This window comes from Streptomyces sp. NPDC051662, from assembly GCF_040681655.1.
Taxonomy (GTDB): Bacteria; Actinomycetota; Actinomycetes; order Streptomycetales; family Streptomycetaceae; genus Streptomyces.
In genome coordinates this window covers 1-57,671 of the sequence record NZ_JBFAZD010000020.1, presented here as the reverse complement: position 1 = coordinate 57,671, position 57,671 = coordinate 1, and the positions used below count along the sequence as shown (strand labels likewise).

General features: G+C 68.6%; 43 protein-coding genes and 6 pseudogenes (1 of these 49 running past the window's edge). 20 read left to right on the top strand and 29 right to left on the bottom strand.

Features of this window, described 5'->3' with window-relative positions; all coding sequences use genetic code 11:
- On the top strand, positions 1-92 hold the end of the coding sequence (locus AB0M67_RS28890; protein ID WP_365750140.1) for an NADPH:quinone reductase. Its footprint begins 922 nt before the window's first position; 92 of the gene's 1,014 nt are visible here — the last part of the coding sequence; the start codon falls outside the window, past its left edge; it ends in the stop codon at positions 90-92.
- Positions 93-332: 240 nt separating this feature from the next.
- Positions 333-1,259 carry a helix-turn-helix transcriptional regulator gene (locus tag AB0M67_RS28885; RefSeq protein WP_365750138.1) on the top strand — a complete coding sequence of 309 codons (927 nt, stop codon included), beginning with the start codon at positions 333-335 and terminating at the stop codon, positions 1,257-1,259.
- On the opposite strand, the gene AB0M67_RS28880 is transcribed toward AB0M67_RS28885, so the two are convergent.
- The gene (locus AB0M67_RS28880) at positions 1,207-1,893 is read right to left on the bottom strand and encodes a hypothetical protein (protein ID WP_365750321.1); all 687 of its coding nucleotides are present in this window, start codon (positions 1,891-1,893) and stop codon (positions 1,207-1,209) included. The genes AB0M67_RS28885 and AB0M67_RS28880 overlap by 53 nt on opposite strands.
- A 35-nt stretch (positions 1,894-1,928) precedes the next feature.
- Positions 1,929-2,185, bottom strand: a pseudogene (locus AB0M67_RS28875) (IS6 family transposase); the annotation flags it as partial.
- A gap of 135 nt (positions 2,186-2,320) precedes the next feature.
- Here AB0M67_RS28875 and AB0M67_RS28870 point away from each other — a divergent pair.
- Positions 2,321-3,037: a hypothetical protein gene (locus tag AB0M67_RS28870; protein ID WP_365750136.1), complete on the top strand. Its 717-nt coding sequence runs from the start codon at positions 2,321-2,323 to the stop codon at positions 3,035-3,037.
- A gap of 28 nt (positions 3,038-3,065) precedes the next feature.
- Here the strand turns inward: AB0M67_RS28870 and AB0M67_RS28865 are convergent, their stop codons facing one another.
- The 6 genes and pseudogenes from AB0M67_RS28865 to AB0M67_RS28840 all read right to left on the bottom strand — a co-directional run bounded on the left by AB0M67_RS28865 (position 3,066) and on the right by AB0M67_RS28840 (position 9,047).
- Positions 3,066-4,100: a hypothetical protein gene (locus AB0M67_RS28865; protein ID WP_365750134.1), complete on the bottom strand. Its 1,035-nt coding sequence runs from the start codon at positions 4,098-4,100 to the stop codon at positions 3,066-3,068.
- On the bottom strand, positions 4,069-4,854 hold the full coding sequence (locus AB0M67_RS28860; RefSeq protein WP_365750307.1) for a hypothetical protein: 786 nt from the start codon (positions 4,852-4,854) through the stop codon (positions 4,069-4,071). Before AB0M67_RS28860 ends, AB0M67_RS28865 begins: the two co-directional genes overlap by 32 nt.
- A gap of 225 nt (positions 4,855-5,079) precedes the next feature.
- Positions 5,080-5,424 (bottom strand): hypothetical protein, encoded by a 345-nt coding sequence (locus AB0M67_RS28855; protein WP_365750132.1) that lies wholly within the window; start codon positions 5,422-5,424, stop codon positions 5,080-5,082.
- 1,454 nt (positions 5,425-6,878) lie between these two features.
- Positions 6,879-7,409 (bottom strand): annotated as a pseudogene (locus tag AB0M67_RS28850) (NAD(P)H-binding protein); the annotation flags it as partial.
- A 50-nt stretch (positions 7,410-7,459) separates the two neighbouring features.
- On the bottom strand, positions 7,460-8,080 hold the full coding sequence (locus tag AB0M67_RS28845) for a TetR/AcrR family transcriptional regulator (RefSeq protein ID WP_365750130.1): 621 nt from the start codon (positions 8,078-8,080) through the stop codon (positions 7,460-7,462).
- Between the two features lie 118 nt (positions 8,081-8,198).
- Positions 8,199-9,047: a LysR family transcriptional regulator gene (locus AB0M67_RS28840; protein WP_365750127.1), complete on the bottom strand. Its 849-nt coding sequence runs from the start codon at positions 9,045-9,047 to the stop codon at positions 8,199-8,201.
- Between the two features lie 94 nt (positions 9,048-9,141).
- Between AB0M67_RS28840 and AB0M67_RS28835 the strand changes: the two genes are divergently transcribed.
- The 3 genes and pseudogenes from AB0M67_RS28835 (at position 9,142) to AB0M67_RS28825 (ending at position 11,076) form a co-directional block, all read left to right on the top strand.
- On the top strand, positions 9,142-9,873 hold the full coding sequence (locus AB0M67_RS28835) for an SDR family NAD(P)-dependent oxidoreductase (protein ID WP_365750125.1): 732 nt from the start codon (positions 9,142-9,144) through the stop codon (positions 9,871-9,873).
- Between the two features lie 82 nt (positions 9,874-9,955).
- Positions 9,956-10,039: pseudogene (locus AB0M67_RS28830) on the top strand (SAM-dependent methyltransferase); the annotation flags it as partial.
- Positions 10,040-10,137: 98 nt separating this feature from the next.
- A complete protein-coding gene (locus tag AB0M67_RS28825; RefSeq protein ID WP_365750123.1) occupies positions 10,138-11,076 on the top strand; it encodes an ADP-ribosylglycohydrolase family protein in 939 nt (312 codons plus the stop codon).
- A gap of 357 nt (positions 11,077-11,433) precedes the next feature.
- Here the strand turns inward: AB0M67_RS28825 and AB0M67_RS28820 are convergent, their stop codons facing one another.
- The 6 genes and pseudogenes from AB0M67_RS28820 to AB0M67_RS28795 form a co-directional block, all read right to left on the bottom strand.
- Entirely contained in the window at positions 11,434-11,955 is a 522-nt protein-coding gene (locus AB0M67_RS28820; protein ID WP_365750121.1) for an SMI1/KNR4 family protein, read from the bottom strand.
- Positions 11,956-12,101: 146 nt separating this feature from the next.
- Entirely contained in the window at positions 12,102-13,442 is a 1,341-nt protein-coding gene (locus tag AB0M67_RS28815; RefSeq protein ID WP_365750119.1) for an RHS repeat-associated core domain-containing protein, read from the bottom strand.
- Complete coding sequence (locus AB0M67_RS28810; protein ID WP_365750117.1) at positions 13,352-14,017, bottom strand: hypothetical protein; 666 nt, start codon at positions 14,015-14,017, stop codon at positions 13,352-13,354. Before AB0M67_RS28810 ends, AB0M67_RS28815 begins: the two co-directional genes overlap by 91 nt.
- A 205-nt stretch (positions 14,018-14,222) precedes the next feature.
- Positions 14,223-14,327 (bottom strand): annotated as a pseudogene (locus AB0M67_RS28805) (diadenosine tetraphosphate hydrolase); the annotation flags it as partial.
- A gap of 210 nt (positions 14,328-14,537) precedes the next feature.
- Positions 14,538-14,996 carry a hypothetical protein gene (locus tag AB0M67_RS28800; protein WP_365750115.1) on the bottom strand — a complete coding sequence of 153 codons (459 nt, stop codon included), beginning with the start codon at positions 14,994-14,996 and terminating at the stop codon, positions 14,538-14,540.
- A gap of 45 nt (positions 14,997-15,041) precedes the next feature.
- On the bottom strand, positions 15,042-15,179 hold the full coding sequence (locus AB0M67_RS28795) for a hypothetical protein (RefSeq protein WP_365750113.1): 138 nt from the start codon (positions 15,177-15,179) through the stop codon (positions 15,042-15,044).
- A gap of 192 nt (positions 15,180-15,371) precedes the next feature.
- Here AB0M67_RS28795 and AB0M67_RS28790 point away from each other — a divergent pair.
- Positions 15,372-15,524 (top strand): annotated as a pseudogene (locus AB0M67_RS28790) (transposase); the annotation flags it as partial.
- Positions 15,525-16,125: 601 nt separating this feature from the next.
- Here the strand turns inward: AB0M67_RS28790 and AB0M67_RS28785 are convergent.
- Together AB0M67_RS28785 and AB0M67_RS28780 are read right to left on the bottom strand one after the other, a co-directional pair.
- The gene (locus AB0M67_RS28785) at positions 16,126-16,446 is read right to left on the bottom strand and encodes a hypothetical protein (RefSeq protein WP_365750111.1); all 321 of its coding nucleotides are present in this window, start codon (positions 16,444-16,446) and stop codon (positions 16,126-16,128) included.
- 303 nt (positions 16,447-16,749) lie between these two features.
- Positions 16,750-17,415, bottom strand: a complete 666-nt coding sequence (locus AB0M67_RS28780; RefSeq protein WP_365750109.1) for a class I SAM-dependent methyltransferase — start codon at positions 17,413-17,415, stop codon at positions 16,750-16,752.
- Between the two features lie 469 nt (positions 17,416-17,884).
- On the opposite strand from AB0M67_RS28780, the gene uppS reads away from it, so the two are divergent.
- On the top strand, positions 17,885-19,501 hold the full coding sequence (gene uppS / locus AB0M67_RS28775) for a polyprenyl diphosphate synthase (RefSeq protein WP_365750107.1): 1,617 nt from the start codon (positions 17,885-17,887) through the stop codon (positions 19,499-19,501).
- A gap of 21 nt (positions 19,502-19,522) precedes the next feature.
- Here uppS and AB0M67_RS28770 read toward each other — a convergent pair whose 3' ends face one another.
- Positions 19,523-20,104, bottom strand: a complete 582-nt coding sequence (locus AB0M67_RS28770) for a hypothetical protein (protein ID WP_365750105.1) — start codon at positions 20,102-20,104, stop codon at positions 19,523-19,525.
- A gap of 401 nt (positions 20,105-20,505) precedes the next feature.
- Here AB0M67_RS28770 and AB0M67_RS28765 point away from each other — a divergent pair, with 401 nt between their 5' ends.
- The 4 genes and pseudogenes from AB0M67_RS28765 (at position 20,506) to AB0M67_RS28750 (ending at position 27,019) form a co-directional block, all read left to right on the top strand.
- The gene (locus AB0M67_RS28765; protein WP_365750104.1) at positions 20,506-22,731 is read left to right on the top strand and encodes a hypothetical protein; all 2,226 of its coding nucleotides are present in this window, start codon (positions 20,506-20,508) and stop codon (positions 22,729-22,731) included.
- Positions 22,732-23,063: 332 nt separating this feature from the next.
- Positions 23,064-24,485, top strand: a complete 1,422-nt coding sequence (locus AB0M67_RS28760) for an FG-GAP and VCBS repeat-containing protein (RefSeq protein ID WP_365750102.1) — start codon at positions 23,064-23,066, stop codon at positions 24,483-24,485.
- Positions 24,486-24,957: 472 nt separating this feature from the next.
- Positions 24,958-25,995 (top strand): annotated as a pseudogene (locus AB0M67_RS28755) (endo-1,4-beta-xylanase); the annotation flags it as partial.
- 268 nt (positions 25,996-26,263) lie between these two features.
- Positions 26,264-27,019 (top strand): hypothetical protein, encoded by a 756-nt coding sequence (locus AB0M67_RS28750; RefSeq protein WP_365750100.1) that lies wholly within the window; start codon positions 26,264-26,266, stop codon positions 27,017-27,019.
- A 185-nt stretch (positions 27,020-27,204) separates the two neighbouring features.
- On the opposite strand, the gene AB0M67_RS28745 is transcribed toward AB0M67_RS28750, so the two are convergent.
- A complete protein-coding gene (locus AB0M67_RS28745; protein WP_365750098.1) occupies positions 27,205-27,561 on the bottom strand; it encodes a hypothetical protein in 357 nt (118 codons plus the stop codon).
- A 395-nt stretch (positions 27,562-27,956) separates the two neighbouring features.
- Here AB0M67_RS28745 and AB0M67_RS28740 point away from each other — a divergent pair, with 395 nt between their 5' ends.
- Positions 27,957-28,466: a DUF4232 domain-containing protein gene (locus AB0M67_RS28740; RefSeq protein ID WP_365750096.1), complete on the top strand. Its 510-nt coding sequence runs from the start codon at positions 27,957-27,959 to the stop codon at positions 28,464-28,466.
- Between the two features lie 26 nt (positions 28,467-28,492).
- Here the strand turns inward: AB0M67_RS28740 and AB0M67_RS28735 are convergent, their stop codons facing one another.
- The 10 genes from AB0M67_RS28735 to AB0M67_RS28690 all read right to left on the bottom strand — a co-directional run bounded on the left by AB0M67_RS28735 (position 28,493) and on the right by AB0M67_RS28690 (position 44,558).
- Positions 28,493-29,704, bottom strand: coding sequence for an ROK family transcriptional regulator (locus AB0M67_RS28735; protein ID WP_365750094.1), 1,212 nt, complete (start codon positions 29,702-29,704; stop codon positions 28,493-28,495).
- A gap of 110 nt (positions 29,705-29,814) precedes the next feature.
- Positions 29,815-32,934: a glycoside hydrolase family 38 C-terminal domain-containing protein gene (locus AB0M67_RS28730; RefSeq protein ID WP_365750092.1), complete on the bottom strand. Its 3,120-nt coding sequence runs from the start codon at positions 32,932-32,934 to the stop codon at positions 29,815-29,817.
- Positions 32,927-34,915: a DUF2264 domain-containing protein gene (locus tag AB0M67_RS28725; protein ID WP_365750090.1), complete on the bottom strand. Its 1,989-nt coding sequence runs from the start codon at positions 34,913-34,915 to the stop codon at positions 32,927-32,929. Before AB0M67_RS28725 ends, AB0M67_RS28730 begins: the two co-directional genes overlap by 8 nt.
- Positions 34,912-36,543 carry a substrate-binding domain-containing protein gene (locus AB0M67_RS28720; protein WP_365750089.1) on the bottom strand — a complete coding sequence of 544 codons (1,632 nt, stop codon included), beginning with the start codon at positions 36,541-36,543 and terminating at the stop codon, positions 34,912-34,914. The genes AB0M67_RS28725 and AB0M67_RS28720 overlap by 4 nt, the downstream gene beginning before the upstream one ends.
- A 2-nt stretch (positions 36,544-36,545) precedes the next feature.
- A complete protein-coding gene (locus AB0M67_RS28715) occupies positions 36,546-37,490 on the bottom strand; it encodes a carbohydrate ABC transporter permease (protein ID WP_365750087.1) in 945 nt (314 codons plus the stop codon).
- Positions 37,487-38,464, bottom strand: a complete 978-nt coding sequence (locus tag AB0M67_RS28710; RefSeq protein WP_365750086.1) for an ABC transporter permease subunit — start codon at positions 38,462-38,464, stop codon at positions 37,487-37,489. The genes AB0M67_RS28715 and AB0M67_RS28710 overlap by 4 nt, the downstream gene beginning before the upstream one ends.
- Before the next feature lie 125 nt (positions 38,465-38,589).
- Entirely contained in the window at positions 38,590-39,594 is a 1,005-nt protein-coding gene (locus AB0M67_RS28705) for a hydroxyacid dehydrogenase (protein ID WP_365750084.1), read from the bottom strand.
- A 97-nt stretch (positions 39,595-39,691) separates the two neighbouring features.
- A complete protein-coding gene (locus AB0M67_RS28700) occupies positions 39,692-42,727 on the bottom strand; it encodes a glycoside hydrolase family 38 C-terminal domain-containing protein (protein WP_365750082.1) in 3,036 nt (1,011 codons plus the stop codon).
- Between the two features lie 68 nt (positions 42,728-42,795).
- Entirely contained in the window at positions 42,796-43,899 is a 1,104-nt protein-coding gene (locus AB0M67_RS28695) for a Gfo/Idh/MocA family oxidoreductase (protein ID WP_365750080.1), read from the bottom strand.
- Positions 43,884-44,558 carry a ThuA domain-containing protein gene (locus AB0M67_RS28690; RefSeq protein WP_365750078.1) on the bottom strand — a complete coding sequence of 225 codons (675 nt, stop codon included), beginning with the start codon at positions 44,556-44,558 and terminating at the stop codon, positions 43,884-43,886. Before AB0M67_RS28690 ends, AB0M67_RS28695 begins: the two co-directional genes overlap by 16 nt.
- Positions 44,559-45,190: 632 nt before the next feature.
- Between AB0M67_RS28690 and AB0M67_RS28685 the strand changes: the two genes are divergently transcribed.
- The gene (locus tag AB0M67_RS28685) at positions 45,191-46,393 is read left to right on the top strand and encodes a glycosyl hydrolase family 28-related protein (protein WP_365750076.1); all 1,203 of its coding nucleotides are present in this window, start codon (positions 45,191-45,193) and stop codon (positions 46,391-46,393) included.
- 118 nt (positions 46,394-46,511) lie between these two features.
- On the opposite strand, the gene AB0M67_RS28680 is transcribed toward AB0M67_RS28685, so the two are convergent.
- Positions 46,512-46,733: a hypothetical protein gene (locus AB0M67_RS28680; protein WP_365750074.1), complete on the bottom strand. Its 222-nt coding sequence runs from the start codon at positions 46,731-46,733 to the stop codon at positions 46,512-46,514.
- Positions 46,734-47,089: 356 nt separating this feature from the next.
- Here AB0M67_RS28680 and AB0M67_RS28675 point away from each other — a divergent pair, with 356 nt between their 5' ends.
- The 6 genes from AB0M67_RS28675 to AB0M67_RS28650 all read left to right on the top strand — a co-directional run.
- Positions 47,090-48,994 (top strand): BTAD domain-containing putative transcriptional regulator, encoded by a 1,905-nt coding sequence (locus AB0M67_RS28675; protein ID WP_365750073.1) that lies wholly within the window; start codon positions 47,090-47,092, stop codon positions 48,992-48,994.
- Between the two features lie 151 nt (positions 48,995-49,145).
- Positions 49,146-49,628, top strand: a complete 483-nt coding sequence (locus tag AB0M67_RS28670) for a phospholipase (RefSeq protein WP_365750071.1) — start codon at positions 49,146-49,148, stop codon at positions 49,626-49,628.
- A 72-nt stretch (positions 49,629-49,700) separates the two neighbouring features.
- Positions 49,701-50,624 (top strand): winged helix-turn-helix domain-containing protein, encoded by a 924-nt coding sequence (locus AB0M67_RS28665; RefSeq protein WP_365750069.1) that lies wholly within the window; start codon positions 49,701-49,703, stop codon positions 50,622-50,624.
- Between the two features lie 296 nt (positions 50,625-50,920).
- Positions 50,921-52,669 (top strand): fatty acyl-AMP ligase, encoded by a 1,749-nt coding sequence (locus AB0M67_RS28660; RefSeq protein ID WP_365750067.1) that lies wholly within the window; start codon positions 50,921-50,923, stop codon positions 52,667-52,669.
- Positions 52,666-52,935, top strand: coding sequence for an acyl carrier protein (locus tag AB0M67_RS28655; RefSeq protein ID WP_365750066.1), 270 nt, complete (start codon positions 52,666-52,668; stop codon positions 52,933-52,935). Before AB0M67_RS28660 ends, AB0M67_RS28655 begins: the two co-directional genes overlap by 4 nt.
- A gap of 95 nt (positions 52,936-53,030) precedes the next feature.
- Positions 53,031-57,671, top strand: a 4,641-nt coding sequence (locus tag AB0M67_RS28650) for an amino acid adenylation domain-containing protein (protein ID WP_365750064.1), incomplete at its 3' end; no start/stop codon positions are given.

Genomic DNA, 57,671 nt, shown 5'->3' with positions numbered 1-57,671 from the left:
CGCTGCACCGCTACGCGCTGGAGCACATTGCCGACGCCCACGCCGCGCTCGAACAGGGTGTCGTCGGGAAGGTCCTGCTCGACATTCCGTGACCGTGACACCGGCCGCTGGACGAGGGCATTTTCCCGTGTCCTGTGGCAGTGCGTCTCACAGACAGCGGGCTGCTGAATCATCACCTACGGTTGCACGGTCCTCACGCCCGAAGCGGACCCGGTGGTAAGCCACGAGCACCAGCAGAGCGGCCTGTTCACCGCCGAGGAGGTCCCCGGGCTCACCATGCCCGACGGCTACAAGCAGTCCATCGCCACCTGGTACGGGCGGATGTAGCGGTCATGGTCCAGCCGGTATCCCGTCCTTCGGCCCAACACGCGGTGTGGCACTGGGCTACTCCGCAGGCCCGAACCGTCCTGGACAGCGGCGACCTCGGCGCGATCCTGCGCTTCCACCGCGCCGTCCACGGACTCAACCAGACCGAACTGGGCACCCTGCTCGGCTACGACAAGACCTACATCTCGGCCCTCGAACTCCGGAAGAAGACCCTGGCCGACATCGGCTCACTGCGCCGCGTCGCCGAACAACTACGCCTGCCGCCCCACGTCCTGGGCGTCACCGATCCGGCCGACACCGATCACCGGGCGATGATCCAGTTCGGACAGTCCACGGTCCGCCTCGCCGAGATCGCCCGCCAGAGCGGACACGCTGTCGAAGCCGTCGCCGAACTGTGGCCGCTGGTCGCCCGGCTCGAAGCCCGGCTCGAAGCCCGACTGGAAGACGGACACGCCGAGAGCGACGTCCTGCGTCTGCTCGCTCACGCCCGGGTCGGACTCGGTGTCGCGCTCGGCAACGTCCTTCCCGAGGAGCGGCTGGCCACCGCCGCCCACTGGACCGCCATGAGCCTCAGCATCACCGCCAACTTCGACGATCCCGCCTTCAGTAGCTACGTCCTGCGGATGCGCGGAAACGAACTGCGCAAGGCACGCATCACGGGAGCCGCGGTGGACCGGTTGCGCCACGCCGCAGCCCTGGCACCGAACCCAGAAGCCCGTGCGGCGGTGCTGCCCCTTTTTGCGCGAGCCGCGGGTGAACTTGGCGACGCTGGTCTCTTCGACAGCGTGATGCGGGAAGCAGACGACCTGATCCAAAGGGCAGCCCACACATCGCTGTTCAATCCCTACGCCCTGCACGAGATCCGCCTGCGCGGCCTCGTCAGCACGAGGCGGCGCAGATCTCGCCATACGGCTTGTCGAGGACGGGCCTGACTTGACAACGACGGTCGCACCGCAATGGCGGGTGATCGAACTGGTTACGGTCGCCCACGTTCGGCTCCTCGCGGACGACCCGGGTGGGGCTGCCGAAGCCCTGAACACCGCGATGGCTGAGGCTGTAGTTCAGCGTCTGCCGCACCAACTGCAAAGGATAGTGTGGACCGACGGTGACCGGCTTCCCGCAGTACGCAGCACGGCCGGCCAAGCGCTCGACCGCATGCGACAGGAAATGGCGGCCTAACGCATGGCTCAACGCAACCATGTGATCATCTGCACCGCAGTCAGGGCTCGTACTCTCAGGCGCGGGTGACCAGGTGCGCTGGTGGAGAGCCTGAAGGTTCACCATGAGTTCGTGGCAGTCCCCGCGGACTGTGTCGACCTTCGGCTTCGGCGTCAGCTCGGTCACCATCTGCGCGGCAGTCAAGCCCCGCGCGATGAGCGGAACCAGGAAGCGCTGTTCGCGGGACAGGATAGCGTTTCGGGGATTCCGCAGCTCCGGCCCGCCGATGGCTTCGGTGGCGTAGGCGAGAGCGACCGTAGCAGGGGTCTCGCTCGCACCGTGCAGCTTGTTCTTCGGACTCTCGGGGTAGCCCGAGGCGGTGTCCTCACGGATTTCGATGGCGAGCACTGTTCGCGCACGGCGTTCCGAGCCACCCAGCAACACAGGTACTTCTGCTTCCCGTTGATCTTGTTGAAGACCTCATCCAGATGCCACTGGTCCCCAGGCCGGGGATGCTGGCAGTGCAGCGCGTTGGCGTACTGCTGACCGAACTTCGGGCACCAGCGGCGGACCGTTTCGTAGGAGATGGTCACACCGCGCTCCAGCATCAGACCTCTACCTCGCGGAAGCTGAGCGGGAAACGGAACCTGCGGCGGTAAGCTGATGAACGGCACGGCGCCCTCGGCGACCTCGCCTTCATCTGGGAAGGCTGGAAGACATTGGAACGCGGCTGCGTCGTCGCCCCCGCCGACCGCCTGACCGGCGCGCCTGTCAATGTGGCCGCGCACCGCGCTACCGCGATGTGAGCACGGACCGCACCATACGACGGGACAACATGGGCAAAGAGCGCATCACCGTCTGCCTGCCGCCCGTCGGCCCCGACGGGCTGAAGCAGGCGATCGGGCAGGCCATGGCCCCCTTCTGGTACGACCGTGAGGACCGCCCTCACCCGGACTGGGTGGGCGAGTGGAGCTACTGGTTCGTCTCCGGGGCGGGCTGTCTCTTCGACGTACTGCCCGGCCACGAGGACGACCCCCGGCTCGTGCGATACGACGACTGGACCACCCCTCCCGAGGTCCTGCCGCCGCCCAGCTGCCACGGCGGCCCGCGCGGCATCCTCGACCTCGACACGCCCCGCGCCGCCGAGGCCCGCCGGGCGGCCGGCACCTGGACGGCGTACCGTGCCTTCGCTGACCGCTACCCGCCCGTGCTGCCTTTCCACCACTTTGAGGAGCGGGCCAGGACCCTGGAGCCGGAGCACGCCAGGGAGGCGGCCGTCGCGGCCTTTCGTGAACAGCCCCTGATCCAGGCGATCGGGGCCGACCCCGCTCTGGAGGAACGGTTCACCTCCGACCCCGCTTTCCACATGGAAGAGGACCTGGAAACCTACGTGACCCGTCATGTGGCCGCCGTGCTGCCCACCCCCGCCCTGCTCACCCTCGACGGGCGGTGGGTGGAGGGCGGCGGCCCCGACTACAAGCGGATGTTCAACGCCTGCCTGGACGGCCTGCCCGGCGACACGATGGTCGTGCGGGTGCTCTACCACTCGTGACGGGGTGTCCACGGAGGGGTGACGGTGATCAGGGCTGGGGGATCTTGCGCGAGTGAGGGCCTTCCGAACCGGCCCCCTGACCATGTGGCGGAAACTCGTGAAGCTGCACCAGTCGCACGCCGTTCTTACCGAAGCGACCGGCCCGATCCGCGCCATGCGCGATGTGCTCCAGCCGCTTGTGAAGACCGCTGCCGCGGCGATGGCCGAACTCGTCCGCCCTCTCGTGGCCGCCGACCGCGCTGGCGGTGTGGGAGCCCGACGAGACAGGCACGCCTGGGGACCACGTGGGGACCACTCGGTCCAGCGGCGGGGTCCGGGGGCGGGCTGGACGGCGAGGCTGATGGGGGTGCGGGCGGGGTTGAGGTGGGTGGTGAGGGCATGGTCGGCTTTGGTTTGCCTTTGGTGTTCTTGTCGGTGAGTCCGCCGGGGTGCGGGGGTGGTCTGGCGGCGGAGGGTCCAGATCCAGGTGTGGTTGTCGATGTCGGCGACGCGTACCCCGGAGACTTCGTTGATGCGGGCGGCGGTCGCGCCGGCGAAGACGACGACTTCGCTCCCTTCCCTGGTAGTGGTCGTGGGAGCGGTCGATGAGTGCTTGGGCGAGGCGGAGCAGGGTGGGCCAGTCGGGCCGGGCGAGTGCGCGGGGGTTGTCGAGTTCGTCTTCTGCCTGTTTGTACTCGCGCTGCCGGCCGGTGATCCGGGCGGGGTTGATGGTGATCAGCCCGTCGCGGATGGCCTGTTCCATGACGCGGACGAGGATGGCGGGGCTGTTCTTGACGGTGGACCGGCTCTGTTCGTCGGCGATCCAGCCGTGGACGGTGCGGTCGATGGCACCGTTGGTGATCGTCCGGACGGGGAAATGCCCGAGGGTGGGGACCACGCGTCGGTGCCAGTCGGCGAGGTAGGGATCGAGGGTTTTGAGTTCCGGGCCGTGCAGAGCGAGGTCCATGGTGGTGGTGCCGTATTCGGCCGGCGACATGGTGGCCGTATGTGGTGCGATACCCGCCTGCGCGGCCTGAAGATGCGAGGAAGCCTCAGGAAATGCCGGGGAGGCGAAGATTCTCATACTTTGGGTTGGGCTCCGCGCGTACGACCCTGGACAGCGCGGGCCCGGAGATCTCACCCGGACATCCCTGCGAGGGGTAACGCGGCACATCGCGAACCTGGTAGTAGATACAGACCAGTCGATAGTCCTCGGGCCCTCGGAAGCCATCCCCGTGGGGCAGCATCCGCTCCTCACCACAGGCTGGGCACCGCGCCTCCGGGTGAAGAAGCACCCTGGGCTCAGTGAACACGTGCGGCAGGCGTCTTCCGGTCACGGAGGCTCGGGGCAGAGACAGCCCGTAGTGCTGACCCATGATCCGGTAAACGGTCGCCATCCCGGTGTCTTCGGACGCGTCATCCCGGTAGACGCCGTGGGGGTATGCGGAGAAACCGGCCTCCGCGACCAATCGTCGGCTGATCGGATGGTCGATGTCCCTGGTGCCGTACTCCCGAAGCATCCAGTCGGTCCGCCCATCCACGCTCGCCGTGACGGCCGGCGGGTCCATGGTGGTGTTCAGGATGTCCACCACCGTGTGATGGGCCCTGAGGTCTCTTCCGGGAGCCAGCCGGTCGTCCCGGTGACCGACCTCGGGCGCCTCCAGGGCGAACGCCCAGCCGTCGCCCGTCTCACCCACCATCGCCCAGTCCGGCAGCTTCGACGACCCGGGTCCGTGGAAGAATTCCAGTGCCCCGGGGGTGGTGTCCGGATCTATGAATGTGCCTGATTGCGCGCCCAGATTCGCCGCGAGGACCTCGGGGGCGATGCCCTTCACCATGGTGAGGGAATAGCCATCCGCGCCCAATTCGGCGTCCAGCCAATCAATTCCGTCGTTCATGACCGAAACCCTAGTAAACGGGTCGGACAGCGAGCCAGGGGGCTCGATCTCGCACCGAACTTGGTGTGGCCACGGCGCAGGGGCCCAGTCATGGGGACCGGGCCCCTGTTCCATTCCCTCCGCTACGCTGGGGGAATGGAATTGATACGACGTCAACTTGCTCGCTCAGGAGCGATTGGCGTCGAGCCAGTAGTTGTCTCCTTCGAGAAATCGGTTGTTCTTACGCCAGGTCGGGAACAGGCTCATGGACTGAGTGTTCTGGTTGTTCGACATGCTGGAACGTCCACACGGCTCGGTCCAGGTCGGCACGTGGGAGCGTGGGTCGGGCATAAGCCTCCACACACCGTCCGCGCCGCGCTGGGCGATCGTGTTCAGGCAGCCTTCACCCGATGTCACCTGACTCAGGTTCTTCCCGCCCCACCGGCGAGGTTGCTGTCTGGGGCACACGGAGCCGGCCGAGTTGTTCGAGCGGCGACGCGTTCCCTCGGGCATGCCGATCTTGCTGAACATGCCTAACGCTCGGCGCAAAGGGGCTGCGCTGGGACGCGCGCCGGAAGGCTGGCCCGCTCGTCATCAGTGAACTGCCGGTAGCCGATGATCTTGCACAGGTCGCGCTGCCACATCTGCGGGTCGAGCCGGAGGACGCCGCCCGCTCCGGAGGGGTCAGCGTAGATCACTGTGCTGCCGTCCTTCGAGATATCCATGAACGAGTACGAACGGTTCGAAGTCCTGCCGGGCGGTTCACCGAATTCGAAGGAGTCCTGCGGGGCGCGGTCCCCGACGCGGTAGGTCCGTACGGCGTTGTTGGCGGCGATCAGGAAACGGCCGTTCCGGTCGATGAACTGCGTGACAGTCGGGGTGACCAGATCCTCGGCGGTGCTGCGCAGCGGGCCGAGTTCCTTACGGAGCGGGTCACGCCGCCACAGCTCGACGATTGCTCCGCGGCGCATCAACCCGAAGTATCGGCCGCTGGGGTCGAACTGCACGGCGAGGATGTCTTCGGTGGTCCTCACTGTTTCTGTGACAGCACCTGTGGTGATGTCGACGATGCGGACACTAGGGTCGCCCCAGGTGATCACGTTCACCTTGTTCGGGGCCGGATAGGTGCCTATTGAGATGTGTGGACGCCCCTCGGGCGCGTCTTTGGGCTGCAGGGCCTTCGCGTCGAAGTGTGCGAGTTCTCGGCCCGTGTGCGAATCCCATTGCTGGACCACGGTCCCTGACACGGTGAGTACGTTTCCGCTGGCGTCGAAGTAGTAGTGGAAGTCCCACTTCCCGGCGTCCCCGGCCGGTACTGCAGGCCCCAGGATCGACGGCGTGATCGTGGCCAGTGGAGGAGGTTCGGCGGCGGTGATGACGGCTACTTGCCGCAGGGTGGAGACCTCACGGACGGAGATCACGTTCCGTCCCTCCTGGCTGGCGAGCAGGCTCCCGTCGCTGTTCAGCCGAAGCTGGTCTGCGTCTCCTGGTATCCAGTAGGGCTCGCGGCGCTGCGCCTCGGCGAGGAGGACGCTGTTGTCTCCGGTGGCGGGCCGCAGCTGTATGGCGGACCCGTCGGTGAGAACACTGATCGTGCGGGTTCCGTCGTCGGTGAGCCGCTGCTGGCCGACGGAGAGTCTGTCACCGCCGGGCGGGAGTTCGGTGTAGGTGATCAGCGAGTCCTCCCAGGTGACGTGAGAGAGCTTCCCGGCGGCGGACACCAACTGACCCGATGTGGAGGCCGGCGGCGACGGGGTGCGGGAGAGTACCTTGTTGTGGACTAGGTCCACCACACTCAGGGTGTTGAGGTGCCGGATCCCTACTTGGCTGCCCGTCGTGCTGACTGCATCGACGTAGCACTGGTCCGGCTTGAAGTCCTTGTTCTGTTCGTTGTACGGCTCTCCTTGCTGGGTACCGTCGGAGATCCGGATGAGGCTCACGGCTGTCTCGCCGGATTCCGACCGGCGGCACACCACGGCTGCCGTCCGGTCACCGGAGATCGAGATCTGAGCCACGTCGGCCACCGCGGCCACGACGGTACGTGTTGCGCCGGTTGCCGGGTTGTAGGCGAACAGAGCTTTTGTGTTGTTGGTGTCCCCCCATCCGGAGCGGATCAGCAACAGGGTTCGGTTGTCCGGGCCGATCCACAGGTGGTTGCTTTCTTTGTCGTGATCCGCGGGTACGGGTGTCGAACGCGCGATGGTGCCGCTGTCGAGGATGCGCGGGGCTCCCGCTGCGACGGCGGCCTCGATGCCGACGCGGTGCAGGGCGACCGCGTCGGCGTGCGGATCGTTGGAGGAGACGAGCAGGACCTGCTCGGCGCCCTCGAAGGAGTGGCGCAGCGCGGCCGGGTCCTCGTAGGAGCCCTGGCGTACCCGTACCCCGCGGTTGGCGAAGTGCTGTGCCTTGGCGACGTCACGGACGCTGACCCCGATCTGCTCGGCGGGGACGCGCTGGAGGAGGTGTTCGACGGTGGCGCCGTTCAGGGCGCCAGTCGCACCAGTGACAACGATCATGATGGTGTTCGTTTCGCGCCCGCTACGCGTTCGGCGCGTGCCGGCTTGTCTCAGTGGCCGCGCAGGAGCGGCAGGAGGATGTCGTCGACGAGGTGCTCGACGAAGCGTTCGTCGCACCGCTCGCCGGCGACGACGACGCGGTGCACGATCACGGCCGGGGCGACCTCGGCGAAGATCTCGGCGGCCCGGGGCGCCAGCTCTTCGCCCTGCCCGATCGCATCGCGCAGCGGCTGGTCGGTCATCGCGGCCTCGTCGCGGCGCAGAATGCGGCGCATCTCCTCGGCGAGCCTTGAGTCGCTGCGCATACCGGCGAACAGCGCCCCGAGCAGCCCGATCTCCTGCTCGGCGATCTGTTGCGCCAGCCAGGCGACGAGCGCAAGCAGGTTCGCGCGAAGGTCGTCCGCGGCGGGCTCGGGCGGCGTCGCGTGCGAGCGGTGCTCGACCGCGGCGGCGACGAGGGCAGCCTTGTCGCGGTAGCGGCGGTAGATCGTCGTCTTCGCCGCTCCGGAGCGGCCTGCGACCGCTTCCATGGACAGCTGCTCATAACCCAATTCGGTCAGCAGGGACAGCGTCGTGTCGAGGATCGCCACGTCACGGCTCGTGTCGCGAGGCCGGCCCATGGCGGACTGCTTGTCCAGTCCGCCGGCTCGCGAGCCACTCGACGCGCTCACCTAAGAGACCTCCTACTTTCGCTACGCTACGGTTGCGTATCGAAAGTAGCCCAGCCGGTAATGAGGTCAAACCGGACTGTCCGTGTACGCGGTCTTCTCTTGATCGAAGAGACAGGCCTTAGAGACGTGTCGCAGTCCGGACAAGGTCGGCGACGGTTCTGGACCGGCTGTGCGGGGGCCAGGCGATGACGGTGGTGACTGCCGGCGCGTCCAGCACGGGCACGGCGGCGAGGTCACCGTGCAGCTGGGCTCGGCACGACTCCGGTGAGACCGCGCACGCGCGGCCGAGCGCGACGAGCTGCAGCAACTGTGCGTGGCCGCGGACTTGTGGGCCGGGGCCGGGCGGGTAGGTGCCGTCGGGGCCGGGCCAGCGCGGCAGGGGCAGGCCCGGCAGGGCGGAGATGTCGGCCATGTGCACATGGGCCCGGGCGGTGAGCGGATGCCAGGCCGGCAGGACCACAACCTGGCCCTCCGTGCTGAGCTCTTCGGTGTGGAACCCGGCTGTCGAGTCGAACGGCCGGTGCAGCAGCGCCACGTCGGCCCGGCCTTCGCGCAGGAGTTGTTGCTGCTCGGCCGGGCCGCACAGGATGACCTCGACGGGGACTGCGTCGGGTTCGGCGGCGTACGCGTCGAGCAGTCTGGCCAGCAGTTCGCGGGAGGCGCTGGCTTTCGCGACCAGGGCCAGGCCGGGCCGGCCGGTCACGGAAGGGGCTGCGCGGCGGGTCCGGCGCTCGGCGGCGTCGACCGCGTCGAGGGCCGCCCGGCCCTCGGCCAACAGCACCGAGCCGGCCTCGGTCAGCGTGACGGTGCGGCTGGTCCGATCCAGCAGTGCTGCCCCGAGCCGGCGTTCGAGCTGCTGGATCGTCCGTGACAGAGGCGGCTGCGCGATCCCGAGCCGCTGCGCGGCGCGCCCGAAGTGCAGCTCCTCAGCGACAGCGACGAAATATCGCAGTTCCCGGGTCTCCATGCCGCCACCGTACTCCGGATCAATACCCTGACGGTATCGCTGCCACCCGATCGGTCTTGGACCGCCGCCGGGGTCCGAGAGCAGCATGGTTCCCATGAGCGAACGAACGATTGCGCTGGTCACCGGCGCGAACAAGGGAATCGGCTACGAGATCGCCACGGGCCTGGGCGCCCTCGGCTGGAGCGTCGGCGTCGGCGCTCGCGACGATGGGCGCCGTGAGGCCGCGGTGGAGAGACTGCGCGCGGCCGGCATCGACGCGTTCGGCGTGCCACTGGACGTGACCGACGACGCGAGCGCCACCGCCGCCGCGCGGCTGATCGAGGAACGAGCCGGGCGTCTCGACGTGCTCGTCAACAACGCCGCCATCACCGGCGGCATGCCACAGGAGCCCACCCGGGTCGATCCCGCCACCATTCGGGCGGTCGTGGAGACGAACGTGATCGGCGTCATCCGCGTCACCAACGCGATGATGCCGCTGCTGCGCCGCTCCGCCTCGCCACGGATCGTGAACATGTCCAGCAGCGTCGGCTCCCTCACCCGGCAGTCGGGAACCGCCCCTGAGCAGACGACGGGCCCGGTGGCCGTGGCGTACGCGCCGTCGAAGAGCTTCCTGAACGCCGTCACCCTCCAGTACGCCCGGGAGCTGAGCGGCACGAACATCCTGATCAACGCCGGCTGCCCCGGCTACGTCGCGACCGACCTCAATGGCTTCCGCGGCGTGCGCACCCCCGAACAGGGCGCGGCGATCGCCATCAAACTCGCGACCCTGCCCAACCACGGCCCCACCGGCCAGTTCTTCGAGGACGCCGGCGTCGTGCCCTGGTGAAGTGCACAGCGGTCATCACCCGCCGGGGTGAGGCGGCTTCGCTCACGCGAGATGGGCCGCGCCGGCGGCTCCGCAAGCTGCCGTGCAGCTTGCCGCTCTGCCCTGTTTGCCGTTCGTCGACGACGAGTTCGATGCCGTCGCCGGCAACTACGTTCTCGACCATGTCGGCCGGCCGCAGGAAGCCCTGAGGGAGTTGCGACGTGTGACACATCCCGGCGGGCAATGCCGTGGCGATGTGGGGGTCCGGTTGGCACGATGGAGGCGATGCCCACTCACCTCCCCTCCCTCGACCTTTCCGACTTCCGCTTCTTCGACCACCGTTCGGCCGCGCGCGACGCACTCCGCGGGCTGGCGGTGGGTGACGCCTTCGGTGCCCAGTTCTTCGTGCCCGACAATCTCCCATGTCTCCGGGAGCGCCGGCTGCCGCCCGCCGAGTGGCCGTGGACGGACGACACCGAGATGGCCTGCTCGGTCTTCGACGTACTGCGCAGCCGCGGCAGCGTGGACCAGTACGACCTGGCACAGGGCTTCGCCCGCAGGCACGACTTCGACCGCGGCTACGGTCCGGCGATGAACAGGCTGCTGCGCCTGGTCCGCGAGGGCGGACGATGGGCTGAGCTGGCCACGGGACTGTTCGACGGCCAGGGGTCGTGGGGCAACGGGGCCGCGATGCGCGTGGCGCCCTTGGGGGCCTGGTTCGCCGTGGATCCCGAGGAGGCGGCGGCCCAGGCCGGGCGGTCGGCGCGGGTGACACACACCCATCCGGAGGCGGTCGCCGGGGCCGTCGCGGTCGCGGTGGCAGCCGCGTACGCGGCTCGTGGGACCGTACGGCCGGTGAGCGGAGCCCAGTTGCTCGCCACGGTGGAGGAACTGACCCCGCGGGGAAGGGTTCGCTCGGGTGTGGCCGAGGCACGTCAGCTGCTGGGACAACCGCATGCCGAGTACGCGGCGTACCGGCTGGGCAACGGACGGCAAGTGAGCGCGGTGGACACCGTGCCGTTCGCCCTGTGGTGCGCCGCCCAACACCTCGACGACTTCGAGGCGGCACTGTGGGCGTGCGCGTCGGTCGGCGGGGACGTGGACACCACCTGCGCGATCGTCGGCGGGATCGTGGCCTCGCGGGTCGGCACGGCGGGCATCCCCGCCTCGTGGCGGGCCGCATGCGAGGCACTCCCCGTATCTCCCTGTTCAGGCCGGCGTTGAACGACTGCGCGGCGGCGTTGTCGGGCGCTCGTGCTGGTGGCCCCGGGTGGGTCGCAGGTTCAAATCCTGTCGTCCCGACCAGCGTTTACGCAGGTCGCAGGCGGTATCGGAGAAATCCGGTACCGCCTTTTCTGTCGCTCTGGGGACCACGTGGGGACCACACGGTCTGGCGGCGGCGTCCGGGGGCCGGCTGGACGGCGAGGCTGATGGGGGTACGGGCGGCGAGGATGCGTTCGGCGACGAGGGGGCGGCCGTTCCACCGGCCCGAGAACCGACGGACCGTCACGAAGATCGAGGCTGAACCTTCACACGGTGGTGTCTCCCGTACCAGGACGGGAGACACCACCGCGTTCGCCATCAGGGCAGGAACTCCCAGAACGGGCCGTCAGGTGCGAGGTTGCGAGAACACAACGTCACGTCCCTGCCTTTGAGATAAGCCAGCAACCACTCGCTGAACGTCATCTCGTAGAGAGTCCAGGCCGGACTGTCGAACTCCTGGACCACAACGCGCCAGGGCGACGAGGGGTCATCGGGAACGCGAAGGAAAACCGCCTCGCCCGTCGTGGCCGTTGCCACCGGCATCAGTTCCCCGGGGCCACTTCCTGCCGGACTGGGCAGGAACTCCACCATGTCCTCGTCGCGCCACAATTCGAGATTCTCCTTGATGGATCTTCCCAGATTGTGCAGAAGGTGATCGGCGGGGTGATCCAGATGCAGCTGCCCGTTGATCTCGATCGAACCGTAGGCGTTCACGATCTCACGGAAGTCCGCAGGGAATTCGATACCGAATTCCCGTTCCAGTTCGATCCACGGCACCGGATCCGACCAGTTGAACCGGGATTCACCCAACAGGGCTTTGATTTCCGAAAGCGCTGCCACCCTCTATTCCCCTTCTAACACTTCGAGCCGATGCCGGTGGGGGAGTTTATCGCGGTGCACGAGAAAGTGTCCGCGATATCTCCCTGGGGCCCGTATGCGGTCATTCCCACCTGAACGAGTGTGGGAACAGCCGACCGTGGATCTCCTTAGATGGGAACGACCGAAATGGACAATTTATTGCCCCCGGTCAGGTGCTTCCAGCCGAAGCGTTCCACCTTGCTGGCCATCCTTCTATTTGCACTGCCGTGCAGAGCCACCAGGTTTCGGACATCCTGGCCGGTGCTCTTGCCCCAATAACCTATCAGGTGACCGGCTTGAGGCTTCCCGCCTCCTGCCTCTATTTCTCCCATTCCGTCCGGCGAAACAGACGGTTCGCATTCGGGGCACTTCGGCAGGCCGTTCGCCCCGGTGCGCGACCTGCGGTCGCTCTTGGTGAGGTATGCGAAGGCGCCGGTCGCCCTGCAGCCTTTGTTCCCCTGGTGATTCGTGTACTCCTCAAGCCCTCCGTAGATCCGTCCGCCGTCGATCAGAGGCATCGGGTTGCAGGTGACGGTGTTGTTGTCGGTACCGCGCGGCGCGGGCCTGGGCGCGGAGCCCGGCGACGGTTGGGGGGTGGGACCCGGACGCGGTTCGCTGGACGAATCGCTGGAACCGGCCTCGTCCGCGGACGGCCTCAGCATGTCGCCGATGGCCTGCCCGGCGTCCTGCAGGCTCTGCTGGCCCTGCGGAGTCGAGGCCGCGAGCCCGAGTCCAAGGGCCCCCGCCGCCCAGTAGACAAGCGCGGGAAGCGCGAACCAGTGGCCGTCGATCTCGACGTTGCTCACCGGGTTGCCACCGGTGAAGGCGTAGCGGTTGCTGGTGTACGGGTCCGCGCCCAGGTTCATGTCGGAGAGGGCGCCGTTGTACATGTCCCGGGTGGTGAAGCGGTTGAGGCCCGGACTGTAGTCGCGGAAGCCCATGTCGTACGTGCCTGACTGGGCGTCCCAGCGCTTCGCGTTGAAGCGGTAGGGGTTGTACGTCTCTTTGTCCGGCCGGCCGGCCTCGGGCCTGTCGATCCCGGTGAACTCGGTGGCATCGTTGTTGCCGTAGGCGGTGTAGCCGTAGGTGGCCTTGCCGTCCGCCGTCTTCGACGCGGTGCGGTCCAGCGGGTCGAAGGTGTACTTCGTCGACTTCATCGCGCCCGCGTCCGTCTTCTGGGACTCCACGACGTGGTCGAAGCCGTCGTACACACTCCGCTCAATGACCTTGCCGCCCGAGATGACCGACTGCTGGCGGCCGAAGGGGTCGTAGGTGTAGGTGTGGGAGGCGACCAGCGTGGTGCCGTCCGCCTTCTTCTCCGTTGTCGACTTCAGCGCGCCGTCGAGGTGGTAGGTGTTGTCGTTGGCTTTGGTCTCCTTCAGCTTCTGGCCACGGTCGGTGTACGTGTACGACGTGACCTTTGGGGTGCTGTCCGTCGCCTGACCTTTCCGTCGGGGTAGAACGACCACGCCATCGTGCGGTGGGAGGAGCCGCCCGCCGATGTCAGTGTCCTGGCCGTCTGCTGGCCCACGGTGTTGTAGTCGTAGGTGGTCGCGATGCCCCAGGGGTCCGTGGATGCCTTCGTCCAGCCGTTGTCGAAGTAGTCGAACTCCGAGGTGTTGCGTAGCGTCTGGCCCTCCGAGGGTGGCGTCGAGGTCTTCGCGACCCGGCCCACGGCGTCGTACACGGTCTCGGTGTAGACGTCGGGGTCGTTGTGGCGGGTGTCCGCCGGGTCGTACGGCTGGTACTGGCGCTTCGGCCGGTTCAGCGCGTCGTACTCGGTGCGGGCGGTGAACGCCGTGGTCGTCCCCGCTTCGACGGGGCGCGAGGTGATCACCTTGGTGGTGTTGCCGACGTTGTCGTACTCGTAGCTGAGCTTGTCCCCCTCCGCGTCGACGACGGAGGTGAGTTGATAGATGTCGTCGTAGTGGTTGGCCGTGACGAAGTCCGTCGCGTCCGTGTACGGGCCGCGGCGGATCGTCAGCACGATCAACGCGTCCAGGAAGCTGAACAAGGACGGGCTCGCGATGTGGCGGAAGGTCAACTGCGGTGAGTGGAAGGTGCAGACGGCGCGGCCAGCACTTCGGCCACCGGCGCACGGACCCGGGCCAGACGCTGAAGCGTGAGCTCTGCCGCACTGAGCGCGGCCTGCACCCGGCGAACCGCTCGTTGATCTGCCTGTCGCCTCGTACAGCCCGTCGGCGCGGTGCTCGAACGGCCCTACCAGGCGGATTCGGGCCCCGCAACGGTCAGGTGACCGAGCGCGACTGGTCCAGTTCGCTGCCGATCGCCTCTCGCAGCACGTCGTGCTGCGGACCGAGCCTGAACTGCCCGTCACTCCACCGTTCACGCGGTGGGGAATTCCGCCGTGTACTTGAGGCCGATCAGCCGCATGCGCACGCCGTTGGTCGGGTTGTCCGGGTGGCGTCAACGGTCTGAACCGGCTCCAGCTTTCCGGCCCGAACCGGCCCCATGTCGTGGTTCTCTCCGTGCGGCTTCCGGGTTGAGTTGGCCCCGCCTTCCGGCTCGAAGTGGCTCCGTCGCTGCTGTGCTGTCGCGTCGGATCAGAGTGGGTCGTCGTCCGAGCCTCCTGCCCATTCCTCGCGCGGTCGCAGGCGCGCGAGGATCCTTTGAACCTCGTCGCGGACACCGTCATCGCCATCGGCTGCCAACTCGTGCAGCTGCTTGATCAGCCGATCTGTGCCCTCGGTCGTCAGCCAGTCGGGGTCGCAGTCCAGAGCGGCTCGGAACTCGTCCGCGGTGCAGGACTCTGCGGCATAGCTTCTGGCCAGCAGCACGTAGCGCAGTCCAATGGTGTCTTTTCGTGCCAGCAACGCCTCGGCTGTCTCCGACGTCACCGCCGTGTCCTGGTCATCCAGGAGGAGACGGTGAATGACGTCCGCCACCTCCTCGAGCCTGTCGGACATCGCGAGCCGTCGCCCGGCTGCGGCGCGAACCGACCAGACCGGAGAGTCGGCGTCCTTGATCGCCGTTCTCACTTCTTGACCGTCGGAAAACACCATGCTCCCAGCCTGCCAGGGAAGCTGGTGATCTTGTGCCGACGGTCTTCAGCCGCGCAATTGCTTGGCCTTGGTCTGGGCGAGACTGTACGACTCGGTGCCGGTCTCGATGATGGCGCCGTTGAAGGTGAGTCGGTCACCGGGCGCCGGCTGCGCCGCTGGGCCTTGACCGGTCAGAGGTGACACCCGGGCTCCGCGACCTGGGGTATCAGCGGCGATCGATGCTCTGAACTGCGGCTTGGCCACCAATGGTTGTCAGTGTGGTTGTGCACCCTCGCACGGACGAGGGATGGCCGCTGAGGGGACAGCTGGCAGCGGGCCGAGTATGTCGGTCACGACACTCCGGACGGGCCGCAGCGGCTGCCTGGGGCACGCCGCTGGGACCCGGACAAGGTCCGCGATGACCTGTAGGACTACGTAGCCCAGACGTTGGGTCGGCCGGACGGAGTCCTGATCGTCGATGACACGGGCTTCCTCAAGAAGGGCACCACCTCGGCCGGCGTCCAGCGGCAGTACTACGGCAGTGCGGGGACTTGCAGCTGAATGACTGTCGAGTGGATCTGCGGGGCGGTCTTTGTGGCGTGGCAGGCGAGCCTTGAGCTGTTCCGAGGTACGGGCGGGTGGTCCGGGGAGCGGTGGGACGACGACACGGTGCAGGTCCAGAAGGCGATGACCGTCTTGGAGCTGATTGGACAGGTTGGTGCGGCTGACGTCCAGCAGTTGGGCCAGGAGCCTGCTGGCGATCGCTCCGGGGCGGAGCAATAGAGCTGTCAGGAGGTGGTGGTGGTCCGGGTCACTGGTTTGAGGGTGAATTCAGCTGCGTGGACGGTGAAGCGTCGTTGGAAGGCCGCCTGGCCAGGGCGTCCCAACACGGTTCCGAGATTGCCACCACGCGGTTGAAGGCGGGCCGCGGCATGCCGGTCGGGGCCGGGTCGGTGGGCATGGTGGTCGGGGGCGGGATCGCGTCGTCTGCTCTTGAGTGCCTCGGCAGGCCGGGGAGGGAGCGGTGCCAGGGTGTAGTTCCAGTCGCTGTGGAAGGCATGGGGTGTGATCGGCAGAGCATGGAACTCGGCAGTTGCGAGCGTAGTTCTCAGGTTGTAGCTGCCCGTGTCCAGCTCGGCAGGCCGCAGTGTCACCCTCTTGACGGTCCTGTCAGGGCGGAGGTGACTGCCTCGGTTTCGCCTCGGGCGGTCTTGAGAAGCAGTCCGACGATGTCGTCCCAGGAGGAGAGAGTCGCGTCCACCGGTTCCGGCTGAGCTGATTCGACGTTCTCCCACCGAACGAACCTGTCCGGGAAGACGCTCAGCGACCATCCGGACTCGTGCTGCAGTGAGACATCCGGGTGTTCCTCGTCCGCGTTGCTGAGTTCGGCGAGGATTTCGCGGATCCGGGCCTCGTCGGGCTCATTGAATTCTTCGCCCATGGTGTCGTACATGAAGTAGGTCACGGTCATGCTCTCCGGTTGGGCGGTGCGCCGTTGGGGATGGCCCAGTTCAGCATATCCGCCGGAATAGCCCGGGTGGAGGGCGTCCCACCAGGGGCTTCCGGAGGTGTGCTGGTACTCCCACCGCCCCGACAACCGGTACCGCATCCACTGGACCGAGGGCTACTTGGTGGACGAGCTCGGCGATCTGTTGACCACGTCGGCCGTTCCCATTCCCGGCGCCGTACGCACCCCTGCGGCCTGTCCTGGTGATGCCGGCGTTGGTGGCGGCCGACCGGGGCAGGGCTGCTCCGGTGAGAACATCACGCCCATTCAGTGACCGGTCTTGTCCTCTGCGGGGGCGTCGTAGACCAAGCTGTACCGCCAGAACAGGCGACGTCGAAAACGGGCGTTGGGCAACTCCACCGAGGCCGCGGCCCGGATGTCGCTGACAGTCTCCTGAGGAGCCGCGGTGGGCGCGCTCATGTGTGAGGGCAGCGCATCGGCGCGGGTCGGATGCCTGACCATTCCCATCACCGGATTCGCCAGCATGGCAGGCAGTGCGGCGAGCATGTCGAAAGGCCCGACCTCCCGATAGCAGCCGACAATGACGAGGCGCCCACCCGGACGGAGACACTCGCGCAGCTCCCGCAAAGTGGGGGCCAGCGGCAAGTGGTGCAAGACAGCCACCAGGGTGACGGCGTCGAAGCGCCTCTCGGGGTTCCGTCCCGCGAAGCCGGCTTCCACAATGGTGACCGCTGGGTCGTCGGCGAAGCGTTCTGCTGCGACACGGGCCGTCCGGGGGTCGGGTTCGAGCCCCGTGACGGTGGCGACCCGGCGCCGCAGAAACGCGGCGAGGTTCCCCGTACCGCATCCGACATCAAGGACGTCGTGGGCCCCCGACGCGGCAATCTGACTGGCGACCCACGGGCCGTAGTGGTCGTTATTGCTCCAGGGGTGCCGATGGTTGAAACGGTGAAGACGAGACAGTAAGGCCATGGGTTCACACTAAACATGTCGGCACATCAGTCTTTCGTCTGCCCAGCACACTTAGCCACGTACCCCGAGTCGCAGCTGCGTGACTCACTGCCTGCCCGCTGCCCGCTGTCCGCTGTCCGCTGTCCGCGGGGGCTGGGGCTGGGGCTGAGACCGTCGCAAAGTGCACCGATCCGCACCCCGCTGCGCCGCTTCGAACGCGTGCGCACCACACAGTGCCGGGCAGACGGGACTTTGAAGGCACTCCCAGGGCGGGGGTCTTCGCCCTTTCGGGTGAATTCCGGCCCGTTTCGCTGTCCGGGTATCCGGGGGAGCGAATGATCCGTCCTCGGGCGGTGTCCTGCGGCGGGGGAAGGATGGCGCGTACACCGATGACCAGCAGCTGAAGGTCCGGCTCGGCGAGGTGCCGCTGCCTGCCGCGTTGCCGGGGCCGCGGGTCTTGTACCGGCGGCGTGGTTGAAGGGGAGGGCACATGTCGCGGGATGAGGCCGCGTTCGGTTCGTCCGAGCTGGATGAGTCCTATGAGTACTGTGCGGCTGAGACCGAGCAGTACCTGGCACCGATGTGGAGAGCGAGCGAGGCTCTGCCCGCTGCGATCCGTCCCCACGTCTTCGCCGTGTCCGGCTTCTTGCTGCGGACCGACCGCATCGCCGACGAGGGCGGATCGCAGGCGGACCGTGTCGAGAGGTTTGCCCGGTGGCGCTCCGAGACTCTGGAGGAGCTGTGCGCGCGGCGCAGCGAGCATCCGCTGCGGCGAGCGTTCGTGGATACGGTGCGGCGGTGGGATCTCGATTGTGCGGTGATCGAGGAGTTCCTCGACGCCATTGCGGCCGACTGCGCTTGCCCACCCGTCTTCGAGACGTTCGCGGATCAGCGGCGCTATCTGCGGGGGATCGGAGGGACGGCCGCCGAGATGATGATGCCGCTGTTGGGCGTGCGGGGAGCGGAGGTGCTGTCCCTGGCCTCGGTGCTGGGCGAGGCGGGCCAGTTGGTGGACATCTTCGAGGACCTGCGGGTCGACCTGGCCGCCGGCCGGTGCTACCTGCCACGTGCCGACCTGCGGCAACTGGGGCTGGAGGTGGCCGACCTCCAGCGTGGTGAACCGCAGGAGGCGCTGGATGAGTTGGTGGGCATTCAGCTCGGCCGCTGGAATGGCCTGCTGGAGCAGGCGGTGCCGGTGACCTGGATGGTGAGTCCCGAATACCAACCGTTTCTACATGTCCTGCTGCTGGGGGCGCAGTTGCAGTTCGACGAGGTCACGCTCCGGCAGGGGCGGGTCTTCGCCGGCGACATCGAGCCGCTGACGTCGCCCGGTGCGGTGTGCGGTCGCCCGGCCTGGCCGGACGCGGGGGTGGTGCCGGGCCATGTTGGGGTGATCATGGACGGCAGTCGGCGGTGGGCCGCGTTGCGGGGGCTGCCGGCCTCCCAGGGCCACCACGCGGGGGAGCGGGCCGCGCTGCGTCTGGTCAACGCCGCTCTGCGGCTGGGGGTACGGCACGTGAGTATTTACGCGTTCTCCACCGAGAACTGGGACCGCTCTCAGGAGGAGGTGGCCTCCTTGTTCGATGCCATGGCCGAAGGGATCGCCCGGGGCACCGAGTGGCTGCACGAGTTGGGTGTACGAGTGCGCTGGTGCGGGCGGCGTGACCGCGTCGAGCCGTCGCTCGCCTCCGAGTTGGCGCTGATGGAGAGCATGATGTCGAACAACGATGTGCTGTCGCTGACCGTCTGTGTCGACTATGGCGGACGTGAGGAGCTGACCGAAGCCGTCCGCGCGCTGGCTGCCGAGGCGGTGGCGGGGACGATCAGGCCGGAGGACATCAGCTCCGCTGATCTGGCCCGGAGCATGTACGTGCCCGACCTGCCGGACGTCGATCTGCTGATCCGCACCTCCGGGGAACAGCGGATCAGCAACTTTCTGCCCTGGCACCTCGCCTATGCCGAGCTGGTTTTCGATCCGACCCCCTGGCCCGACTTCGGCCTGACGCAGTTGCGGGAGGCTGTCACGGTGTACGCCGGCCGCCGGCGCCGCTTCGGCGGCGGTCTTCCCGGCCCCGCCCGGCCGGTGGATCCGGCCCGGACCTCCTGAGACCCGGGCCCGACCCTCACCTCAGGGCTTCGGCGGGGTATACACGCCCTCCGCGGTCAGATACGCCACGACCGTGTCGGGGGTGAACGCGGGCGTGCCGAAGGAAGCGCTGTACGTCTCCAGCAATTCGGGGGTGGGGTGCAGCGGCACCTCGCTGAGCCGGACCTTCAGCGGCCGGCCCGCCGGCACACTTTCAGTGGACAGCTTGCTCTTGTCCACACCCCACCGGAACATCTTGGAGTGCCCGACCTCGAAGCCGTTGACGGTTGCCTTTCCGGACGCCCACTCGTTCCGCAGGACGCTTTGCAGGTCGGTGATCCGGAAGTCGCTTGTCGGCGTACGAACCGCGATCCCACCTTCCAGAGCACCGTCGCCCTTGGCGTTCGACAAGCGCTTGAGTGAGGGATCGCCCTTGCCGGAGCGCACGGGGAACCGAATCGCCGCACCGCGGGAGTCTTTTACCAGCTGGGCCGGAGCCACCGCCTCGACCACGGCCCCCAACCGGTCCATCTCCGCCTGGGCCTGATCGGTCCAGCGGACCTCGACCCAGCCGTCGGAGACCGTGCCCCACTTCTCCTCCGCGGCCGCGGACGTCGTACCCATGAACTGAGCCAGCATGGGCCCGGCCAAAGCGGCGCCCAGAACCGATCGTCGTGTCGCACTCATCGGTGTACACACCATCCTTCCCCGGCCGCAGGCCACGGCCCAAGGACGGATCATCCGCTCCCCCCCAGATATCCGGACCGAGAAACGGGCCCGAATTCACCCGAAGGGGCGAAGGCCCCCGCCCCAAGCACCACACGGACGCCATCCCTCACCAGACCAGTACGAACCGTTGCTTGCCACTTCGCCGTTGGCTTCGGGGGCGGAGAGCACTGTTGCCTGCTTTTCGGCGTACTCCGGCTGCCCTCCCGAGAGAGAGGCGGAGCGAGAAGGCCCCGGAACGGGCGGCGCTGTCAGTGCCGGGGTCTAAGCTCGCAAACCCACGAGGACAGGGGAGTTCCGTGCGTGATCACACGCTGACCGCTGATGTCCCGCTCGGTCCGTTCGAGGGAACAGTGGTCACGGCCTACTCGGCCAAAGGGAAGAACGCCAAGCTGCACGCCTCGACGAGCTGTACCCAGTTGCGCACGAGCGACGTGGTGACGGCGCGGGTTCCGTTGGACGCGGCGATGGTCAATCGCATGTGCACTCGCTGTGCGGAATGGGGTGTTTGGGCGCGGCCGACGACCGGACTCGGTGTCTTCCTGGAGTCGCTCGGTGGACTTGGACTTCTTTATCAGCTGCAGTCGTACACGGCACCCGACGAGGACGAGCGCTGGGATGGAGAGGAGGTGAATGCCGCGGCTGATCTTCTGCGTTCGCGCCCCGAGGGTACGGATGAAGACGGGGAGGAGGTTCTCGATGAGCGGGAGGCCCGTGAGGATGCCGAACGGCTCCGGGACCTGGTGCTCTCCACGTGGCGCAGGGCGGCGACAAGCCTGCACCAGGCACAGGCCACCGCGGCGGAGTTCCCCTGGCTGGAGGAGTGGGCGAAGCCGAAGCTGGCCTTGAAGGAGCAGTACCTGGAGACCCTGAAGACGCAAGCGGCGCAGTTCGTCGACCCGGACGGGCTTCTGGCCGCAGCCGCGGTGGCCGGCATGAACGATCCGGAACTTCCGGTGAATGATGACGCGTTCACGGTGCTCGGCAAGAGCCAGGAGATCGCCGGCGAGCTGAGGGGCCTGTGGCGCAAGTGGCGCAGCAAAGCCGAGTACGGCTGGGGCGATCCCAGCGAACGCGCGTACATCGCCTACAGCCTCGTACACCGGATCCGGAGCAACCGGAAGGGATACGACCAAGCCCTTGCCGGCGCTCGGGCCCTCATCGAGTCCTGGGAAGAACAGGCCCGTGCTGCTGCTGCGGCGAACTCCGCCCCCGCACGGCTGATGACCGTCCGCCTGCCGGAGATCCGGGACAAGAGCACCCTCCGGGGCGATGGCGGCTTCCTCGACGCACTGGACCCATGGACCATCGGCGTCCTGGTCACCTGCCTCACTGATGCCGACTGGGGACGCCGTACCGTCACACTCCGAGTCTCCGCCCTCATCGCCGACCGGCTGACCGCTGATGGAGGCCTGGTCGACACTGAAACTCACGCCGAGGGGGAGGACTGGTTGGCGGCTCCCGGGACGAGCAGGCGACCGAGCTATGTCCAGCCCGGAGTTTTCGACGACACGCCCGTCTTCGACCGGCGGCCCGTCAAGAGTGACCACCTGCGTGCACTGCACACGGCCTTGCCCCACGCCGACCGGTTCTACATCGTCTTCTCACCCAGCGGCGGGGTCGAGACTCTGCCCCTGGCAGTCGTGGAAGCACGGCTGGCCCAGGGCTGGCAGGGGGCCATCGTCGCTGGTGTCTCGGACCTTCCCACCGGTGTGATCGAGCCATGGGTGGCGGAGGTCGGACCGAGGCCCCAATCGGAAGGGGGTATCTGGCCCCAGCACGTTCATGATGTGCAGGATGCCCGGTTCGGTGAGGAACTGGGTCTCGTCGCAGGGGCGCAGCGGGCCGCCTGGCTGCCCTATGACGACCGCGACAGGGAACGCAACCTGCGCCTCCTCGCCATGGCCCGCGGCGTCCCCGACCTGCGGGCACTCGATGGCGGCCACGACCGTGACGGACATGTCCGCGCTCTGCCCCACGCGGTGTGGCGAGGGCTGCTCACCGATCGGCAGCTGGACCTTGAACCGTTCGAACAGCCCACCGAGGACCGGTGGAGCGGCGGTAGTGGGATTCCGCTGGGTGTCCTGGCCGATGTCCAGGTGTATGCCGTGAACGCTGATCCGCGGTACGAGGGCAAAGGCCACTCGCCACTGTGCCGGCACTCCCGGGAGCGCGGTGTCGTTGACGGGGACGATTTGTTGGCCGTCTCGGATCTGGTCGTGCGGGACGACTTCGACTGGTGCAGCAAGTGCGGCGGTTACGCGGTGCGCAGGCTGACCGATACCCAGCTCTCCTATTACCGTGCGGCACATCGGCTCCACGACATCGCTCAGCAGCTGGACAGCGGGCGGGGCGGCTATGACCGCGTTGATGTCGAGGTGCTCAGCTCCCGGCTGAGTGAACTGGCGGACTGGCATCCCATCGGTAAGGAGAGCTGGTACACCCACGGTTCCCAGCGGTGGTGGCGGATCGTCCACGATCTGCAGAGCAAAGCGGAAGAAGCACGTCGCCACGGTACCCAGTGACGACTCTCTGCGTTTTCCGGAGACGGGCTGGACGGCGAGGCTGAGGGGTGCGCGGAGGGGGTTGAGGCCGAATGAGATGACGACAGCGTCCAGGGGGTGGCGTTGCGCAGGACGTCGGCGGAGAAGTTCGCCCTCTGAAACTGTGCTGGGGCTTCTCGCGGTCGAATGGGTATCGGAACGCAAAGGGGCATTTCGGCTTGTGCCCGGCCCTCTCCGGCTGGGGTGCCGGAAACCCCGCGTGCGTACGCGCGCGGGGGAGGTAATGGTCGGCGCCGTACGGTTCGTCCGGCCGCCCGCACAACCATTCGGGGGCGGTCCCGGTCCAACTCCGCATGAGAAAACGACTTCTCGCCCCCCTGGCCCTGACCGCGGTAGCCGCCTGCGGGGCACCCGACGTCGTACCCGACTCGACCGTCTCACCGGGCATGACGCGGAACGCCACGGCCACGAAGCGGCCCGCGGCCGACCCCGATACCGCCGGGTCCCACGCCGACTTCGACGGCGACGGGAAAGAGGATCTCGTCATCACCGAGCCCTCGGCCACGGTCAACGGAAAGTACGCCGCCGGCAATGTGGCCGTGGTGCACGGCTCGACGGCCGGCCCCGACATCCGGCGCAGCCAGGTGATCACCCAGGACAGTCTCGGCCTCGGCGAGGCGGGCACCGGTGGCCGCTTCGGCAGCGCCGTCATCTCGGCCGACCTCGACGGCGACGGCCGCAGCGACCTCATCACTCACGCCGGCAGCAACACGGTCTTCGTGGTCTGGGGCGGAAAGAAGAAGCTCTCCGGAGCGGCCAAGCTGACCGGTACCACGCCGGTCGCCGGCGACTTCGACGGTGACGGCCACGCAGACCTCGTCACGAGCGGAAGTACGGGCTCCAAGGCGACGGTACGGTTCGGCCCGTTCACCCGGGCGGGCAAGCCCACCCGTACGAAGCCGCTCGACCTCACGCCCGACACGTCGTCGTACTACACGCCCCGGCCCACCGGCGTCGGCGACGTGAACGGCGATGGTAAGGACGATCTGGTGGTCACCTGGTCGCACGTGTTCGCGGACGAGATGCCGATTCCCCGCGCCACCGTCGTGTACCACGGAGCGGCCAACGGCGTACTGAAGAAGGGCCCGCGCCTCAAGGACGCGCGCGGCAAGGACATGTACGGCTCGGTCACCCTCACGTCCGATGTGAACAAGGACGGCTTCGCCGATGTGATCGTCAGCCTCACCTGCGAGACCGTCGGCGACATAGCCGTACCCGAGGGCGGCAGCCGGCTGATGGTCGCCTACGGCGGAAAGAGCGGGCAGAGCACCAGCCTGAAGCCGACGACGATCAACGAGAAGACACCGGGGCTGCCCGGCAGGCCGGTCTCCTCCCACTGCGGCTTCGGGTACGCGCCGGCGACAGGTGATGTGAACGGCGACGGTTACGCCGATGTCGCGTTCAACGCTCCGGTCAAGGTCAGCCGGGGCAACGAGGCGGTGACCCTGGTGCTGCGCGGCGGACCGGAGGGCCTGACCGGCAAGAACGCGAAGAGCACGGGCTTCCCGATGGGGCCCCTGGCGATCCAGGACCTGAACGGCGACGGCGCGGCCGATCTGGCGGGCGGCACCTGGTCCGCGAGCGGGGCCGACGGCATGGTGCGGGTCCTGCGCGGCGGGCCGTCCGGCATCGCCACTTCCGGGTCGACGCTCATCAGGCCCGCGGATCTGGGACTGACGCCGGTGCCGGGTGACAACTACGAATTCGGCCAATGAAACAGCCGGCCGCCGCTACCGGGCACCGGCTGCGGGGCTATTGGCAGGTGGAGCATGATGCCGGCAAGGCTCTACGTCAGCTGAAGGTGATGGACGCCTGAGGAGCCGGCCCGTCCGGCGAGATGAGGCGAGGGGTATTGACGCCTTCGCTGGGACTTCTATCATCCGGATTGTCCGAAGCCCCGGTGCATGTCCGGTACTTCGAACGCGCACTTCTCGAACCACGATCGACCCGACGCGGTCCGCACACATCACGGCGCCGCGCGGGACGGGCAGTCCCCCATGTCGTTCTCCAGGACCGGCGGCAGTTCGCGCGACGTTGTCGAAACGATTCGATTCGGCACGCGAGGAGGAACGCCCGACATGTCATGGCTCGTACCGCGCCCCTTCACAACGCACACCGCACACCGCACACCGCGCAACGCACACCGCATCCGCTTCCGTATCCGCCTCCGACCGTACGAGGAGAACCATGAAACCCCCCATGCGACGCAGCCGATCCCGCGCCTCGGCGTTAGGACTGCTGACCGCCTCCGCGCTGCTGGCGACCGGGGTCGCCGCCGCACCCGCGCCCGCCGCGGAGGCCGAAATGGTCCAGGCGAGCACCCTGGGCGCCCAAGCGGCCCAGTCCGGACGGTACTTCGGTACCGCCGTGGCGGCCGGCAAACTGGGCGACGGAACGTACGCGACGATCCTGGACCGCGAGTTCAGTTCGGTCACCCCCGAGAACGAGATGAAGTGGGACACCATCGAGCGGTCCCGCGGCTCATTCAACTTCGTTCCCGCCGACCAGATCGTCGACCGCGCCTTGGCGCGCGGCCAGCGCGTGCGCGGTCACACGCTGGTCTGGCACTCCCAACTGCCGTCCTGGGTCAGCTCCGTCACGGACGCGAACACGCTGCGCGGCGTGATGAACAACCACATCAGCACGGTGATGAACCACTACAGGGGCAAGGTCCAGGCCTGGGACGTGGTCAACGAGGCGTTCGCCGACGGAGGCAGTGGTCAGCATCGCCCCTCCGTGTTCCAGAACCTGCTCGGCGACGGCTTCATCGAGGAAGCCTTCCGTGCCGCTCGGACGGCCGATCCGGCAGCCAAGCTCTGCTACAACGACTACAACATCGAGAACTGGAGCGACGCCAAGACGCAGGGCGTGTACCGCATGGTGCGGGACTTCAAGGCACGCGGCGTGCCCATCGACTGTGTCGGCTTCCAGGCGCACTTCGGCACCGGTGGCCCGCCGGCCGCCTTCCAGACCACACTGCCGAACTTCGCCGCCCTGGGTGTGGACGTACAGATCACCGAACTCGACATCGCCCAGGCGCCGTCGACCGCGTACGCGAACACCGTCCGGGCGTGTGTGAGCGTCTCACGGTGCACCGGGATCACCGTATGGGGCATTCGCGACAGCGACTCCTGGCGCAGCGGGGAGAACCCGCTGCTGTTCGATCGTGACGGCAACAAGAAGGCGGCCTACCAGGCGACGCTGACCGCACTCGGCGGCAGCGCGGTGAGCACGCGCTGCCAGATGCCGTAGATCCCCCGGGCCCGCGGACGGCGGCAAGAGCCGGCCCCCGCCCGCGGTGCCCGCGGCCCGGCGTCGTCGGACTGAGTAGCGCATTACTCACGACATGACACCGCCTCAAAGGTAGGTTTCCCACCGCCCTCGTACGACGTACGGAATGACACCTGGGCGTGGCTGCCGGATTGAGACGTCCAGCGGTGCTCCCCAGTGAATGCGACCGAATTCGACCGATCGGATCGACCGAGGAGAACACATGCTTGGCGGAAGAGATGGCAGAAGAATCACGGCCCGCGGTGTCGTCAGGGAAGCCGGCTCCGGCTTCCTGCGGCGCGTACTGGCCGGGCTGATCGCGGCGGTGGCGCTGTCGACGGGTCTGGTGGCGACGGGTCCGTCGGCCATGGCGGCGGACCTGCCGTACGGTCCGTACACCTGCGCGGCGGGCTTCGTGTGGCGGGAGGCGGTCCCGGCCGACCTGGTCTGTGTGACGCCGCAGATCCGCTCGCAGATCACGACGGAGAACGCGCTGGGCCCGTCCCGCCGGGAACCGAATGGCGGCGTCTACGGGCCGGACACCTGCAAGCCCGGTTTCGTCTGGCGCGAAACGCGGCCGTCGGACCATGTCTGCGTGCCGCCGGCCAGCCGCGACCAGGCCCGCACTGACAACGCCAACGCGCCGTGGCGACTGGCGGACCCGGGTGCGACGCCGCGTGGCGGGGTGTCTGTCTCCACCACGTTCCACCAACTGGGGGGCTATCTGTACGCCACCGGCAGCGGACTCAGTCCGAACGGCGTCGTGCGGTTCTACGCGGTCGGGATCAACACGAGCGCGCCGTACTCGCTGGGCTCGCTGAGCGTCAGCGCCTCCGGCACCCTGCCCGGGTGGCAGTACGTCGCGGACCTCAGGTGCCGAGGAGGACAGACGCAGCCGGCCACCATCGTGGTCCTCGACCAGAGCTCCGGCCTGGTCACCACCGGCGGCACCACGGACGCCTTCCGCCACTGCGGCTGAGTCGCTGCCATTGAGCCACTGGGGCGCTGAGGCGTTGAGTTGCTGAGCGGACGCTCCCACTGAGAACAGCGAGCGATGTGTTACGCGCAAATGGCCGGGTGCCGCGCCACCAACGGCGCCGCACCCGGCATTCCCTTGCGCAAAGCCCTTGGCCGACCAGCGCGGTCGACCAAGGGTGTGCTGGCTTAGTAGTACATAAAGGCGGGAACGAGTCCCGTGGGGCCCGGCTGAGCGATGAGTTCCCCGGCTCCAATTCCTCCGCCGTTCGCTACGTTGACCACGTCGTACACCGAGCCGTAATTACCCATCCAGTGCCACCCCGGCACGGCGGACGCCGCCTTTGTGGCGGAGCACCGCTTGACGAGCGCGATTCCTTCTTGGACGGTGAGAACCTCGTTACTGGTCGGCGCGTTGCAGGTGGCACTCACGGCTGTCGGCGCCTTTGCGGTGGACGCGTCCGCCGCCGACGTCGAGAAGATCGCCAACCCGATGAGCAGGGTGGTTGGGGCAGCCGCCAGGGCGGCAATTCGTCTCCGCTGCATGGTTTACCTCCATGAGGAATTCGCGAGGGGCTCGGGTTGAGCACTCCAACCAAACTAACGGCGCAATCCGCGATAGTCGATAGCGCGGCGTGAATATGCGAAAGGAGTGACAGATTAATGCCAGTGGTTTATCTGATTTCACTCCGGATGATCCCCGGGTGTTCGCGTGAGGGGGTCTTTATTGGATTCCTTTGCTCCGTCGCGAAGGTATAGATACGGAATGTCCCGACAATCACAAAAAGGACGTCCTTGGAAAACGCCCGCCGGTACGTGCCGGCGACTCGGCTGTGGCCGTCCTGAGACATTTTCCGCGAGGGCCGGCGGGCAGGAATGGTGCTGACCATGGTTCTGACGGTGAACACCCGCGGGGCCAGTTGAGCAAGGCAAGGAGCGCCATGATGCGTACCAACCGGAAGATCGCCGTCACCCTCGCCGCCACTGTGCTGGTGGGCGCCACTGGTGCGGGATTCGCGCAGGCTTCACCGGCGACGGGCGGGAGCGTTGCCCCGTCCGCCTGCCGTCCGGCCAATCACACCGCGAAGATCACCGAGGCGACCAACAGCGCGGGGCACCGTCACTACCGCGTCACCCTGACCGCGCCGAGCGGGTACGAGCCCTGTGAGCTGGCCGGTTCGCCCACCGGTGTGCGGTTCTCGAACCACGGCTCGGACAGCGGGGTCACCGCCGGCCGCTACGGCGACCAGGAGACCGTGGTGACTTTCGGACCTGGCCACCCGGTGCACTTCGACATCCAGGTTCCGAGCGCTGGTCGCGGTACCCCCGCGGACGAGGCGTCGTTCACGCTCCGGGCTCCGGGCGGGCAGATCCCCGGCACGTCCTTCGCCGAGGGCAGGCTCAAGGTGGCCAAGGGCACTCTCATCGGTCCGGTCCAGCGCGGCGTCTGATCTCCCTCCTTGGGAGCGGCGTGGGTTCACCCCAGCAGCAAGGACCTGGGCTGGGCGGACAGGGCCTGGTCGAGAACCAGGGACGCCGCTCCCACCGCGGCCACGTTCTCGCCCAGCGTGGTGGAGACGACCGCTGTCGGATGGGTCGCCTTGACGAACGGGGAGCGTGCGACCATCGGTTCGATGGTCGCGAGAAGACGGTGGGCGAGCACGAGCCATGTCGGTCCGCCGAAGACGATGGCGTCGACGTCCAGGAGCGTCGCCGCCGCACAGACTCCCCGGCCGATGCGGATGGCAAGGCGCTCGATGATGCCGTCCGCCTGGGCGTCCCCCTCGGCGGCGAGCCGCGCCAACCGCTCCAGACCGCGCTGGGCGTCGGCCGGATCCAGCACCGTGTACTCGGCACCGAGGACACCCAGCGCGATGGCCTCGTCGACGAGCGTCCGCGTCGAGCAGGCCGCGCCGAGTCCGCCGACCTCGCCCGCGTTTCCGGAGACACCGCGCAGCACGGTGTCGTCCACCACCAGCCCCATCCCGGAGCCCGTGCCGAGGTAGAAGAAGAGAAGGTTGCGGCTCTCGGTGGCCGCCCCGGCCCAGCGCTCCGCGACGACCGAGGCCGTGACGTCCTTGTCGAGGAGCGCCGGGAATCCGGTCGCCTCGCTGAGGCGGTCACGGAGCGGGTAGCGGCCCCAGCCGGGCAGCTCCGGAGGATCGACCACCCAGCCGGCGGACGCGTCTATGGGCCCCGGCGCGGCGATGCCCAGGCCCAGCACCCGCGCCTCGTCGATCCCCGACTCCGCCACGAGCGAGCGCACCGAGGCGGCCATGTCCGCGACCGTCCCGTCCGTGTCACCGCCGCTCGGGGTCCGCCGGCTGCGATGGCCGACGACCGTGCCGAGAAGATCCACCAGGACGCAGGTGATGACGGCGGGGTCGAGGTGGACTCCTACCGCGTAGCGCGATGTCGGGACGATTTCGAGGAGGGTGCGGGGTTTCCCACTGCCGGTGTTCTGCTTGCCCGATTCACGGGCCACGCCCTGGTCGAGCAGCCGGCGGGTGATATTCGAGACGGTCTGCGCGGACAGGCCGGTGGCCTGCGCGAGTTCGACCCGGCTCAAGCCCGCCGGGTGCCTGCGGATCGCGTCCAGAATCACGGACTCGTTGAAGTCCCCCATGCGCGGCAGATTGGTGCCGCGCCGGATCGTGCGCTTCTCGGGTCTCGCCGCTTTGGTGGTCAACGTGTCTCTCCCGGCCTCCGGAGCGGCGGCTGTGCCGCGCAGCCGCCGCTCCGGAGGCAACAGATCGATGGAATCGTACGACGCGGGGCCGTACGCGGGACGCGGCGTGGTCAGCCGCCCGATGGATCGAGTGGCGTGGCCTGTTCCCCGGCAGGACGCAGCCGCAGGGTACGGATCTGGAAGGGCCGGAACGCGAGGTTCACGGACCCTTCGCCGGACGCGCGGGCGAGCTCCTGATCCGGCTGCTCCAACAGGTCGCAGTCGAAGGCGGCGGTGAAGGGGAAGCCGGCGGACAGGCGCGCCGAGACCGCCCCGCCGCACGCTTCGTACAGTCGGACCACGATGTCGCCACTGCGGTCGTCCGCGAGCTTCACCGACTCCACCACGACGTCATGGGTGTCGACTTCGACCAGGGACCGGGCTTCGGCCGGGGCGGGGCGCAAGGGCAGGTTCAGCGCGTAGCCGCCGGCGATCGCCTCCTCGATCCCCGCCCCGGCCAGCAGCGCGTAACTGAAACTGTGCCGGCCGCGGTCGGCCTCCGGGTCGGGGCTGTGCGGTGAGCGGAGCAGCGAGAGCCGCACTGTCGTGGTGGTGCCGCCGCCGTCCCGAGTGTCGCGGCGGACGTCGTGTCCGTAGGTGGAGTCGTTGAGCAGCGCGGCGCCCCAGTGCCGCTCGCCGACGTGCACCCAGCGGTGCGCCCACAGTTCGAAGCGTGCCGCGTCCCAGCTCGTGTTCTCGTGGGTGGGCCGCTGCACATGGCCGAACTGGATCTCGGCGCTCTCCCGTTCCGCGTGGACGTCGAGCGGCCAGGCCGCCTTCAGTACGGTGTCGCGCTCCTGCCAGTCGATGTCATTGCGGACGGTCACCTGCCGGCTCTCGGCGGCGATCTCGATGTGCTGGACGAACCGTGAGGATCCGTGCGCGCGCTCGACCCGTACCGACGCCAGCAGCGGTCCTTCGTCCACGAGAGTCACCGACTCGGCCTCGTCCAGGTCGCGCACGGTGTCGCGGTAGTACGAGTCGATGTTCCACGCCGACCACAGATTGGGATCGTCGGGGTGGAGCTGGAGGAGGTTGCCCGCGGCGCCGGGAGCGATCGCCTCCCGCTGTGCCGAGTGGTCATAGACCGAGGTGAGCAGGCCACGCCGGTCCACGACGACGGTCAGCACCCCGTTGTCGAGGACGAATCCACCGTCCTGGGCCGTGGCCGTGACGGCGGCCCTGGGGGCGTCCGCGGTGCCGCCTGACGCGAGGGGAGCGACCTCGGCGAGGACCGCCGTGCGCCCGTCCGCGAGGCGCTGCCCACCGGTGAACGCGCCGTCCGCGACGACGGCGACCTCGCGGCGTGCGTACGGTCCGGCGTTGAGGAGCGCGGGACCTCCGGGCAGCCGGCCGACCGCGTCGCCGATCAGCGATTCGAGTTCGGCGTGGATCTCCGCGTACTCGCGCTCGGCCTGCCGGTGCACCCAGGCGATGGACGAGCCGGGCAGGATGTCGTGGAACTGGTTGAGCAGGACGCGCCGCCACAGCGATTCCAGCCGCTCGTACGGGTAGGGCGCGCCGGCCTGGACGGCGGCCGTGGCGGCCCAGAGCTCGGCCTCGCGCAGCAGTGCCTCGCCACGTCGGTTGCCGCGCTTGGTGCGGGCCTGGCTGGTGTAGGTGCCGCGATGGTTCTCCAGGTACAACTCGCCGCGCCAGACGGGGAGTTGGTCACGTTCGGCACGGGCCGTCGCGAAGAACGTGTCGGGCGCCTCCACCACGACCTTGGGCGAGCCTTCGAGGTCGCGCAGGCGGCGGGCCTTCTCCAGCATCGAGCGGGTGGGCCCGCCACCGCCGTCGCCGTAGCCGAAGGGGACCAGCGAGCGGGTGGCCACCCCTTTGTCGGCGAAGTTCTCCTCGGCGTGGGCGAGTTCACCCGCGGTGAGGGACGCGTTGTAGCTGTCGACGGGCGGGAAGTGGGTGAAGATCCGGGTTCCGTCGATGCCCTCCCAGTCGAAGGTGTGGTGGGGGAGCTTGTTCGTCTCGTTCCAGGAGAGCTTCTGGGTGAGGAACCACCGGGCGCCGGCCAGCTTGGCGAGCTGGGGGTAGGCGGCGGTGTATCCGAACGAGTCGGGCAGCCACACACCGTGCTGCTCGACACCGAACTCCTCCGCGAAGAAGCGCCGTCCGTAGACGAGCTGGCGGGCCAGTGCCTCGCCGCCGGGGAGGTTGCCGTCGGCCTCGACCCACATGCCGCCCACAGGTACCCAGTTCCCGTCGGCCGCCGCCTTCTTCATACGGGCGAAGATCTCCGGGCGCTGTTCCTTCATCCACGCGTACTGCTGCGCGGAGGAGCAGGCGAAGACCAGCTCGGGGTACTCGTTCGCCAGCGTCGTCATGTTGGTGAACGTACGCGCGCACTTGCGGACGGTCTCGCGGACCGGCCACAGCCAGGCCGAGTCGATGTGGGCGTGGCCGACCGCCGAGAGGGTGTGCGCGGAGGCGTGCGCGGGCCGGGACAGCACATCGGCGAGCCGGCGCCGGGCCTCGGCCGCGGTGTTCGCCACATCGCCAGGGACGATGGCATCGGCGGCGCGGCGCAGGGCGTAGAGGATCTCATGGCGCCGGGTCGAGCCGACAGGCAGCTCGTGCATCAACTCGTCGAGCACCTCGATGTCGTGGATGAGGTGCCATACGTCGTCCTCGCGCACCGCGATCTCGGCCTGTTCGAGCCGGTAGATGTGCGCCGTGCCCGCGGTCTCCAGCGAACCATGGTGGATGTGCAGGCCGGCGCTGGCGACGATGGGCGGGTTGGCGGCCAGCTCGATCAGCAGGTCGACCCGGTCGCCGCCGGTGGCGGAGTCGGCGAGGAGCACGGTGCGGCTGTACGGATGCAGGCCCTGGAGCGGAGCGCCCTGGGCGTCGTGGACCAGGCCCTCCGCCTGGCCGCCCGGCCCCTTGGTCAGATCGAATCCGAGGTCGAAGACCGCTTCGACCCGGCGACCCGACCACTCCTCGGGAATATCGGCGCTCGCCCGCATCCAGGTCGTCGCCCAGGGGCCGCCCCAGGTGGCGCCGAGTGTGAAGGGCTCGTAGTCGGCGTGCAGGGCGTCGGCCACGGGGACGGGTTCGCCGTCGACCTGCCAGGTGCTCAGAGTGAGGGGGCGTGCGGCGCTGTAGAGGGCGGGGCGGATCACCCGGGCGAGGAGCTTGCGGATCCGGGTCTCGATGATCCGGCGGTCGTCATGCACGGTGCTGGTCCTTCCAAAGGCCGTACGTGGCGGGGGACTCGGGGGCGGGAGCGGGGAGCCGGACGGTGTCCCGCGTGCCGTCCGGCCAGGTCACGTCGGTGAGCAGGGTGGTGTCCTGGGCGCGGGTGGTGACCTGGGGCAGGGCGGTGGGGTCGGTGCCGCCGAGGTGGACGAGGGCGATGTGGACGGTGCCGTGGGCGACGGGTCCCGCGGTCTCCACGACGGGGGTGGCGGACGCGGCGCCGAGGGCGTTGGTGTCGGTACCGGTCACGACGGACGCGTTCGGGAGGCCCCGCGCGCCGATGACGAGGGAGACCAGCCCGTCGGCGCCCTCGACCCGGGCGGTTCCCCCCTCGGCCGGGCCGGCCGCGGGTGCGGACCGCGGATCGACCGCGAGCGCCCAGCCGCCGATACGCAGCACATGGCCGGCGCCGGGATCGCCGTCGACGCGTACGGCCCGTACCTCCACCGAGCCGCGCAACGCGGAACCGACGGTGATCCAAGGGCCCAGTGTGTAGTCGGTGTCGGGGCCGCCGAACACATCCCACGTCGCGTCGTCGAGCCAGTGCGCGCGGGAGCGCGAGACGGCCGTGGCACCGTCGATGGAGATCCTGGTGGCGGGGCGCCGGTGGGAGGCGCGGCCGGTCGCGTCCAGCAGCACGACCGCGTTGTCGAGGGGATCCGCCTCCGCGCTGCCGCCCGGGACGGTGGGGTCGCCGGGGGTCTCGGGCGCGGTGTGGGTGGAGTAGGCGAAGCGGGCGTACGAGGGGTCGTCGGCGTGCGGCCGTGCCGGGTCGCTGTGGTCCCCGCCGTGGTTGACGACACGGACGACGCCGTCCGCTGCGGTGCCGGAGACGAGCCAGCCGGGGGTGGCCAACGCCTCCTCGAAATCGCCCTGTTCAACGGCGAGCGAGGTCGCCTCCTCGGTCCACACGAGGTGGTCAGGCGGCAGGGCGAGGCCGATGAAGCCCTTGCTCGCCCAGTACGGGGACGCGGGGCCCGAATAGCCCTGGAGCACACCGCGGAAGGGCCGGTGCCAGCCGAGCGTGAGCAGCCCTTCGTCGTTGACGGCCCCGTGCTCGGTGAAGTGGTCGAGCATGCGGGTCGCGATCGCCCGGGTCTCTCCCGGCGCCAGCGGGGTGGCGTCGAAGAGCGCGCCGGTCCACACCGGCGCCAGCGCCGCGTGCCGGTAGGTGAGCGAGCGGCCCTGGATCAGCGGTGAGCCATTGGCGCCGACGAGCAGCCGCTGGTCGAGCAGGAAACGCCGCAACCGCTCCCGGTAGCGGTCGAGCAGCCCGCTGGGCGCCGCGTCGCCGAGTATGCGGCAGAACCACAGCGGATACAGGTGCATCGCCCAGCCGTTGTAGTGGTCGAAGTTGCGGTGCCCGGCGCCGGTGAGGCCGTCGGAGTACCAGCCGTCGCCCGCGTACCAGCCGTCGGTGAGCGCGATGGTCCGGTCGAGGTCCTGCTGGCGCCACTCACCTCCGACCGTACGGGCGAAGGCCTCGGTGATGCCCTGGAACCAGATCCAGTTGTTGCCGGGCATCAGGTTGCCGACCATCGGGGCCAGCCAGTGCAGGATCCGTTCCCTGACCACCTCGTCGAGGCGGTCCCAGATCCATGGCCGGGTCTCGTGCAGTGCCAGCGCGATGGACGCCGCCTCGACCTTGGCCTGGTTGCACTCGGCGAAGGACGGCCAGCGGTCCGGGTTCTTCGGGTCGGTACCGGCGGCGAGGCCGGCCGCGTACCACCCGGCGAGGTCGTGCGGGTCCGCGCCCGACGCCCCCGCCAGCCGGAAACCGGCCAGCAGGAACGTGCGGGCGAACCCCTCAAGGCCATCGCTGTGCACGCCGTTGTGGCTCGCCGTGCCGGGCAGGTGGATCAGATCGTGCCCGGCGCCGGCGTAGGGCCGTACGGCGAGCAGCATGCGGTCCGCGATCTGTTCCCAGTGGGCGCGGGCCTCGCCGGGGGTGCGGTTCATCGGTTTCGGGCCTCCCATGCCTGCTCGTACTCGGCGCGCATCTTGTCGCCTGCCTTCTGTCGCCAGTTCTTGATCGCGCTGTCCCACTCCCCGGGGGAGTTGCGGCCCTGCATGATGCCCATCCGGAGGCTGTCGAGCGTCGCGAAGAACAGCTTGGACATCTTGGCGTCCGTCGCCGAGTACAACGCCTCGGCCGGGTTGGGGATCAGCCGCGTGACGGCTTCCTTCTGGAAGGCGTACTGGTCGGGCACGATCTCCGGCTTCTGCGGGTAGTAGAGCGTGAACGGCGAATCGGTGGCGAAGATCGTCGGCAGATAGGTCTCGGCCGTGCCCTTCGGCGTGGGGATCGGATCCGTTCCCTTCAGGGTGTGATCCGGACCCCGCACGCCGTACTTGCGCAGCAGATATCCGTCGGTGCCGAAGGGGGCGGCGAGGGCGTTCATGGCGCGCAGGATCTGCTGGATGCGTGCCTTGGGGGCCTTCTTGATGATGAGCGTGGCGTAGTTGGCGCGGCCCTGCCACTGGCCACCCTTGGTGCTGTCGTCCCAGTCGGGGGGCAGCAGGTAACCGATGTCCAGGCCCTTGGAGACGGGTCCGTACGTGGTGTAGAGGTCGTTCCACGCCGCGGGCGCGTCGGGGTGCATGACGATCTGGCCGTTGCCGAACCACTCCTTGAACTTGCCCTTGATGGCGAAGGCGTCGGGGTGCATGACGCCGGCCTTCTTGAGCTGGTTGACCGCGTCCATGGCCTGCTTGCACTCTTCCATCTCGAAGTGGTGCGTGAACCTGCCCTGCTCCTCACGCCACCAGTTGGGCGCGCCCAGCATCTGCATCACGAGGTTCCACGTGGTGACGGGGTCGCCGAGGGCGTACTGGTGGGCCTTGGGGTCGGTGATGTCCTTGCAGAGCTGGACGAACTCGCGCCAGGTCTTCGGGTTCGGGTCGAGGTCCCTCTTCTTGAACAGGTCGAGCCGGGTGTAGACGGGGCCGCCGGAGACCGGGCGGGGCATCGGGAGGGCGTAGATCCCGCCGTTGCGCACGCAGGGGCGCCAGGAGTCGGTGGGGATGTTGGCGAGATACGGATAGTCCCGGATGTTGTCGCCGGACAGGTGCGGGGTGAGGTCCTCGAAGAGGGTGTACAGCATGTCCGGGGTGGCGGCGCTGTTCTGGTCCGGGGGCAGCATCAGCATCGCGTCCGGCAGGTCGCCCCCCGCGAGGGTCACCGCGAACTTCTGCGGATAGTCGTTGACCGGGGTGATCGCGAAGTTGATGTCGCAGCCGATGTACTTGTTGAGGGCCTGCCACATCACATTGCTCTCCACCGGCGGCGGCACCGGGTTGAAGATCAGGTTCATGATGTCGATGGCGGGGCCCTTGGCGGGCGGGCCGTCCGGGAAGGCATTGGGGGGATCGGCCGGGAAGTGCTGGTAGCCGGCGGAGACGCCGTCCTGCGTGGCGGGCATCGAGGTGGGCACGCCCTTGTACCGGATGTACGTGGGCAGCTCCGCGTTCGCGTTGGCCAGATTGGCCGGCCTGGGCTTGAAGTCGCCGCAGCCGGTGAGGGCCAGCCCCGCCCCGACGCCGACAGCCGAGGCGAGGAAGCCGCGGCGATTGAGTAGTGGCTTCATGCTCATCCCTTCACCGCTCCGACCATGACGCCCTTGTTCATATGACGCTGAACGAAGGGGTAGACGAGCACGATCGGCACGATCGACAGTACGAGGATCGCCGCCTGCAGCGACTGGGCGGGCGGCACCGGCACCCCGGCGGCTACGTCCAGCTGGCCACCGCTGAGCGAGGCGTTGTTGACGACGTAGGTGCGCAGCACGAGCTGCATGGGCCACTTGGCCGCGTCGTTCATGAACAGCAGGGCGTTGAAGAAGGCGTTCCAGTACGTCACGGCGTAGAAGAGGCCGATGACGCCGATGGACGCCTTGGACAGCGGGATCACGATCCTGGTGAGGATCGACCACTCCGACGCGCCGTCGATGCGGGCGGCGTCGATCAGCTCGCGGGGCAGGCCCATGAAGAAGGAGCGCAGCACGATCACGTTGAACGCGTTGACCATGGTGGGCAGGATCAGCGACCAGTAGCTGTTGATCAGGCCGAGCTGCTTGACCATCAGATAGGTCGGGATGACACCCGGCACGAACAGCAGGGACATCAGCAGCAGCATCAGCACCGGCTTGTGCCCGAAGGAGCCGGGCCGGCTCAGCCCGTACGCCAGCATGATGGAGGTGACGAGGCTGAGGGCGGTGCCCACCACGGTGACCCCGACGCTCACCATCATGGCCTGTGACACCAGACCGCCGGAGAGCAGTGCCGAGTACGACTCGAAGGTCGGGCTGTCGGGCCAGAGCACGAAGCCACCGGCCTTGGTGAGCTGGGCGGGGTCGGCGATCGAGGTCGAGATGATCGCGAGGAAGGGCAGCACGACCAGGAGCACGCAGACCAGCAGAAGCAGCGACTTCAGGGCGCGCCAGGGCGGGGTGCCGGGGCTCTCACCGGGGACGGCGCTGTAGGACCTGCGCGGCTTGCCGCCGCGTACGGGGCGGCTGGGAGACAGCGTTGTCATGACCGGTAGACACCTTCTTCGCCGAAGAGATGGGCGACCTTGTTGGCGCCCAGCACGAGCAGGATCCCGATCACGCCCTTGACCAGTCCGACGGCGGCGGCTACGCCCCACTGCCCGCCGACGACACCGTTGTTGAAGACGTAGGTGTCCAGCACCTCGCTGCTGTCCAGGCCGACGGCGGTCTGCTGCAGCAGGATCTGCTCGAAGCCGACGGACAGGGCGTCGCCGAGGCGGAGGATGAGCAGCAGGATCACCAGGCCGCGCAGGGCAGGCAGGGTGACGTGCCAGGTCTGCCGGAAGCGGCTGGCGCCGTCCATGGCGGAGGCCTCGTAGAGGTTGCTGTCGACGCGGGAGAGGGCCGCCAGGAAGAGGATGGTGCCCCAGCCGGCGTCCTTCCAGATCACCTGGGAGGTGATGAGTGTCTTGAAGAGGTCGGGGTCGCCGATGATGTTCCAGGTACCCAAGTCCTGCGCCTGAAGGAACAGGTTGAGCATGCCGGTGCCGCCCAGCATCTGCTGGAAGAGGGCCACGATGACCACCCACGACAGGAAGTGCGGCAGATACAGGATGTTCTGCACCCACTTCTTGATCCGCTCACTGACCAGGCTGTTCAGCGCGAGCGCCAGCACGATCGGCACGGGGAAGACGAACACGACCTGGATCAGGGTGAGTTCCAGGGTATTGACCAGTGCCTTGAGGAACTGGTCGTCGCCGTTGAAGATGACATCGAAGTTGCTCAGTCCGCTCCAGGGGCTGTGCATGATGCCGATGAACGGCTGGTAGTCCTGGAACGCGATGATGTTGCCCAGCAGCGGGATGTAGTGGAAGAGGAGCAGCACCACGATGCCCGGTATGAGGAACCAGAACAGGGCCATGTCCCGGCGGCTGCCTGGACGCAGCCGCCGTAGTCCGCCCTTGTCCGCCGGCTCGGCCTTCTCGGCCGGGCGGGCGGCGGGTTGGTCAAGCGTTGTCATGATGTGAAGCCCTTTCACCGGGAGAAGGGCGTCTTCGGCCACTCCCGGGGTCAGCAGGTCATGCGGAAGTTCGAGCGGCGGTCCGGCCTCCTTGTCTGTTCCGGGGTGTGTGCTCGCGCCGTCCGTCAGGCGAGGCGCGGGAGCGCTTCGCGGGTGACCTCGCCGAGCAGCTGCTCGCCCGCCACCCACCGGGCGACCTCGGCGACCGCGTACTGGCCGAGCCTTCGTACCTCGCTCCCCTGTGCGCCTGCTATGTGCGGGGTGACCAGCACATTCGGCAGGGAGAGCAGCGGGTGGCCGGGCGGCAGGGGTTCGGGGGCCGTCACATCGAGGTACGCCTCCAGCCGCCCGGAGGCGCATTCGGCTGTCAGCGCGTCCGTGTCGACGATGGCGCCCCGAGCGGTGTTGATGAGGGCGCCCCCGTCGGGGATGAGCGCGAGCATCGCGGCGTCGAGCAGGCCCGTGGTCTGAGGCAGGAGCGGGGCATGGACGCTGACCACCGCCGACTGTGCGCAGAGATCGGCGAGTTCGACCCGCTCGGCGCCGAGCCGCCGCGCCTCCTCGTCCGTGACGTACGGATCGCTCAGCAACACCCGGAAACCCGCGTCGGAGCGGGCCAGTTGGGCGATGACCCGGCGCCCGATGCGCGAGGCGCCGATGATCCCGACCGTGAGCCCGTCGGCGCCCGATCGGTCGGCGAAGTCCGGCCAGCCACCGGCGTAACCGGCCGCCATCGTCAGCGTCCGGCGCGCGGCGAGCGTGATGAGGGCGACGGTGCAGGAGGCGACGGGACCCGCGTTGGCGTCGGCCGCCGACGACACGACGATCCCGCGTTCCCAGACCGCGTCGCTGACGATCGGCTTGACGGTACCGGCGGCGTGCATCACGGCACGCAGGTGGGGTGCCCCCGCCAGGACGTCGGCCGTCAGACGGGGGCACCCCCAGCCGCTGACCAGGATCTCCGCGTCGGCGAGTGCGGCTCCCAGATCGGCTCCGGACGCGTCGGGGGCGAGCCGGACCAGCGCGGACAGCCGGGCGCGCTGGTCCTCGGGGAGTACGAGCTCGGCGGTACCGGGGTTCATGACGCATACCGCCCTGGGGCGTTCGGGATGTTCGGCTCTGGCTGTCATGAGAGGGGGCCTCTTTCGCTACGTACTGATATGCATTTGTGGGTGCTGGTCGTGTTCGATACGCGCTGATCGGCCGCCGTCCCGGGTCGGCACAGCGTCAGGCGCGCGGCAGGCGCAGGGTCACCATCTGGAACGGGTGCAGGGCGAGTACGACACCGCCGTCGGCCGCCGTCGGCGGTTCGGCGTCCGCGAGCGGGCGTTCGAGCAGATCCGTGGTGACGGCGCGGTCGGTGGCGAAGGCGTCGATACGGACGGTGGCGCGGGCCCGGCCTCCGTGTGCCTCGTAGAGGCGTACCACCAGGTCACCGCTGCGGTCGTCGGCCAGCTTCACGGCGCTGACCACGACGGCGTCATTGTCCGTGGTCACCAGTGGCGCGACCGCCGCGGCGGCGGAGCCGGTGACCCGGCGTTCGGGCAGATTGGCCCGGTGGCCCTCACGGACGGCGTCGCCGATCGTCGCGCCCGGCACCAGTGCGTGCCGGAACCGGTGGACGCCCTGGTCGGTCTCGGGATCCGGGTAGCGGGGAGCGCGCAGCAGCGACGCGCGCACGGTGGTCGTCGTGCCCGCGTCGGGGCCGGTGCGTACCGTACGGGTCACGTCGTGGCCGTAGGTCGCGTCGTTGACCACCGCCACGCCCCAGCCCGGCTCATCGATATGCACGAAACGGTGGTTGCACGCCTCGAACTTGGCCCACTCCCAGCTCGTGTTCTGGTGGGTGGGCCGGTAAACGTGGCCGAACTGGGTTTCGGAGGCATACCGATCGGCCTTCACATCCAGCGGGAACGCCAGCTTCAGGAAGCGCTCGGTCTCGTGCCAGTCCACTTCGGTGTCGATGTCGAGTCGCTTGGCGTCCGCCGGAACCGACAGAAGCTGAGTGACCCGGGACGCCCCGAAGACCCGCTCGACACGCACCGAGGTGCCCTCGACATCCAGCCGGGCCACCTCGGTGAGATCGCTGCCGACGTTCCGGTAGAAGGCGTCGACGTCCCACGCGTCCCACTGGTTGGGGAAGTCGGGGTGGAGCTGGAGCAGATTGGCCGCCTGCCCGGGTGCGATGGCCTCCCGGTCCGTGACGCGGTCGTACGCGGAGACCACGAGGCCGCGTCCGTCGATCTCGACCCGCAGCAGGCCATTGGCGAGGACGTACCCGCCCCCCTCGCGCGGGACGGGAGACACCGCGTCGCCCTGGGCGGTCAGGACCGAGGCACCCCCGGCCGGGACGGAACCGCGGGCGTGCGGAGCCGAGTTGAACACCAGCTCGGCGCCGCCCGGCGCGTCACCGGCGAGCGCGCGCTGCGCACCCGCGATGATGCCTTCCAGCTCCGCGGCGAGCCGCGCGTAGGTCTCGCGTGCCTCGCGGTGCACCCAGGCGATCGAGGAGCCGGGCAGGATGTCATGGAACTGGTGCAGGAGCACCGTCTTCCAGATGCGGTCCAACTCTTCGTAGGGATACGGCATGTCGGCGCGCGCCGCCGCGGTGGCGGCCCACAGCTCGGCCTCCGTGAGAAGCGACTCGCTGCGCCGGTTGCCGCGTTTGGTCCCGGCCTGGCTGGTGAGCGTGGCGCGGTGCAGTTCGAGGTAGAGCTCCCCGACCCACACGGGCGGGTCGGGGTACTCCGCCTCGGCCTTGGCGAAGAAGTCGGCGGGGGCCTCCCACTCGACTGTCGCCGCGCCCTCCAGACTGCGCATCCGGGCCGCCTTGGCGACCATCTCGCGGGTGGTCCCACCCCCGCCGTCCCCGTAACCGGTCGGCGCGAGGGAGCGGGTGGCGACGCCCTTCTCCTTGAAGTTGCGCGCCGCGTGGGCGATCTGCCGGCCCGCCATCTCACAGTTGTACGAGTCGACGGGCGGGAAGTGGGTGAAGACGCGGGAGCCGTCGATGCCCTCCCAGGAGAACGTGTGGTGCGGGAAGGAGTTGGTCCGGCTCCAGGAGATCTTCTGGGTGAGCAGTCGCGTGGCGCCGGCGGCCCTGATGATCTGCGGCAGGCCCGCCGCGAAGCCGAAGGTGTCCGGCAGCCATGCCTCGTCGCTCTCGATGCCGAACTCTTCCAGGAAGAAGCGTTTGCCGTGGACGAACTGCCGGGCCATCGCCTCGGACCCCGGCATGTTGGTGTCGGACTCCACCCACATCCCGCCGGTGGGTACGAACCTGCCCTCCGCGACGGCCTTCGTGACCCGGGCGTACACCTCGGGCCGGTGCTCCTTGATCCAGGCGAACTGCTGGGCCTGCGACATGGCGAAGACGAAGTCGGGCTCCTCATCGAGGAGCGCCGTCATGTTCGACGCCGTACGGGCCACCTTGCGGACCGTCTCGCGCAGCGGCCACAGCCAGGCGGAGTCGATGTGGGCATGCCCGACGGCACTGATGCGGTGCGCCGCGGGCGTGGCGGGCGCGGCGAGCACACCGGCGAGTTCGTCACGCGCCGCCTGGGCCGTGCCGTTGACGTCCTGGAGGTCGACCGCGTCCAGGGCCCGGCCGACCGCGCGCAGGATCTCCCAGCGGCGTGCCCCGTCGAGGGGCAGCTCCACCATGAGCTCACCGAGGACTTCCAGGTCCATGACCAGGTTCCACACCGTCTCGTCGAAGACGACCAACCGCATCTCGCCGAGCACGTATTGGGGAGCTTCGCCCGCCGTTGCCTTGTCGCCCATCGGCGTCGGCTGGAACGGCACCCCGCTCCCGTCGAGGTCGGGGTTGGAGGCGGCCTCGATATGCCAGTGGACCTGCTCCCCGCCCGTCACCGGTGATCCGACACGGACGTACGCGTTGCGCGGGTGCAGTCCCTTGACCGGGGTGCCGTCGGGCCGGTACACGAGGCCCTCGCACTGGAACCCCGGGGTCCTCGGGGTGAATCCGAGGTCGAGTACGGCCTCGACGGTACGGCCCGACCACTCGGCGGGGACGGAGCCGGTGACCTTGAACCAGCTGGTTCCCCAGGGCAGGCCCCACGGTGTGCCGGGGGCGATGGGGACGGTCGGTGCCGCCAACCCCTCGGCTACGGGGACGGGTTCGCCCGCGGTGGACCAGATCTCCACGGCCAGGGGCGTCGTGACGGGGTGGACAGCCGGCCGGATGCGTTCCCTGAGGACGCGTTCCAGACGTGCTTCGACCAGCTTCCGGTCGTCATGCATGAAGGGGGTCTCCTGTTGCTGCGAGCGTGTGGGGGCAGTCGAGGGTGGTGCGGTCGGACGCGGTGTGATCAGCGATCGGTCGGGGCCACCGGGGCGGGGCGCTCGCAGGTGCTTGTCACCGGGAGCGCGCGGCCCTGGTCCGCCGCGTCCATGAGGGTGAGCATCGTGTCCAGGACATGCGCGGCGAGTTCAGCCGACGCGCGGTGCGGACGCCCGTCGGACAGGGCCTCGGCGAGATCGGCGAGACCGGTGCCTCGCCCGGCGCCCGGGTAGCCGGCGGACGGGGGCAGGGTCTCCCAGCCGTCACCGCGGTGGATCTCCACGGCACCGTCGAAATTGTTCGGGTCGGGCACGGACAACGAGGCATCGGTGCCGTGCACCTCGATGCGCGGCAGCCGCGCGGCGCGCACGTCGAAGCTCATGACCAGAGTGGACAGGGCGCCTCCGGCATGCTCCAGGACACCGGTGATGTGGGTGTCCACCTCCACCGGGAAGGTGTGTCCCGCTCGGGGACCGCTGCCGATGGTCCGCCGCGTACGCGGCCGGGAGGACGCTCCGGTCACCCGGACCACCGGGCCGAGGAGATGGACCAGGGCGGACAGGTAGTACGGCCCCATGTCGAGCAGCGGGCCACCACCCGGCCGGTAGTAGAACTCCGGGTCCGGGTGCCACTTCTCGTGGCCCGCGCCGGTCATGAAGGCGGTGGCCGCCACGGGCGTACCGATCAGACCGTCGTCCACCGCCTTGCGCGCGGTCTGGGTCCCGGTGCCGAGGACGGTGTCGGGCGCGCAGCCGACCCGCAGTCCCGCCTCGCGCGCCGCGGCCAGCACGGCATCGGCCTCCTCGCGGTTGGCCGCGAGGGGCTTCTCGCCGTACACATGCTTGCCCGCACGGAGCGCCGCCAGGGCGACGTCCGCGTGTGCGGCCGGAATCGTGAGGTTGAGAACGGCGTCCACGTCGTCCCTGGCCACCAGGGCGGCCACGGACGGCAGCACGGCGACTTCCTCTCCGTCCCGCGCCTGTTCCGCGACGGCCCGCGCGCGGCTTCGGTCGAGGTCGGTGACGGCGGTCAGCCGCACGGACGGCAGACCCCGCAGCGTCGAGAGGTAGGCGCCGCTGATCTTTCCCGCGCCCACGATGCCGATGTTCAAAGGCTTCAGCGGCTCGCCCACAGCAGTCCCCTTTCGGTGAGCGTGCGGACTTCCGGCACATCGAAGTCGTCGGGCTTGTGCCCGATGGTCGAGACGAAGACCCGTCCAGCGCCCGAGGTCCTGGTCCACACGGCCGGCATCACCGTGGGCCGGTCATGCAGTTCGTCCGGCGGGAAGGTGGTGGTGGCAAGCACATCGATGTGCGGGTCGGTGAGCACCCAGTACTGCTCGGTGTGCACGGCGAAGTCGTCGAGCCCCGCGATGACGGGGTGGTCGGCGCGCTCGGGCAGCGGGTGCACCGTGTGCTGGTGGAAACCCGGCGGGTGCATCACGAACTTGCCACCGGTCAGCAGGTGGTAACCGTGATCGTGGAAGCAGTCGATGATCCCGCCGTGCCAGCCGGCGAGCCCGGTGCCCGCGCGTACCGCGGCGGCGAGGCCGGTGCTCTGCTCCCGGGTGATGGTCCCCATGGTCCAGCACTGCACGATCAGGTCGGTGGCGGCCAAGCGCTCCGCGTCCTCGTACACCGCGAGGTCCTCGGAGGTCTCGACGGTGAATCCCCGCTCCTTGAGGAATGGCACGAATCCGTCGCTGATCGTTACGGGCTGATGCCCGTCCCATCCACCGCGGACGACGAGTGCTCGGCGGTTGTCGCTGGTCAAGGTGATGCGCGCTCCCATCGGCGCCGCACGGCAGCGTGCGGCGATCGGGGTCGGGTGAGGTCGCCCAACAGGTCGGGGCGAAGCAGCTGCCTCCGCCCGGGCCGAGTTGAACCGGCTGCGATCTGAACGTATGAACCGGCGCCGAAGTTTGTCAATATGTTGGACGAAGTTGAGAGAGGGGTGCGCGAGGGCCGTTCCTCGCAACGGGAATTATAGGCGTAAAGCTGAGTGAAACCCTCCATATCATCTGCAATAAGAGGTGCCGCCGAGCCGCCCGGAGTGCGTGCGGGAGGTCAATCGGGCCTGCTCTCAACTCCTCGCCCCGAAGGCGGGACGCCCTCCAAGGCCCGCTCGATGCGCCCGCGTTCGCACCGTCGAACGTATTGACTAACGCAACTCGATGGAATTACATGACGGCGCGGCCACGCCATCAGCCGCACCTGCTTGCCCCCACTCGTCACTCGTCCAGGGGGCGTGGGATCTGGCGTGGCGGGCGACTTCGGCTCATTCCCATAGGGCCCTCGGTGCGACCGCGCACCGAGGGCCCGAGTTTCGGACGCCTCGGGCGGGCGAGCACCTGCTCGCGGCGGCCCGTTGATCCCGCTCCGCTCGTCAATCCCATCAAGACCTGTCGTCAATCCATTCAAGAGGTGACACATGCACCGGAGGATCTGGAGAACGTCGGGGCCGCACTGGCCCAGCCGGCCAATTCGCTCTCCGTCGTGACCTACGGCGCGGACCCGAACTTCTCGAAGGATTCGACGGTCGCCATCCAGGACACGGTGAACGCCGCCCGGGAGCAGGGGAAGTCGGTGTGGATCCCGCGGGGCGAGTACCTGACGAACAGCCTGGTTTCCAAGCCGCTGGACCTCACCGGCGTGACGGTGCGGGGAGCCGGCATGTGGTACACCACGCTCTATCGCAAGGTTCCCCTTCCGCCCAACGCATGGCGCTCGCAGATCCTGGTGGGCTCGGGCACCGCGGTCTCGGATCTCCAGATCGATGCGAACGCCATCTGGCGGGGAGTCGGTGGCACCGGAGGCTCCGACTACGGAATCAACGCCAGCGGTGCCGGTGGGTGGCAGATCGACCGGATCTGGACACGGCACATCGACGCCAATTGGCTGTCGGGCACGGGTGGCACCATTCGGGACAGCCGGACCGCTGACACCTACGGCGACGGGTTCAACATCAACAACGGCAACACAGAGAATCCCGACAAACTCGGCCTCGACATCACGGTCCAGAACAACTTCGCCCGGGGCACCGGAGACGACTCCTTCGCGGTCTACTCCGACTCAGGCGCCGCCGGGACCAATGGCCAACTGGTCGGCGCGAAGGTCCTGAACAACACCGCGATCGCGCCCCGGTGTGCCAACGGCCTCCGGATCGCCGGCGGGCGGAACATCGAGATGAGGAACAACCTGGTGAACAGTGTGTCGTCGAACAGCGCCCTGGACATCGGTGTGTTCGGCGATACGGGACACCCCTTGGAGTCCGCCACGGTCAGCGGAAACGTCCTGCTCGGCGGCGGCGGTTGGAACGGCGTCCGGCACGGTGTCCGGATCAGCTCTCCCACGAGCACCTCGCTCTATCCGGACGCCTACACGAACGTCACCCTGACCGACAATGTCCTGCGCGGGGCCCTTCGCGCGGGCCTCTACATCGACCGGACGCGTGTCACCGCGACCCTGAAGAACAACACGATCGATGGTCCGGCAACCCAGGGAATCCGGATCACCTCGGGAGTCACCGGCACCGGGTCCTTCACAGGTAACCAGGTGCGGAACCTGCACCCGGGACAGGTCGCGACCCAGAACGACTCGGCGGACACGTTCAAGATCACCGACTGAGAGCCCCCGGCCGGCCGGTTCGCCCGGCCGGCCGGGCAGCGCGGTGACGGACGCCGCACCTGGCCCGCGGAACGTCACCGGTCAGGATCGGTAGGGCACGGCTTCCGAAGCGATCTGGCTATGCCTGGCCCTGGTAGGGCGTGAACGAGGCCCTGAGTTCGGCGACGTTGGGTTCTTTGGCGTCCCACGCTCGGGTGCCGTCGAGCGCCACCTGGGTGGAGCAGCCCTCGAAGACGGCACCCCAGGCGAGGCGCTTGGTCTGCAGACCGCTGAACTGCGACGCGTCCACGTTGACACCCGTCCAGATACCGCTGCTGAGGACGTTGACCATGCCAGGCATGACCGGAGCAAGCCGCCGACAGGCGCCCTGCCCTGTTGAACCAATCATGCGTCCTTTTGGCCATTCTTGGCCCATCGCACCGTTATCGGATGAACAACTCTCCCTGGTGAGAGCCCCATTGAGGCGTCATATCGGGTTCGGATGCCGTATTGGGGCACATGGTGCGTGGCGGGAAACGGTAGGTTCAATAGGGCTGTGGCATGTAAGGATCTCGCTACCGCCAGTTTGGCAGGGAAGGAAGCGCTCGGGGGGACTCGTGCCTTACGCGGGGGAGGGGGTGTCGCGCGATGATGTCCGCAGAACATGGCCGACCGGTGCTCAGGCGTGGACTCAGGGAGGGGCAAGAAAGGGCGGATATGTCACGGTCCGGCCTGGAGTTCAAGATGCTGGGGCCGTTGGAGGCCACCGTCGACGGGAAGTCGCTGCAGATTCGCGGGGTACGTCAACGAGCGGTGCTCGCCCGCCTCTTATTAGCCCAGGGGAGAGTCGTCTCCGTCGACTCCCTTGTCAGGGAGGTCTGGGACGGAAGGCCCCCGAACACCGCGCGAACCCAGGTGTCGATCTGTGTGGCCGCACTGCGCAAGCTGTTCCGGAACGCCGGCTGCACGGACGAGGTGATAGCCACCGTCCAGCCGGGCTATCAGCTCTGCCTCTCGGGGAAGCATCTCGACACCCAGGAGTTCGCCCGTGAGGTGGAGCGCGGCTACGGCCTGGGGCAGGAGGGGCACCTGGTGGAAGCGGCCAAGGCCCTCAAACAGGCGTTGGCGTTGTGGCGCGGACCGGCACTGAGCGATGTGCCCGCGCAGTTCGCCGAGGCGGCGGCCACGCGGCTGTCGGAGCAGCGGCTGCTCGCCACGGAACAGCTCATGACCCTGCGCCTCAAGTTGGGCGAACACCGTTCCATCATCGGCGATCTGAGCGCCCTGCTGCACACCCACCCGCTGCGCGAGCAGCTGCGTGCCACGCTCATGCAGGCCCAGTACCGGGCGGGCCAGCGGGCGGAAGCGTTACGTACCTTCCGCGAAGGGCGAACGTTGTCAATCGACGAGCTCGGTCTGGAGCCGGGCGCCGAACTGCAGGCACTCCACGACGCGATCCTCAAGGACACGTCCGTGTCCCCGGCGGTCGAGGAGGGCCCATGCGTGGAGTGGGAGCAGCACAGTCGTCCGTCCGAACTGCCGCTGAGTGTAGGCGAGATCGTGGGACGCCGCGACGAACTGAGGACGCTTGACGCCCTGTTGTCCGTGGAACACGGCAGGCGGCGCACCACAGTGTGCTTCATCAGCGGCAGCCCGGGAACGGGAAAGACCGCGCTGGCGGTGCACTGGGGCCGCGCCAACGCCGAGCACTTCCCCGACGGGCATCTCTACGTCGACATCCGGGAGACCTTGGCAGGCTCGCCCGGGTATAAGGCCCTGTCCGTCCTGCAGCGGTTCCTGCGCTCCCTCGGCGTGCACCCCGACCATGTGCCGCGGGACCTCGGTGAGTGCTCGGCCGCGTACCGCAGCATGCTCGCCGACCGGCGCGCGCTCGTCGTCATCGACAACGCCACCGCTTTCCAGGAGGTTGAGCCGCTCCTCCCGGGAGGCGGACAGTGTTGTGTCCTGGTCACCGGGCTGGAACCGTTCATGCACAGCCGAGGGGCGGCGGGCCTGCGGCTCGGCCAGATCGAGCACGCGGACGCCATCGCGCTCCTCGCCGCCGTCACGGGGCGGGAGCGTATCGCGGCCGAGCCTGACGCCGTGGACCGCCTGCTGGAGCTGTGCGCCCGATTGCCGCTGGCGATTCGGGCCGCCGGCGTCAAGCTGGGGAGCAAACCCCACTGGAACGTCGAGGACCTGGTGGACCGGCTGATCGATCCGCGGCGCCGCCTGGACGCACTCGGCTACGGCGAGAGCTCCCCGCGCGCCTGCTTCGACCGGGCGCTGCGTCATCTGCCCTCGGGTACGACGGCTGCCTACCGTGCGTTGAGCGCCACCTCCGGCAACGACTTCGACGTCGGGGCGGCGGCCGAGGTGCTGTACATGAATCCGTCGGACGCCGAAGACACGCTGGAACGGCTTGTCGACCTGAATCTGCTCGAAGTGAGAAGACGGGTACACGGCGGCGGCCTGAGCTACCGCTACCCCCACCTCCTGCGGCTGCACGCCGAACAGTTGCTCGCCGAGGACTCGCTGGAGCAGGCGACGCTGCGGCTGACACAGCGGACCGACTCGGGACGCCGCCCTTGCCCCAGCCGACTCAGTGCCAACTGCTTCTGACCGGCCGCAGCACCGGCTGAGGCTCGACATAGTCATTCGATAAAGCCCTCATATCCGGCTCCCGCAGACTGTGAAGTACGCACGAAAGAATCCGAGTGCTTTCTTCACACACCGTGGCTGTATTGAGCCACGCCCCTTTCGGAGGTCAAGGATGCTTCGTCGGTTACGTATGCCGGTCATGGCCGCCGCGGCGGCGGCAGCGACCCTGGTGATGGTCATTCCGGCACAGGCTGCCCCCGCCGACAAGCCCAGAGTGCTGTCGGACTGGACGCAGCCAAGCTCCGCCGGCTACCAGGCGTGGAACAACGCGCGGCAGAACCAGGCCGCCTGGGCCGCCTATGGATTCGACTGGTCCACCGATTACTGCACCGCTGCACCGGACAACCCGTACGGTTACCCCTTCGCGATGTCCTGTGCGCGGCACGACTTCGGCTACCGCAACTACAAGGCAGCTGGTCAGTTCGACGCGAACAAGGACCGGATCGACAGCGCCTTCTACGCGGATCTGAAGCGCGTCTGCGCGGCCTACACCGGAGAGCGGCGCACCGAATGTGAGAGTCTGGCGAAGGTTTATTACGACGCGGTGCGTCTCCTCGGGCTCCAGCAGCCACAGACGCACGAAAAGGCAGTATGACGCGCTCTTGCGTCGGTATCGTCTCGGGGGAGGCCACGGAAAGTGCAGAGAATTCACTTCACGGTCGAAGATTTGGCGCGCACCCGGCTCAGCCCTACGCTCGGCCCGGTCACCGAGACCGTGTTCGCCCTGGGGCTGCTCGGCCGGCCGGGCAGCGCCCCGCATTCGCGCTGGAGCAACCGCCTCGCGAAACACCTGCGACAGCGCACCGCGCTCGCCGGGTTGCTCGCCTCACCACAGAGCCGGGTGCGCGCCCCGGACGATCTGCTCTGCCTGGTGGACGGGGCGCCGGACGTGGACGACCGAGCCCTGAGCGCGCTGGGCCTGTCCCGTGAAGAGGCGCTGACGGCGGTCAGGGACGTGTGGCGCTGCGCTGTGGCGCCCTACTGGAACCGCATGCTCAAGCACCTGGAGTACGAGTGCAACGCCCGTGGCCGTATCACCATGGCCGGTGGCGTCGACCGACTGCTGGAAACCCTGCACTCGAAGATTGTGTGGAACAGCCCGGTGCTGGAGGTGCCGGGCCCTGACGGGGACGTATATCTGGACGGCCGGGGTCTGACCCTCGTGCCCTCTCTCTTCCTGCCGCACCAGCCGGGCGTGCTGATCCGCTCCGAGCCGGAGTCGGGAAACCCGGCCCTGGTGTTCGCGATGTCGCCGGACTTCCCGCAGGCCGCTGTCCTGTGGGACGAACCCGACAACACTGTGCAGGCGCTGGGTGCGCTGGTCGGCCGGACCCGTGCCGCCGCGCTGCAATCGCTCACCGCCGCGTGCACCACCTCGGAACTGGCCGAAAGGCTGGGAATTTCCTCAGCCGGCGCCAGCCAGCACGCATCGATTCTCCGGGAATCCGGACTGATTACCACTCATCGCAACCGAAACACCGTTCTGCATACGGTGACTCCGCTGGGAATGGCGTTGTTGGGGGTGCGGAGCCGGGATGGGGGTAATCCCGAACGGTGGATCGGTGATGAATCGCGGCAGCCTGCCGCGTGAAACCGGCCCAACGGTCAGGACCGCGCCGTCATTAAGTCGGCAGCGAAAGACGCAGCGCGCGTCGGAGGGGTCCCGTCAAACCCTCGCTTAAAAACGCTGATCGGCGCTCCGTGGAGCGGTCGGGGAGCGGGTGCGCAAGCCCTCGCCCCCAGCATTACTTCCTTGACGCGAAGTTGTCGCGACGGCTAGCGTCGCAACGCGTTGGTGACCGTGAATCGACCGGGTGCCCGACAGGAACCGGGACCGGAATACCGGAGCAGGAATTTTCCACCGGAGAATCGAGGAATCGACGGGTCATGTCCGATGTCATGAACTATCCCAGCGCGACGGAGCTCCTCAGGCATCGGGCCGCCTCTCGTCCCGGGCAGGATTCCCTGATCTGGGTCCGCGACCCCGAGCAGGGTGACGCGACCCATCTTTTCTACGCGGAACTCGACATACGGGCGCGACAACTGGCCGTTCTACTGACCGATCGCTTCCCAGCCGGCTCCCGCGTGCTTCTGCTGTACCCGCCCGCCGAATTCATCGTCCCCTTCGTCGCCTGCCTGTACGCCGGAATGGTCGCCGTGCCGGCGCCCCTGCCCGGACGCTTCCCCCATGAGCGCAGGCGGGTCCGGGCCATCGCCGCCGACTCGCGGGCGTCCGCTGTGCTGACCGACACGGGGAACCTGCCATCGGTCGAGGACTGGGCGGCGGAGGAAGGGCTCGGCCGGCTCCCCGTCCTGGTCGGCGACAGCGGCGAACTTCCCGACCCCGAGGACTGGTCGGCACCCGACGTCGACCACGGGACGCTCGCGCTGCTCCAGTACACCTCCGGATCGACGGGCTCGCCCAAGGGCGTGATGATCAGTCACGGGAACCTGCTCACCAACGCGGCCACACTGTGGTCCACCCTCGATGTCCCCCAGGACGCCAGGTTCGGCGGATGGGCTCCGCAGTACCACGACATGGGTCTGATGGCCCAGACGCTGCCGGCCCTCTTCCAGGGCACTACCTGTGTGCTGATGGATCCGACCGCCTTCCTCAAACGGCCGCACCACTGGCTGCGGATGATCGACACCTACGGCATCACCTGGTCCGCCGCCCCCAACTTCGGCTACGACTACTGCTGTCGCAAGGTGACCGACGACCAGATCACCGGGCTGGATCTCTCGCGCTGGCGTTACGCGGTCAACGGCTCGGAGCCCGTGCAGGCCGGCACCATGACCGAGTTCGCCAAGCGGTTCGCCTCCGTGGGATTCCGCGCCGAGGCCGCCTGCCCCTGCTACGGTCTGGCGGAATCCACGGTGTTCGTGTCCGGCGCCCCCGCGCGTGAACCTGTCATCACCACGGTCGACGCCGAGGCCCTCGGCCGGGGCGAGTTCCGCCCCATGCCGTTCTCCGGGAGCGGCCGGGACCTGCCAAGCAACGGCACCGCGCACGGCTTCGACGTGGCCGTCGTCGACCCCGCGTCCGGACAGCGACTTCCCTCCGGCGGCATCGGTGAACTCTGGCTGCGCGGCCCCAGCATCGCCCAGGGGTACTGGGGCGACGAGCGGGCCACCGAGGACACGTTCCGCGCGGCGACCGCCGACGGCGACGCGGGCTATCTGCGGACCGGTGACCTGGGCACGGTGCACCACGGTGAGATCTATGTGACCGGCCGCATCAAGGACATGATGATCTTCCGGGGCCGCAATCTGTACCCGCAGGACATCGAGCACGAGCTACGGGTCCGCTACCCCGAGCTGGGCAATGTGGGCGCCGTGTTCGCCACTCCGATGAGCCCGCGTGCCGACGGTGACGCCGAGGAGTCGCTCGTCGTCACCCACGAGGTCCGCTCCGGCCTGGACCAGCGGCAACTCGCCGCGCTGGCCGCCCGGATGAGGCAGTCGGTCGCGCGGGACTTCGGTGTCGTACCGGCCGCGGTGATCCTGTTGCGCCGCGGCGGCACCCGCCGGACCACGAGCGGCAAGATCGAGCGCGCCGCCATGCGTGACCTCTTCTCCGATGGGCGTCTGGACAGCGTGTACACCGGCATCGTGAAGCCGGGAGAGGCGACATGAGCACACACACCGAGTCCGAAACCGAGATACGGCACTGGCTGGCCGAACAGGTCGGCGGCATCGTCGGCAGGGCGAGTCACGACGTACTGCCGGACGAACTGATGGCCGAGTACGGCGTGGACTCCCTGCACGCGATCGCTCTGACCGGTGCGATCGAGGAACGCTGGGGGGTCGGCCTGGACGCGACGGTGGCGTGGGAGTACCCCACCATCGCCCTCCTCGCGGAATTCCTGGCGGCCGAGATCGCCGTCGGCGCGGTCGACTGACGCGAAACAACCTCAGAGCGCCCACCCGAGGAGACGGCACTCCCGGGAGAGGGCCGCGCACTCCCCGAAGACGTAGCAGAGAAGGCGGGTTGAGCATGTCCAAGGGCGGAGCCCTGCGCCACCGTACGTCGGCCGCGCAGCTGGGCGTCTGGGTCGCGCAGCAGTTGGAGCCACGCAGCCCGCTCTACAACTGCGGTGTGTTCTTCGACATCGACGCGCCGCTGGAAGCCGACCTGTTGGACCGCGCCGTCGCCCGCGCCGTCGAGGAGACCGAAGCGCTGCGGGTGTGCTTCACAGAGGACGGCGACGGTCTGTGGCAACAGTCGGTCCCCGACGTCGCACCGCTTCGACACATCGACCTGAGCGGGCACTCCGACCCGTACGCCGCTGCTCTGACCTGGATGAAGGCCGACCTGGCCACACCGGTCGACCTGACGCGGGGACCGCTGTACGGGCACGCGTCGCTCCGCCTCGCGCCGGACCGTCACCTCCTCGCCTTCCGCTACCACCACATCGCCCTCGACGGCTGGGGCCAGACCCTGCACTGCCGGCGGATCGCCGAGCTGTACACGGCATACGCCAAGGGCGCCGAACCGCCCGCCGCCCCCTTCGGCACCCTGTCCCGCCTCCTCGACGAGGACGCCGAGTACCGCCGTTCCCCCGTCCACGAGCGGGACCGCGATTACTGGGCGCACGCCCTGGCCGATCCCCCCGAGATCCCGCGCCTCGTACAGGGCTCCGCTGCTCCGGCCCACAGCGAGCTGCGCGCCACCACATGGCTTTCCGCGTCGCAGGTCAGCGGCCTGATGACAGCCGCCAGGGCGGCTCGCACCCGCTGGACCGTGGTACTCACCGCCGCGCTCGCCGCTTACATCCAGCGGCTGACCTCCGTATCCGATGTCCTCCTCGGATTCCCGGTCACCGCGCGCACGGGCGGCGGCGCGCTCACCACCCCCGGCATGCTCGCCAACGAGGTGCCGCTGCGTGTTCGCGTGCGACCGTCCGACACCATGGCCGATCTGACCGGACATGTCGCACGGCAGGTGCTGGCGGCGGTCAAGCACCAGCGCTACCGCGGCGAGGACCTGCATCGCGACTTCGGGCGCACCGCCGGGAATCCATTGACCGGCCCCGTCGTCAACCTCGTCAGCTACGACCAGACCCTGGACTTCGCCGACCACACTGTCACGGCACGCCAGCTCTCCACCGGACGGGTGAGGGACCTGTCCGTGCACATCAGCGGAACCCCTGACGGCACCGGAGGCATCCGCGTCGACTTCGACGCCCATCCCGACCTGTACAGCGATGCCGAACTGCACGCCCACCGTGACCGGTTCCTCGCCTTCCTGTCCCGGCTCCTCGCCGACACCGCCCGGCCGGTCGGCCGGGTCGACCTCCTGGACCCCGCCGAATACCGCCGCGTCCTCGTGGAGTGGAACGACACCGCCGAGGACGTGCCCACGGCCACGCTGCCCGTGCTCTGGGCCGACCAGGTGCGGCGTACCCCCGGGCACCCGGCGATCGCGTCCCCCGGGCTCGTCCTCACCTACGCCGAGCTGGACGAGCGCGCGGACCGCCTCGCTCGGCGGCTGAGCCGCGCGGGGGCGGGTCCCGAGACGTTCGTCGCGCTGATGCTGCCCCGCTCCCCTGACCTGGTCGTCGCGTTGCTCGCGGTGCTGAAGGCGGGGGCGGCGTATGTGCCGGTGGACCCCGAGTACCCGGCCGACCGCGTTCACTACCTGCTGGAGGACTGTGAACCGACGCTGATCGTCACCGACACGCGGTTCGCCGACCGTGTCCCGGGTCCGGCGTCCCGGCGCCTCCTCGTCGACGTGCCTGACACCTCCGGTGCCTCACCCGACGAGGGCGCCTCACCCGGCGAGCCGGACGGTCCCCCCGCCGCCGGGGCCGGGCACTCCACACGCCTCCTGCCACACCATCCCGCCTATGTCATCTACACCTCGGGCACGACGGGCCGCCCCAAGGGTGTGGTGGTCGAACACCGCTCCCTGGCCGCCTATCTCCAGCGGGCGCGCCAGGTGTACCCGGCCGCGGCCGGCAGCTCACTGCTGCACTCGCCGGTCGCCTTCGACCTGACGGTCACGGCGCTCTACACCCCGCTCGTCAGCGGCGGCTGCGTCCGCCTCGGAGACCTGAGCGAAGAGACCGCCCGCACCGGCGACCGGCCCACCTTCATGAAGGTCACGCCCAGCCATCTGGAGCTCCTCGACGCCCTTCCCGACGCCGGCTCACCCGAAGAAACCCTCATCATCGGAGGAGAGGCCCTGCACGGCGACGTCCTCGACGGATGGCGCCGTCGGCACCCGGACGCCGTGGTCTACAACGCGTACGGCCCCACCGAGGCCACCGTGAACTGCCTGGACCATCGGCTGGACCCGGGCGAGCCCACACCGGACGGGCCGGTTCCCATCGGCCGCCCCTTCTGGAACACCCGTGCCTATGTGCTCGACAGCGCTCTGTGCCCCGTCCCGCCGGGAGTCGTGGGGGAGCTGTATATCGCCGGCACAGGGCTGGCACGCGGCTATTGGAAGCGCCAGGCCCTCACCGCCGAGCGCTTCGTCGCCGATCCGTTCGGTCCGCTGCACGGTGCTCCCGGCGCCCGCATGTACCGCACCGGTGACCTCGTACGCCAACGGCACGACGGAGCGGCCGAGTTCGTGGGCCGAGCCGACGGCCAGGTGAAGATCCGCGGCCATCGCATCGAACTCGGCGAGATCCAGGCCCGGTTGGCCCGGCTGCCGGAAGTCGCCCAGGCCGCGGTGATCGCCCGTGAGGACCGGCCAGGAGACCTCCGGCTCGTCGGATACGCGGTCCCGGCGGGCGGCGCCACCCCCGACTCACTGCGCGAGCAGCTCGCCGACACCCTGCCCGAGTACATGGTCCCGGCCGCCGTCGTCCTCCTGGACGAGCTGCCGCTCACCCCGAACGGCAAGCTCGACCGCGCCGCGCTCCCCGCTCCCGACTACGCCGGTGACGCCCCCGACCGTGCTCCCCGCACGGCCCACGAGGAGCTGCTGTGCGAACTGTTCGCACGGGTGCTCGGCCTCCCGCAGGTCGGTGCCGACAGTGACTTCTTCACCCTGGGCGGGCACTCCCTGCTCGCCACCCGCCTCGTCTCGCGGGTACGAGCCGCCTTCCGTGCCGAGATATCCGTCCGCCAGTTGTTCGACACGCCCACCCCGGCAGGTCTGGCACGTGCCCTGACGAGCGCCGGCGCCGTCGGCGAACCGCCGCGCTCCATCGAGCGGCGCCCGGCACGCATCCCCGCGTCCTACGGGCAGCGGCGCTGGTGGTTCCTGGACCGCCTGGAGGACGTGGACGCCAACGCGACCTACAACATCCCCGCGGCCCTCAGGCTCTCGGGGCGCCTCGACCGTTCCGCCCTGCACGCCGCTCTGACGGACGTCGTCACCCGCCACGAGGCCCTGCGCACCATGCTCACCGAGGACTCCGAAGGGCTGCACCAGACTGTGCTCACACCCGAGGAGGCCCGTCCGCCCCTCCCCGTGACGCACACCGACCCCGCGGCTCTGGACGCCGAACTCGACCGTGCGGCCCGCGTGCGCTTCGACCTGTCGGCCGAACCGCCCCTGCGCGCCCGGCTCTTCGCAACGGCGGAGACCGAGCACGTGCTCCTGCTCGTCGTCCATCACGTTGCCGCCGATGGCTGGTCCATGGAGCGGCTCGTCCGCGACATCGCCATCGCCTACGCCGCCAGGCACCGGGGCACGATGCCCGACTGGGCACCACTGCCCCTGCAGTACGCGGACTACGCGCTGTGGCAGCGGGACGTCCTCGGAACGCCCGGCGACCCCGACAGCCTCGCGGACCGGCAGCTCGCGTACTGGAGGGAGGCGCTGGCCGACCTGCCCGAGGAACTGTCGCTGCCCGTCGACCGGCCTCGTCCTGCCGTGGCCACCGGTGCGGGCGCCCACTTCGAGTTCGATGTGCCCGCCGCACTGCACACCCGAATGGTCGCCCTCGCACGCGCCCACAACACCAGTGTCTTCATGGTCGTGCAGGCGGCGCTCGCGGCACTGCTGTCCCGGCTCGGCGCCGGTGAGGACATCCCCATCGGCTCGCCGATCGCCGGGCGCACCGACGAGTCGGTCGAGGAGCTCGTCGGCGTGTTCGTCAACACCCTGGTGCTGCGGACCGACGTGTCGGGTGACCCCACCTTCGGTGAGCTGCTGGCCCGGGTCCGCGAGACCGACCTCGCCGGATACGTTCACCAGGACGTGCCGTTCGAGCGCCTCGTCGAAGAGCTCAACCCCGCCCGGTCACTGTCGCGCAGTCCGCTGTTCCAGGTGATGCTGGCCTTCCAGAACACCTATCGGCATGACGGGATCAACGCGTTGAGCCGCCTCTCGGGGCTCGACGCCGAACTGCTGCCCAGCCACACCGGAACGGCCGAGCTCGACCTTTCCTTCGACCTCGGCGAGCGCTTCACCACCGACGGCGCGCCGGCGGGCATGTACGGCGGTCTTGAATACAGCACCGAACTCTTCGACCCCACGACCGCCCGCGCGATCGCCGACCGTCTCCTGCGCGTCCTGGAACAGGTCTGCGACGACCCGGGCCGCACCGTAGGGGACCTGGATGTGTTGTCGGGTGAGGAGTGGCGGCGGGTGGTGGTGGAGTGGAATGCGACGGGGCATGTGGTGCCGTCGGTGTCGTTGGCTGATTTGTTTGTGGAGCAGGTGGAGCGGTCGCCG

Bases quoted from the DNA above. Each gene is read 5' to 3' on its own strand.
- AB0M67_RS28885 (WP_365750138.1), top strand. From the start codon at position 333: ATGGTCCAGCCGGTATCCCGTCCTTCGGCCCAACACGCGGTGTGGCAC.
- AB0M67_RS28870 (WP_365750136.1), top strand. From the start codon at position 2,321: ATGGGCAAAGAGCGCATCACCGTCTGCCTGCCGCCCGTCGGCCCCGAC.
- AB0M67_RS28865 (WP_365750134.1), bottom strand. From the start codon at position 4,100: ATGAGAATCTTCGCCTCCCCGGCATTTCCTGAGGCTTCCTCGCATCTT.
- AB0M67_RS28860 (WP_365750307.1), bottom strand. From the start codon at position 4,854: ATGGTGAAGGGCATCGCCCCCGAGGTCCTCGCGGCGAATCTGGGCGCG.
- AB0M67_RS28855 (WP_365750132.1), bottom strand. From the start codon at position 5,424: ATGTTCAGCAAGATCGGCATGCCCGAGGGAACGCGTCGCCGCTCGAAC.
- AB0M67_RS28840 (WP_365750127.1), bottom strand. From the start codon at position 9,047: ATGGAGACCCGGGAACTGCGATATTTCGTCGCTGTCGCTGAGGAGCTG.
- AB0M67_RS28835 (WP_365750125.1), top strand. From the start codon at position 9,142: ATGAGCGAACGAACGATTGCGCTGGTCACCGGCGCGAACAAGGGAATC.
- AB0M67_RS28825 (WP_365750123.1), top strand. From the start codon at position 10,138: ATGCCCACTCACCTCCCCTCCCTCGACCTTTCCGACTTCCGCTTCTTC.
- AB0M67_RS28800 (WP_365750115.1), bottom strand. From the start codon at position 14,996: ATGGTGTTTTCCGACGGTCAAGAAGTGAGAACGGCGATCAAGGACGCC.
- AB0M67_RS28785 (WP_365750111.1), bottom strand. From the start codon at position 16,446: ATGACCGTGACCTACTTCATGTACGACACCATGGGCGAAGAATTCAAT.
- AB0M67_RS28780 (WP_365750109.1), bottom strand. From the start codon at position 17,415: ATGGCCTTACTGTCTCGTCTTCACCGTTTCAACCATCGGCACCCCTGG.
- uppS (WP_365750107.1), top strand. From the start codon at position 17,885: ATGTCGCGGGATGAGGCCGCGTTCGGTTCGTCCGAGCTGGATGAGTCC.
- AB0M67_RS28770 (WP_365750105.1), bottom strand. From the start codon at position 20,104: ATGGGTACGACGTCCGCGGCCGCGGAGGAGAAGTGGGGCACGGTCTCC.
- AB0M67_RS28760 (WP_365750102.1), top strand. From the start codon at position 23,064: ATGAGAAAACGACTTCTCGCCCCCCTGGCCCTGACCGCGGTAGCCGCC.
- AB0M67_RS28750 (WP_365750100.1), top strand. From the start codon at position 26,264: ATGCTTGGCGGAAGAGATGGCAGAAGAATCACGGCCCGCGGTGTCGTC.
- AB0M67_RS28745 (WP_365750098.1), bottom strand. From the start codon at position 27,561: ATGCAGCGGAGACGAATTGCCGCCCTGGCGGCTGCCCCAACCACCCTG.
- AB0M67_RS28740 (WP_365750096.1), top strand. From the start codon at position 27,957: ATGATGCGTACCAACCGGAAGATCGCCGTCACCCTCGCCGCCACTGTG.
- AB0M67_RS28725 (WP_365750090.1), bottom strand. From the start codon at position 34,915: ATGAACCGCACCCCCGGCGAGGCCCGCGCCCACTGGGAACAGATCGCG.
- AB0M67_RS28720 (WP_365750089.1), bottom strand. From the start codon at position 36,543: ATGAAGCCACTACTCAATCGCCGCGGCTTCCTCGCCTCGGCTGTCGGC.
- AB0M67_RS28715 (WP_365750087.1), bottom strand. From the start codon at position 37,490: ATGACAACGCTGTCTCCCAGCCGCCCCGTACGCGGCGGCAAGCCGCGC.
- AB0M67_RS28710 (WP_365750086.1), bottom strand. From the start codon at position 38,464: ATGACAACGCTTGACCAACCCGCCGCCCGCCCGGCCGAGAAGGCCGAG.
- AB0M67_RS28705 (WP_365750084.1), bottom strand. From the start codon at position 39,594: ATGACAGCCAGAGCCGAACATCCCGAACGCCCCAGGGCGGTATGCGTC.
- AB0M67_RS28700 (WP_365750082.1), bottom strand. From the start codon at position 42,727: ATGCATGACGACCGGAAGCTGGTCGAAGCACGTCTGGAACGCGTCCTC.
- AB0M67_RS28690 (WP_365750078.1), bottom strand. From the start codon at position 44,558: ATGGGAGCGCGCATCACCTTGACCAGCGACAACCGCCGAGCACTCGTC.
- AB0M67_RS28680 (WP_365750074.1), bottom strand. From the start codon at position 46,733: ATGCCTGGCATGGTCAACGTCCTCAGCAGCGGTATCTGGACGGGTGTC.
- AB0M67_RS28675 (WP_365750073.1), top strand. From the start codon at position 47,090: ATGTCACGGTCCGGCCTGGAGTTCAAGATGCTGGGGCCGTTGGAGGCC.
- AB0M67_RS28670 (WP_365750071.1), top strand. From the start codon at position 49,146: ATGCTTCGTCGGTTACGTATGCCGGTCATGGCCGCCGCGGCGGCGGCA.
- AB0M67_RS28660 (WP_365750067.1), top strand. From the start codon at position 50,921: ATGTCCGATGTCATGAACTATCCCAGCGCGACGGAGCTCCTCAGGCAT.
- AB0M67_RS28655 (WP_365750066.1), top strand. From the start codon at position 52,666: ATGAGCACACACACCGAGTCCGAAACCGAGATACGGCACTGGCTGGCC.